Below are 57,671 nucleotides of genomic sequence, written 5' to 3' on the forward strand. Positions count from 1 at the left end.
GTCGGCCTTGAGGTAATTACCAAGCGCCTTGAGGTCCTGGGGCGACAAGGTTCCCACCGACTGCTTGAGCCGCAGGGTGTCGAGAATGTAGTCATAACGGCTGTCGTTGTACTGGCGCACGGCGTTATACAACTGGCGCTGGGCTTCCAGCACATCGACGATATTGCGGGTGCCGACCTGGAAGCCCAGTTGCGAGGCCAGCACCGCGCCCTGGTTGGAGATGATCGACTGGCGCCGGGCCTTGACCTGATCGACGCCGCTGTTGAGGCCGCGATGCAGGTTGCGGGTCTGCTCCACCACCTGGCGCCGCAGGTTGTCGTTGAGGTACTCGCGCTGATTCATCCGCTGGTGGGCCTCGCGCACCTGGGAAGAGGTCTGGCCGCCGCTGAACAGCGGAATGTTCAACTGCAGGCCGACGGAGCGCTGCTCGACATTGCCGCCGTAGCCGCTGCCACGGATATCGCTGTTGCCATACCCCAGGTTGTCGTTGTCGCCGGTCTGGTAACGCAGCACCGCGTCGAGGGTCGGCGCGTGCCCGGCCTTGCGCGCGCTGAGGGTCTGCTGCGTCGCATCCAGGGCTTGCTGGCTGGCCAGCAGGGTCAGGTTCTGCTGCACCGCGGTATCGACCCAGCGCCGGGCATCGTTGGGCTCGGGCAACAAGACCGGCATGTCATGCCGCACGCCCTGGATCGCCGCGTATTGCTGGTGCGTCAGGGTGTCCAGGGCTTCAAAGGCATCGTCGGTGCGCTTCTGCGCGACGATCCGGTTGGCCCGCGCGGTGTCATGCCCGGCCTCGGCCTGGAGCACATCGGTACGGTCCGACAGGCCCAGCTGCAAGCCCTTCTCGGCCAGTTCCAGCTGGCGCTTGAGCGCCGCCTCTTCCGCCTTGGCCGCCGCCAGGGCGTCCTGGGCCTTGAGCAGGCCGAAATAGGCCTGGGCGCTGTCGAGCATCAGTTTCTGCTCGGCTGCCGCCAGCTCCAGTTGGGCCTGCTGGTCCTCGGCTTCGGCGGCCTTGAGGCTGAACCAGCGATCGGCACGGAAGATCGGCTGGTTCAGCACCGCCTGGTAGCTGGTGCCGCTGCGCCGGGTGTCCTGCCGTGGCTGTTGCAGGGAAGTGCTGGTGCCATTCAGCTCGGCGCTGGCCGACAGCGTGGGCAGCAGCCCGGCCCGGGCCTGGGGCACCGCCTCGGCGCGGGCGGCCTGGTCGGCACGGGCCGCCGCCAGCTCGCTGTTGTTGTGCTGGGCATCCAGGTACACCCGCCACAGGTCGCTGGGCAGGGCCTGGCGCGGCTGTTCGGCGGCCACCGCCAGGGAGGCCGCCGGCAACGCGGCCAGCGATAGCAGGACGGGCAGCCAGCCGGCAAGGGCTCGCTGCCGCGAAATCATGGGGTTGGTCATGGTCTGTTTCTGTTTCCAAACAAGGTGGGCCAGGAGACAGGAGAGGCTTGGCGCCCCTCCTGTGGTTGCTCCCGCGTGGTCAGGTCAGTGAAGGCACCAGCACCGCCTGGGCGGCCTGACGGTTTTGCGGCAGGTGCTCACGCGCCCCGCCGGTGTCGGCGAAGGCCGCCATGGCCCCGCTCAGTTTGGCCAGGCTGGGCCCTTCGGCCTCCGTCACCGAGGCGATGTCATTCGCCATCGGCACGGCCTGGCGCTCGCGCGAGGACAGCTCGAACAACCCGTCCTTGGCCGATCCCGCCTGGGCAAAGCCCTTCACCAGATGATCGACACTGATCACCGATGAGTCGCCTTGCAGCTCGATCTGCAGATGCCGGTGCGCCGCGGCCTCACTGCCCAACACCTGGCGCAGCACCAGGGCCGTGCCAGTGCCGGCGTCGGTCAGCAGCACATCCTCGCCCCGACGGCTGACGAGGATGTTCTTGCCATCGGCCACCGGCAGGATCAGGCGGTCCAGGGCCTGGCCCGGGTCATCGTTGTCGATCACCACCGTGCGGTAATGCGCCCACATCGCCGGGCTGAAGCGATAGGTGTCGTTGGCACCGCCGCCATGCAGCACCACGCTGTCGACCCCGGCGATCAGCGGCGGCGCCAGATCGTCCTGACGACCGCCACCGCCCTGCAGCAGCAGCGACGAGCCGATACGCTCGACATTGGCGTAGCGACCGAGCTTCTGCGCAGCCCCTTCCTTGACCTTGTACAGCGCCTGATCCGTCGGGCTGTAGACGTAGGCCGAGCGCTGCGATTCGGCGGCCACCCCGACAAAACGCAGGTCGCTCGCGGCGGGAATGCCCGTGCTGGCGAACATCCGCCCGCTGGCGACATCGAACCAGCCCTGGCTCTCGGCGCCTTGCAAGGTCAGCACGCCTTTGGCTCGCCACTGGCCAGCCACTTGCGCCAGCGCCTGGGACAGATTGCCCAGGTGTTGCTGCTGCCAGCCCTTGTCGAGCGCCACCAGCTGCACATCGCCGTTATTGGCGCGCAGCAGGATCTCGCCCTGCACCGTCGTCAACCGCAGCCCGGCATCCACCTGGACCGCCGAACGCAGTTGCACCTCGGGCATCGGCAGCGTGGCGGCGGGCAATTGCGCCGAGGCCTCAAGCACCTCGTCGCCGCCGAACGCAGCGGCCAACGCCTCGGACGTCAGCGGTGCCTGGAGGTAAAGCTTGCCGCTCTCGGGCTCGAACAGCCGCGCGCTGGAGCTGGCGCTGTCGAAGCCGAGAAATTGCAGCGGCTTGCCTTGCAGCGAGGACGCCGCCACGATCACCTGGCCGTTGTGGTACCACACCGGCAGCGCACTCTTGCCGTCGGCGGCCTTGGCCCCGAATACCGCCAGGGTGGCGTTGCTGCCGTTGACACTGGCCAGGTCCTGCCACCAGGTGCTGCGACCCTTGAGCCAGTGCTCGTTGACCGCTTCATAGCTCAGGCGCCCTGTCGCCTCGATCCGCGCGACCAGCCCGTCCTCGGTCACGGCCACCAGATGGCCGTTGAGTTCGAGCACATTGGCCAGGGCCGGCGTGGCCAGGCGCAAGGCGCTCGGCTGGCTACCGTCAAGGACCTTCTGCCCCGGCCCTTCCTGGCGGAACAGCACCTTCTGCTTCTGGCTGTAGAAGAAAAACACCTCCTGGCCAGCCGGCTGCGGCATGCTGCCGGCGAACACCAGGTCCGCCGGAATCGGCCAGGCGCTCTGGGGCTTGCCCTGGGCATCCAGCGGCGGCTGCTGGCCCGCCGGGGGCGCCAGGTTCGGCTTGATCACCGTGCCATCGCTGGTGCGCACCCAGTAGCGGTGCGCGACTTTCGCGTTATCCAGGCCAAACACCGTCACCAGCGCCGCGGCGCTCGGCTCCATCATCGGCGCGCCCAGGCTGTACACTGGGGTGGCCCGCGGCGTGGCCTGGCTCTGGTAGCCCTGGAGCAGGGCCTTGAGCGCATCGCCATGCTGGTCGGTGCGGGCCGACAGTTGCAGCAATGCGTCATCGCCGACCACCCCGACCAGCTCCATCCGGTCACCGATGATGCGGAAGTTCAGCTCGGCCTCACGCTCCTTGAGCTGATAACGACGGGCCAGGTAGACCGCATCGCCCTCTTGCCAGAACCGGCTGATCCGGCCCGCGCTCTGGTTGAACGACGGGGCGAACTGCGCGTCGACCTTGCCGGTGGCAATCTCGACCCGCCACGCCGCGGCGTTCTCGGCGTCGACGAAGTAGGCATGCTCGCCGATGACCGCCCCCAACTGGGCGTTCCTGGCCTGTTCCACCTGGGTGTCGGTGAACAGCATGCGGTCCTTGGCGACGTCGTAGAACGCCCGGCCGACATTGCGCCCTTCATGGCTGTAGTTATCGACGACCACATACTGGCCGTGCAGCTGATGGGCCTTGGCCAGCTCGCTCAGGTGCTGTTCGATACGCTGGCCAGGCAGCTGCCATTTGCTCGCGTCTTCCTCCACCACTCGGGCGCTCATGCCGGCGAAATCGACTTCGCGCACCTCGCCCTTGGCATTGACCACCAGCACCTGGCCGTTATGCGCCGGGTCGAGCTTGACCACCACGCCGCCGACCACCAGTTGGTCCTTGGACACGCTGATGCTCTCGCTCGCCAGCTGGCTGCTGTCGATGATCCAGCGCGACGGCGTGCCGGACTCGCTGGCGAGATCGACCCGGGTGCCTTCATTGAGGCCGACCAGATAACGCCCGCCCGCGCCCTTGATCTGGTAGTTCAGATAGCCGTACAGCTCCTTGGGCAGCTCGGGTATCACCAGTTGCCGGTCGCGCGAGTCGAGCAGCACCTCGATCGGGGTCTCGACGTACTCCTGGCGAATCCGCCGGATCGTCTCCTCGCTCGGGAAGATGTAGAAGTCGTAGTCGAAACGCCGGTCCTCCTCGAGCCGGCGGATCACGTCGAAACCGGTGTCATGCCGGGTGGTGGACCCCGGCAGGATCATGTACTCGTAGCTGATGTAGGACTTGGGCGTGCCCGGCAGGATCACCGCCGTGCTGTCACCATGCTCCAGCGTGCGCGTGGCGTCCTTGTAGCCGATGCCGCTGCGCACCTCGATTGCTTGGCCACGGTCGTGGATCATCCGCGGGAAATCCCCGGCCCAGAAGAAGTAGTTGATCGCCCCGGAACCGGTGGAGCCGTGGTGGGTGCGGTAAATGTACTGGCTGTCGAAACCGATCTGGTTGTTGCGCAGGTCCAGGCGCTTGACCACCGCGCCGGCCAGCGGCACCAGCACCTTCTTCTCCGCGTCGTAACGGTAGCCGTTGCCTTTATAGGCCTTGTCGACCGTATCGAAATAGCGCCCGACCGCCTTGGCGTCTTCGGCCACCGCGCCAAAGGCCTGGGCCAGCGCGGTGAAGCCCACTGCCAGGCCGCCGAGGATCACCCCCGCGCCGCCGAGCACCGCGGTCGCCGTCGAGGCGCCGAGCAGCCCGGCGCCGACTCCGGCCGCGCCGGTAACGAAGCTGGCCGAATCGAAGGCCAGCTGGGTGCCGAACACCGCCTTCTGCACGTCGTTCTCGGCATGGGCCAGTTCATAGGCATCCAGGCCGACCATGACCCCGCCAAACAGCACGCCCGCGCCTTCGTTGACGGTATGGCCCAGGGTCGAGGCAAAGTCCTTGAGCGAGGTTTCGGCAGCCATGGCTTCGCCGCGCAACGCGGTCTGCACCAGTTCGGTGACCTTGACCACGTCCTGCAAAGTGCCATGGCCGATCTGCGCCAGGCCCAGGTAGCTGTGGATCTTCAGCGCAGTGGCCAGGTCCGGCGAAACCGTGCCCTGGGCTGTGTCCTTGCGGTTCTTGTCGGCGAACCACTGGATCAGCGTCTGCACCGCGAAGCCGGCGTTCAAGCCATCCACCGGCGATGCTTCGCTAACGCCGGCACGGGGCCGTATCTGCCCGTGCTCCAGGGTGAAGTGCTGGTTGAACACCCGCATGTGCTCATCGACGAAACGCCGGAACTCGACAAAGGTGCCATCGTCGGTGGCCAGCCAGCGGGTCTGCTCGGGCTGGTCACGGTTGATGAACTGGACCCGATAGCCGCCCTCCTGCTGTGCCTCGATGTTGGCAATGATCGGTATCCATTGGCTGCCCAACTGATGTTCCCGGGCCAGCCGGGTGCTGGCGACTTCGAAGCGCGCGCCCCACTGCTCGGCGTCGAAGGTGGTCAAGGCCGCTCCCAGGCGCAGGTCTTCGCTGACGCGCTGCCGGGCGTCTACTGCCTGCTCGACCTGGCGGCGCTGGCCGATGACCCCGGCCAGCTCCTCGGGCCGCGACAGGTCGGCGACATTCAGCCCGTTGCCCACCGGCACCTCGGCCATCTTGCCGGTGTCGATCTCGATCAGGTTGAAGGTCGGCAGCGACTTTGTGCCGAGCGAGCCATAGTGCGCGGCCAGGTTGCGCGTCACCAGGTGCTGCTGCATGGCCTTGGCCAAGCCCTTGGTGGAGTCGAAGGCGAAGATCCCCACGTTCGGGTCATAGAAGTAGTAGCGACGGCCTTCGGCGGTCTGCGTGCTGCCCACCATCATCGAGTGGTTCTGGGTATTGAGGGCGAACATCGAGGTGCCGCTGCCGGCGGCCAGCCGCGACACCACCTCGGCCAGCTTGAACTGTCCCAGCTCCTTCGACGCCTGGACCGCTTCGACATTGGAATGCAGGCGGATCAGGCTGTTCTTGAGCAGCGTCGAGCTGCCCGCCTGAGGGTCGGCGGAGGCCAGGAACAGCTTCTGTACCAGGCTGTTGACGCCCGCCTCGCCACCGCTGGCCAGGGCCACGGCCATCGCCCGGACCAGGGGGTAGCAACGGCCGCCGGAGCGGTCGCCCACCAGCGACAGGTAGAAGTCCTGCGGCGCCAGCCGGTCGAAGACACTGCCGGCCTTGTGGAAGTCTTCACTGAACATCGCGGTCTGGCGCAGCACCTTGTCGATGTACTCGGCCTGGGCGGTTTCCGTGATGCGCCCGCTCAGGGCGCCACGCTCGCGGGGCGTGAGGGTGCCGTCGAGAAACAGCTGCTTCATCTTCAGGGCCGACATCCGGTCGTCCACCCCGGGAATCTTGATCTCGCGAAAATCCCGCAAGCCGTCGCTGAACGCCGTGCCCCGCGCGCCGCGCTGATAGGCCTCGGCAATCGCATAACGCTCGCCGACGCTGCTGGCGCGCTCCTCGCCTGCGCCCTGGATCGCCGTATCGTCGGTGCGCACCACCGCGGCGCTACCGTCCTTGGCCTTGATCTGCTGCCAGAGCCAGGTCTTTTCCACCGAGCCGGCTTCGCGCAACACCGGGTCGTACTGCGCCCGGTAGTAGTCCTGGGTGAGGTTGAGCTGCTTGATCTGCTGGTCGATCAGGCCCTTGTCGCTGGCCCCGCGCCGGTCTTGCTGGAGTTGGTAGCGCTTGTCGGCCAGCTGTTGGATGTCGGCGTTGACCTTGGCCTGGACCGCTTCGCGCAGCTGGTTCCAGGCAGCGATCGCCGGATGCTCGGGAGAAAAGGCGCCATCGCGGTAGACACCGTCGGCCACCCCGTCGACCGACACCCCGAACTGGGTCGCGACTTTCTTCAGGTTCTGGTGCACCTGCTCGCGGTAGGCGGCGAACTCGGCCCGGTTGCGTTCCACCACCTGAGGGTCGGCGTTCTGGATCTGCAGGGGTTGCGCGCCGTCGCGCAGCTTCGGCCAGACCATCTGGCCTTCGCGCTGGTACTCCTGGCGCTGGAACACCAGCTGCCACTGGCCGTCGACGTACTGCATGTAGGCCGCGGCCAGGCCCTCGGCGGTGCCGGCGACCTGATAGTCCTTGTAGTCGACCGCCATCACCACGTTGTCGTACAGCAGCGAGCTGTTGACCCGGCCGTCGTGGTAGACCCGGAAGGTATTGGCGTCCAGGCTGGTCACCACCAGCGAGCAGCCCGACAAGGTGCCGGTGAAGAGGAAGCTGCCCGCGGCCGCGTGCTTGGGAATGTCCACATAGGCTGGCGCGGCATTGGCCTGGTTCGGCCCGTTGTAGCCGAGAAAATACGCCGGCACGCTGTCGACGCCGCTGCCGGCAATGTCATTGGCGCTGTGCTCGGTGTATTCGAGCTCGTACAGGTTCGGCGCGACCTTGACCAACTGCACGTTGCCCTGGGCCGGCAGGCGTCCCGACTTGACCAGGGCCTCGGCACTCAGGGTATGGGTCTTGGCAAACTGCACAGGGTCGGCGGCGAACTGACGAATGTCGGCGCTGCCCTGGCGCGGTTCGAACCCGGCGCCCAGGGACGCCAGCCCGGTCTTGAGTTGCAGGTCCTTGGCCGCCTGCCCCAGCAGCGCGTCGTTGTCGCGGGTCTGCCAGACCGACGCGGCGAAGGCCTGCTCCCAGAGCACCTTGTTCAGGTTGTTGCCCTTGATATCGCGCAGGCTGGCGCGGCTGTGTTCCGGCATCAGCACCCCGGCCGGGGTGATGTGGTTGCGTTCGAGCAAGCGGGTCAGTTGCTGCGTGAAGGCCGCGCGTTCGCGGCTGCCTTCGAACAGGCGGCTGGCCTTGATGCCACCATCGCGCAGCTGCTCCAGCTTGTCGAAAAACGCCGCGTTGTATTGATACAGGGCGTCGGTCTGCGCCTTGCTCAGGTGGCTGCTGCTGACCTTGTCGCCGTCGACGGTCATCAGCGCAAAAGGCGTCGCAGCGCGGTACTCGCCGCCCTGAGGCATTTCCAGCAGGTACTGGCGCTCGGCAAGGCCCACCGAGCGTTCGAGCTCGTGGATATTGACGAAGACGCCGTCACGGTCGGGGTGGTAACTGTTCTGGCGAAAACCTTCCAGGCCAATGGTCTGGAAGCTGGCGATGTCGGCGTTCTGGTTGATCAGCTCGCTCAAGGCGCCCGCCAGGGGCACTTCGCGGGTGACGGTGGTGCTGGGCGACTGGCCGGAAACCTGGATGCCGACCTGGTTCGGCACCTTGCGATCGACGCTGGTCAACAGCAGCTTGTGGCCGTTGCCCAGCACCTGGGCCTTGAAGCCTTCGCGCAAGGAGCTTTCCGACACCAGGTGATTGGCAAAGTACTGCTCGACAAAGGACGTCTTGACCAGCACCGAGCGAATCGGCGCGTAGGTCGGCGAGCGGAAGGACGGCGGCTCGTTCTTCAGCCGGTACTGTTGCTGCCAGGCCAGGGAGCGGGCCGCGGTGCCGAAGGAGAAGTTCAGCACCCCGTCGGTGGGCACCACCAGCCTGCCGTTCTCCAGGAAGAAGTCCTTGAAACGCCCATCGGTGCTGGCATTGACCAGCGCCACGTTCATGCGGATATAGCCGGGGCGCTCTTCCATCATCAGCAGGGAAATGTTCACCGGCAGATCGTCGGAGGCCCGGGGCGCCTTTTCCAGCGCGCCGAGGCTCGCGGCCTGCTGCTCGGGCGTGGCCTTGAGCAAGGTGTTGTAGCGGGCGCTGACGTCCTTGTAGGCCTGCAGCTCGGAGAACAGTGTCACGTAGGCCTGGCTGAAGGTGGAGTCGGCCACCTGGATGGTCAACTGCTGCTCCAGGCGCTTGATCCGCCCGTTGAGCTTGTCCTGCTTGGCCAGCGCATCGGCCTTCAGGCCCTTGATGTCCAACTGCTTGGCGCCACCGGGGCTGAGCATGCCCAGGGCCTTGTTCCAGGTGCTGTCATAGTGGGTGATCGCCGTCTGCTGGCGGCTGTACAACTGGATGTCGCGGTCCAGTTGCAGCTTGTAGGCGCTGGTGGCCGGGGTGTCGGGAATGGCGTTCATCTGTTTGCGGCGTTGTTGCAGGGTCTGCAACTGGTCGCCGACCGAGACCGGGTTGTCCTGCATCTGATAGTGCTGGGCGGCCAGCACGCTCAGGGTGCTCTGCTGCATTTCCAGCAGGCGCTCGCCGACCTGGGCGATGTACGTGGCGCGCTCGTCGGCGCTCATGTTGAACCATTCGGTTTGCCTGCCTGCCGCCTTGACCTGTTGATCGATCAGGGTATTGAGCAGGCGCGTGAAGTCCTTGGACATGGAAGCCATTGCAGTGATCCTTTGTCTGTTTTGAGCGAAGCCCTTCGTGTCGCGAAAGGCTGCCTGTCGCTATGAATATCCGGGGTGGGGAGGCATGCCTGGTTCGTGGGTACTCCTGCCGTCAGTGGGTTCAATCCTTCATCTGCAAGGCCCACTGCCGGGCGTACAGCCCGTCCAGGGCGAGCAGTTGTTCGTGGGTGCCCTGTTCGAGCACCCGGCCCTGATCGATGACCAGGATCCGGTCGGCGTGGCGCAGGGTATTGAGCCGGTGGGCCACGCTAATCACCGTGCGGCCCTGGGCGATGCCTTGCAGGTTGGCCATCACCGCCGCTTCCGACTCGTAGTCCAGGGCGCTGGTGGCCTCGTCCAGGAGCAGGATCCCGGGGTTGCTCAGCAGCGCCCGGGCCAGGGCGATGCGCTGGCGCTGGCCGCCGGAAAGCTGGCCGCCGCGCTCGCCGACCTGGGTCTCGTAGCCCTGGGCCAGGGCTTCGATAAAGGCCGCCGCTCCCGCCAGGCTGGCCGCATGCTGCACTTCGGCATCGCTGGCCTGGGGCCGGCACAGGCGGATGTTCTCGGCCACGCTGCCGGCGAACAGCACGCTTTCCTGCAGCACCACGCTCATGTTGCGGCGCAGGGCCACCGGGTCGGCGATGGCCAGGTCGATGCCGTCCACCAGCACCCGGCCGTGCTGGGGCACATAGAGGCGCTGCAACAGGCGGGTCAGGGTCGATTTGCCGGAGCCGGAAGGCCCGGTGATGCCGACGAATTCCCCCGGCTGGATCTCCAGATCGAGGCTGCGCAGGACCTCCTGGCCGTCCTCCTCATAGCGAAAGCGCACACCCTGGAAACTCACCCCGCCCTGCAACGCCGGCACCGAGGCCAGGCCGCCGCTGCCGCTTTCGCATTCGGTGTCGAGAATGTCGCCCAGGCGCCGCAGGGAAATCAGGGTGTGCTGGAAGTCCTGCCAGACCTGGGCCAGGCGCAGGATCGGCTCCACCACATGGCCGGCCAGCATGTTGAAGGCCACCAGTTGGCCGGGGCTCAACTGGCCGTCCAGCACCAGCATCACCCCCCACCACAGCAACAGCGCCGCGGTGAGTTTCTGGATCACGCCGATGCCCTGCCCGGCCCAGATGCCAACGATGCGGGTGTGGAACGCCGCGCGCACATAGGCCGCCAGCTGGCGTTGCCACTGCTGCTGGAAGCCGCCTTCGATGGCCCCGGTCTTGATGGTCTCGATGCCGGTCACGGCCTCGGTGAGAAAGGCCGTGTTGGCCGCGTTCAACTCGTATTCGCGCAAGGCCCGGCTGCGCAGCAAGGGCCCCACGCACAGCCAGAACAGGAAGTACAAGGCCAGGGAGCCGACCACCACCCAGGTCAGCAGCGGCGCGTAGGCATACATCACGGCGATGAACAGCCCGCAGAAGGCCAGGTCCAGCACCAGGGTCAGGGCCGAGCCGGTGAGGAACTGGCGGATCTGCTGCATCTCGCCGACCCGGGCGATGATCTCGCCGGTCTGCCGCCCCTGGAAATAGCCCAGCGGCAGCTGGATCAGGTGCTGGTACAGGCGCGCGGACAACTCGGCGTTGATCCTGCTCGCCACGTTGCTGAACAGCCAGGAACGCAGCAGGCCGAACAAGGGCTCGAACAGCGCCAGGGCCAGCATGGCGATGCCCAGCACCTGCAGGCTGGACAGGCCGCGACTGACCAGGACCCGGTCGATAATGTTCTCGAACAGCAGCGGCGTGACCAGCGCCACCAGTTGCAGCATCAGCGACACCAGCAGCACGCTGCGAAACTGCCGTGCATGCTTGAGGATCGACGGCAGGAACCAGCCGATGCCGAAACCGCGCGCCCTGGGTTCTACATGCCGCTCGGCCAGCAGCAGCACCTGGCCCTGCCAGAGCGCTGCCAGTTCCTCACGTGACAAGCTCTGGCACTGCCCCTGCAACGGCCAGAACAGCCGCACCTGGTCGCCGTCCACCGCGTCCAGCACCGCCCAGCCCTGGGAGGTTTCCAGCAGGGCCGGCAACGGCAGGTGCTGCAAACGCTGCACCTGACTTTGCAGCGCCCGCGCCCGCAGGCCGATCCAGCCGGCGCAGCGGCGCAAGTCGAGGCTGTCGGCCAGGCCCTCGACCCGCCCCAGGCGGTGGTTCAGTTGCGCCACGCTGATGCTCAGGTCAAACCGTCGGGCGGCCCAGGCCAGTGCATGCAGGCCGGTATCGAGGATAGTCGGCGACTGTTCGGCCGCGGGATTGAAGGCTGTGGTCATGCTCAACGCTCCCGCAACGCTTCGGACTGATACTCGCGAATCGGGCTCAGCAGATAATTGATCACCCGCCGCTCGCCCGTGCGGATCTCGCCGGTCACGCTCATCCCGGCCTGCAAGGGCATCCACTCCTGCCCCGCGGCGATCGCGGCGCGCTCCAGGCGGATCCGGGTCGGAAATACCAGGCCCAGCTGTTCGTCCTTGATGGCGTCGCCGGAGACATGCTCGACCGTGCCGCGCAAGGTGCCGTAGCGGGTGTAGGGAAAGGCGTCGACCTTGATCTCCACCGGCTGCCCGGCCCTGACGAAACCGACGTCCTTGTTCAGCACCATGACCTCGGCATCCAGCTCGGCGCCCTCGGGCACGATCACCAGCAGTTGCTGCGCCGGCTGCACCGCGCCGCCCAGGGTATGCACCGCCAGTTGCTGGACCACCCCGTCCACCGGCGCCAGCAGGGTTTGCAGGCGCTGCCGGTCGCGACCGCGGATCAGTTGCTGTTCGAGCACGGCGACATCCTGGTGGCTGCGGTTGAGCAGGTCGTGCTGTTCGCGCTGGGTCCTGGCCAGGAAGCTGTCGCGCTGCTCCCGGCGGTTCTGCGCCTGGGCCTTGAGTACCTGCAACTCGGCATGTTGCTGGGCCAGGGAACGCTCGACCTCCAGTTGCTCCTTTTCCTGTTCGAGCAATTCGACCCGGGGCATCAACTGTTCGGCCGCCATCGCCCGCCGTGCATCGAGGCGCCGGCGGACGTTGCTGGCCAGCTTGCCCAGGGCGGCGATCTCGCTGTTGCGGGCCCGCTGGCTGGCCTGGTTGATGGCGATCTCGGCATTGAGGCTGTCGAGGTTGGCGCGGATCTCCTTCCAGGCGCTCGCCAACTGTTCCCGCGCCGCCGCGAGTTGCTCCGCGTCCAGGCCGTCCGGCGCCTGGTAGCTGCCCAGCGGGTCCGGGGTCAGCAGTGCGCGGGCCCGGGCCAGCTCCAGGCGCTTGAACGCCAGTTGCGCGCGCAACTCGCTCAATTCGGCGTCGATGCCGATCGGGTTCAGCGCCACCAGCACGTCGCCGGCCTTGACCCGCTGCCCGTCCCGCACATGGATGGCCCGCACTTCGCCGGCCTCATGGGCCTGGATCACCTTGGTGTAGCTGGAGACCATCAGGCGCCCGGCGGCGCTGGCATGGATGTCGAGGAACCCGAGGATCGCCCAGCCCAGGGCCAGCAGGATCGACAGGATCAACAGCAGTGCCGTGCCGCGGGCCCAGGGCGCGGGCGGGCGCTCGACGATCTCCAGGTAACCGGGCTGGAACTCGTATTCGTCGCGGCTACGCCCCCGCAGCGCCGGCACCTCGCGCATCTGCTGCCAGGCGCGTCGCAAATGGGTCAATGCGCCGCGCATTATTGGGCCTCCTTGCGCAGCGCCTGTTGCAGCGCCCACAAGCGCGCATAACAACCACCGTTGGCCAGCAGTTCATGGTGACTGCCCGACTCGCTGATACGCCCCTGCTCCAGGGCGATGATGCGCTGGCAATGGCGGACCGCGGACAGCCGGTGGGCGATGATGATCACCGTGCGGCCCTCGGCGATGCGCGCCATGTTGTCCTGGATCAGCGCCTGGGATTCGTCGTCCAGGGCGCTGGTGGCTTCGTCGAAAATCAGGATCCGCGGATCGCCCATCAGCGCGCGGGCAATGGCGATGCGTTGCCGCTGGCCTCCGGACAGGGAACTGCCGGCTTCGGCCAGCACCGTGTCGTAGCCCAGCGGCAGGCGCAGGATGAAATCGTGGGCGCCGGCCAGGCGCGCCGCGGCGATCACGCTTTCCAGGGACGCCGTGGGATGACGCAGGGCGATGTTGTGCCGCACGCTGCGGTTGAACAGGTAGTTTTCCTGCAGCACCACGCCGATCTGGCTGCGCAACCAGGCCGGTTGCAGCTGCTGCAGCGGCATGCCGTCAATGAGGATGCGCCCGGCATCGGGGGTATAGAGTTTTTGCAGCAGGCGGGTCAGCGTGCTCTTGCCCGACCCGGACGGCCCGACGATGCCCAGAGTCTGGCCGGCGGCGATGTGCAGGTCCAGGCCGCGCAGCACCAGCTCCAGTTCCGGGCGGTAGCGGAACATCACTTGCTCGATGCGCACCTCGCCGCGCAGGGCCTGCGCCGGGCGTTGGTCGCCCTCGGCCTGCTCCACCGGCAGGTTGAGCATGTCGCCCAGCTTGTCCACCGACACCCGCACCCGGACGAACTGTTGCCAGACCTCGATCAGCTTGGCCAGGGGCTGGCTGACGTGGGACAGCATCATATTGAAGGCGATCAGTTGGCCAATAGTCATCTGCAGGTCGATGACCTTGCTCGCGCCCCAGCAGATCACCGCCACCGCCGTGACTTTCTGCAACAGCGTGACCATCTGGCTGATCGCGCTGCCGAGGGTCTGGCTGGCAAAACCGGCCTCGACCATCTCCGCCGTCTGCGCCTCCCAGCGCCGCTGCATGCGCGGCTCCACCGCCAGGCTCTTGATGGTTTCGCTGCTGCTCACGGTCTCATTGAGAAAGGCCGTGTTGCGCGCGGTGCTGTAGAACTGCCGCTCGATGCGCTTCTCCAGCGGGCCGCTGCTGGCCCAGGCCAGCAGCACATACAGCGGCAGGGTCAGCAGCACCAGCAGCGTCAGCGGCCAGGAGATCCAGGCCATGACCGCGAAAAACACCAGGGTGAAGGCCACATCCACGCACAGGGTCAGCAAGGAGCCGGTGAGGAACTCGCGGATGCTGTCCAGCTCCTGGACCCGGGTGATGATCGCGCCTACCTGGCGCTGCTTGAAGTACAGCAACGGCAGGCCGAGCAGATGGCGGAACAGCTTGACCCCCAGGCCGATATCGATGCGATTGGCGGTGTGCGCCGAAAGGTATTCGCGCAGGCCCTTGAGCAGTACCTCGAACAGGCCGACCACCACCAGGGTCATCACCAGCACGTCGAGGGTCGACAGCGCCCGGTGCACCATGACCTTGTCCATCACCGCCTGGAAGAACAACGGGGTCGCCAGGGCCAGCACTTGCAGCAGCAGCGAGCACAGCAGCACTTCGCCGAGTATCCGCCGGTGGCGCAGCAGCTCCGGAACGAACCAGGACAGATCGAAGCGCAGGCCGCCCTGGCGCAGGCGAATCACCTCGCCGCTCCACTCTTCGGCCAACTGCACGCGGTCGAGCACATCCGGGGTATGGGCCGCAGGTCGCTGGATCAGCGCCTGCGCGTCGGACAGCCGGGCCAGCAGGATGAACGCGCCGCTGCGGTCGCGCCAGACCAGGGGCAGCATCTTCGGGGTCAGCCGGGCCAGCGCCAGACGCTCCAGGCGCAGGTCGGCACCGGCGCCCCGGGCGTAGTCCTTGAGCGCCCGGCGCAGGTCGCGTTCGGTTCCCGGGTCGGCGGCCTGTGGCGCGCGCTCCTGGGTCAGTTGCAGCAGCAGTTGGCAACAGGCCAGGGCCGAGTGGACGGCCGCCGTGGCGGAAAGCTCCGCCATGGCCGGGCATTCGACCAGGGCTGGCTGCGGGGGTATTGCGGGATTGACTGACATAGACCGCTCGTTTCAAGACCCGCGCTGCAAGAACGAAGGTGCATGGAGATACGAAACCAGTCTGCGGCAGCCACCCGGCAATGATAATCAGCCACGGGGTTGAAAGCTTTTAAGTAAAACTTAATCAGCCGGAGCCTGGCCTTGGCTCGGGTCATGTTCCAGGCCAAAAAAAGCCGGACTCGCGTCCGGCTTTCTGTCAGCTCATGGCTCAGGCGGCATCCTGCCGGTGCAGCAGCACCCGGGTCACTCGCCGCTCTTCCACCGTCACCACCTGCAGCGTCCAGCCCTGCCATTGCAGTCGGTCGCCAATCACCGGCAAGCGGTCCAGCAGGCTCATCACCAGCCCGGCCAGGGTCTGGTAGTCCTCGGTCGGCTCGGCGTCGAAACCGGTGCGCTGGCGGATCTGCGCCAGGTTCAAGGCGCCGCTGACCATGAAACCGCCCTGCTCTTCGACAATGTCCGGGCCTTCGATTTCGCTGGCGTCGGGCAGCTCGCCGGCGATGGATTCGAGGATGTCGGTCATGCTCAGCACGCCGACGAAATCGCCGAATTCGTTGATCACGAACGCAATGTGGGTGGAGGCCTTGCGCATCTGCTCCAGGGCGTTGAGGATCGAGAAGCTGTCCAGCAGGTTGATCGCCGTGCGCGCCAGGTGTTCCAGGTTCGGCTCGTTGCCGGCCAGGTATTCCTTGAGCAACTCCTTCTTGTGCACGAAGCCCAGCGGCTCTTCCACCGCGCCGTCGCGAATCAGCGGCAGGCGCGAGTAGGACGAATGCATCAGCCTGTTGCGGATGGCTTCGGCATCGTCGGCCAGGTCGATGTAGTCGACGTCGGCACGCACCGTCATCAAGGTGCGGATCGGTCGCTCGGCCAGTTGCAGCACGCCGCTGATCATCACCCGCTCGCGACGGTCGAACAGCTCGGTGCTCGGCGCTTGGCCATTGTCCAGCAGGTCGGCGATCTCTTCGCCCACCTCCTCCACCGCCAACTGGCGACCGCCGAGCAGGCGCATCACCGCGTGGGCCGTGCGCTCGCGCATCGGCCGCAGGCCCTGCATGGATTTCTTGCGGCGAGCACGGGCGATCTGGTTGAACACCTCGATCAGGATCGAGAAACCGATGGCCGCGTACAGGTAGCCTTTCGGAATGTGGAAACCCAGGCCTTCGGCGGTCAGGGCAAAACCGATCATCATCAAGAAGCCCAGGCACAGCATGATCACCGTCGGGTGGGCGTTGACGAAGCGGGTCAGCGGTTTACTGGCGACGATCATCAGGCCGATGGAAATGATCACTGCGATCATCATCACCGCCAGTTCGTCGACCATGCCCACGGCGGTGATCACCGCGTCCAGGGAGAACACCGCATCGAGCACCACGATCTGCGCAACGATCGGCCAGAACAACGCGTAAGCGGCATTGCCGGCGCGCTGGCTGATATGACCTTCCAGGCGCTCATGCAACTCCATGGTGGCCTTGAACAGCAGGAACACACCGCCGAACAGCATGATCAGGTCGCGACCGGAGAAGCTCTTGCCGAACACCTCGAACAGCGGCGCGGTCAGGGTCACCAACCAGGAAATGCTCGCCAGCAGGCCCAGGCGCATGATCAGCGCCAGGGACAGGCCGATGATCCGCGCGCGGTCACGCTGGTGGGGCGGCAACTTGTCCGCGAGGATCGCGATAAACACCAGGTTGTCGATCCCCAGCACCAGCTCCAGCACGATCAGGGTCAACAGGCCAAGCCAGGCCGTGGGGTCCATTATCCATTCCATAAAAACGACTCTATCTCTCCAGTGAATTCAGGCAGCCGGACACGGCAAGGCAAGGCCACAAGGCCTTTGAACGGCGAACGCAGGCCAGCGCCCAACGGTCGCGACGACCGGCGGCGAGCAGCGAAAAACAGCGAGTTCGGGGTAACGTCCGCGCCTTATGACTGGCGAAAGGCACCGTGAGGCGGATCGAGCGGGGAAAGGCTGAGGCGTCCAGGGATAAGGACGACTGGGAGGCTCCGAGAGGGTGTTCATGCAAGTCCTGTGAAGAAAAACGGACTTGAATCCTACAACCCCAAGGGGAATTTCCCATGGGGAAATCATTTCAAAATCTTATCGGGGTGTCTGGCCACAGCCATCGCAGGCAAGCTCGCCCCAGCAAAAGCCAGCCTGCCCGTGCGACTCAATAGCGTCCGGGCAACAGCCCGAGTTCCACCAATTTGATATCGGTGTCACCCACCACCTGCACATGCTGGACGTTCTTCTCGTCCATGATGCCGGGGCAGGCAACGACAATAGCGCCCTTCGATTGAGTGGGACGCAGCTCGGCGACTTCCGGAAAATCGGCCGCCGACAGAGGGTGCGGGCAATAACCGATCCAGCCGATGGTCTGCCGGTCCTGGAACACCCGCTGCTTGCGAAAGTACTCGTTGGGAGCGGCCACGCCCCAATAGATTTCCGGCCAGAGATCGACCACTGCGTTCATCAACTCGACAATGCCCTGTCGAGGATCCTGCAAGCAACGGACCAGTGTCCCGGCTTCGGAAAACTCGATGCCCGCGGGCAACGAACCACCGCTTCGTGCGTGATAGGTGATCGAAAGCCCGCCCTTGAGCGGGTCGGGTATCCCGTTCCACAACACAAAACTCATGTCGTTGACGTCGAAGTCCGAGTCTTTCCAGGAGGCTATTTCACGCCGCAAGTTGCTCGGATCGAGGAGCACATTGTGCGTCAGGCCGTCATCCTTGCCTTCGGCGCACAAGAACCAGTTCTTGAGAATGGGGTCGATCTCGCCTATCGCCTTGAGAAAGGCCAGGCTCCTGTCGATTTGTTCCTGCTCGGTAACCTGGGCAATCTTCTGCTTATCAAAGCTCAGCTTGAAATTGAAACGCTTGAATGTGTCCATGAGCACTCCGTACGGTCTCAAGTCATCTTGCGTAGGCGCAAGAAACACCGATAGAACGCCGCATCGCGGGCATCATTCAGCTACCTCCGCAATGGGCTTCTGACCTGCTCGATATACCGCGCCACCGCCGGGGCCTTTTCGAAGCGGCGGTGGATCAGCGACAGCCAGGACGCAGCCGTGCTGCCCTGGATCGACCGGTACAACACATTGGGCAGCCCCACGTGCCCGACCACCGATTCCGGCACCACGGCCACCCCCTGCCCCAGGGAGACCAGGGCCAGCACCGCCACCAGGCCGCCGGGCTGCGGCCCCAGTTTCGGCGCGTAACCGCCCTCGGCGGCGACCTGCAAGGTGCCGCTGATCTGTTCCGGAAGCACGAAGGTCTCGTTGTGCAGATGGGCCGGGGCGATCTCCGGCAAGCGCCCCAGCCACGACTCGGCGGGCAGCGCCAAGACAAAACCTTCGCCATCCAGGCGGACCGCCTCCACCCCTTCGGGCAGGGTCATGGGCGAGCGGATGTAACCGATGTCGAACCTTCCCTCGGCCACCAATCCGGGCAATGCCGCCATCGGGCTTTCGCGCACGCTCAGGCTGACGTCCGGGCAGTCCTGGCTGAAGCGCTGCACCTGTTTTTGCAGCAGCCCCGAATACACCGCCGAGGCCACGTATCCCAGCTCGATATGGCCGATTTCGCCACGCCCGGCGCGCTGGGCGTTACGTTGCGCGAACTCGAACTGGCGCACCGTGGCCTCGGCCTCGCGCACCAGGGCCGCGCCGGCCTCGGTCAGGCTGACCTCGCGCTGCTGGCGCACAAACAAGCGGGTGCCCAGGGTCTGTTCCATGTCCTGGATCTGCCGGCTCAGGGTTGGCGGCGCGATGCCCAGCTGTTCGGCGGCGCGGGTGAAATTGCGTTGCCGGGCCACCGCCAGGAAATAGCGGAAATGACGGATTTCCATAAGTGTATTAGCTCAAAGGTAATGAAGTGCTCCAGCGCGCCTAACAGAACGGGCGAAAGCCCGGGATAAGCTGGCCAGACCTTCACAGTAGAGAGCCCACGCCATGCACGTCAAACCACTGTTTCTGGCCATGATCACTTGCTGCAGCGTGCCCACGACTTTCGCCGCCGAGAAAGACGCCGACGTTGCCCAGAAGGCAATCCTCAATTTCGCCACCGCCCAACAACTGCTCAAGGCCGCCCAGGAAACCGCCTCGGCCAAGGGCTGGCCCTGCGCCGTGGCGATCGTCGACGACGGCGGCTGGCCGATCCTCAGCGCGCGCATGGACGGTGCGCCGGTGGTGGCCGGCATCGAACTGGCCCAGGGCAAGGCGCGGACCTCGGCATTGTTCAAGCGCCCTTCCGGCGACCTGGAAAATGCCATCAACGGCGGGCGCCAGGCGGCCATCACCTCGGGCCTGCTGATGATGAAAGGCGCGCAGCCGATCCGCGTCGACGGCCAGGTGATCGGCGCCATCGGCATCAGCGCCGACACCCCGGCCCACGACGATGAAATCGCTCAGGCCGCCCTCGCCGCGCTGGGTCAACGGGTGCAGCCATGAGGCCGGCCAGCCCGCGCCTGACCCTGCTCACCGCTTCCGGGGTGTGCTCGCTGATCGTGCTCGACACCAACATAGTCGCGGTGACCCTGCCGAGCATCGCTCGCGATCTGGGGGCCAACTTCGCCGATATCGAATGGGTGGTCAGCGCCTACATGCTGGCCTTCGCCGCGCTGCTGCTGCCGGCCGGCAGCCTGGCCGACCGCTTCGGACGCAAGCGTACCCTGCTCTGCGGTCTCGGGCTGTTCATCCTCGCCTCCCTCGGCTGTGGCGCCGCGCCCAACGTGCTGTTGCTCGACATCGCCCGGGCGATCAAGGGGGTCGGCGCGGCGCTGCTGCTGACCTCGGCCCTGGCCACCATCGGCCACACCTTCCATGACGAGGTCGAACGGGCCAAGGCCTGGGCGTTCTGGGGAGCCTGCATGGGCGTGGCGATGACCGCCGCGCCCACCGTCGGCGGCCTGATCACCGAGTTCATCGGCTGGCGCTGGATCTTCTACCTCAACCTGCCGGTGGGCGGGCTGCTGGTGCTGATGGTGTTGCGCGCGATACCCGAGTCCCGCGACACCCAGGCCGCCCGCCTCGATCCCTGGGGCAGCCTGGCCTTCAGCGCCAGCCTGCTGTGCCTGATCTGGGGCCTGATCGAAGCCAATCGCATCGGCTGGAGCCACCCGCTGACCTACGCCCGACTATTGGGCGGCGTGGCGTTGCTCGGGCTGTTCGTGCTGATCGAGCGGGTGCAGCGCCGGCCCATGGTCGACCTGCAGCTGTTCCGCCATCCGCGCTTCATCGGTGCCCTGCTGGGAATGTTCGCCTACGCCGGCTGCGCCCAGGTGATGATGACCCTGCTGCCCTTCTACCTGCAGAACGGCCTGGGCTTCTCGGCGATCGCCTCGGGGCTGGGCATGCTGCCGTTCGCCCTGACCATGCTGATCTGCCCGCGCATCGGCGTGCGCCTGGCGACGCGTTATGCCCCGGCGACCCTGATGGCCGCCGGCCTGAGCCTGGTCGGTTGCGGCAACCTGCTCGCCGCCTGGGCCGTGCAGGCTGGCGGCTACCTGAGCTTTGCCCTGGCCATCGCGGTGACCGGTGCCGGCGCCGGCCTGCTCAACGGCGACACGCAGAAAAACATCATGGCCTGCGTGCCCCGCGACCGCGCCGGCATGGCCTCGGGCCTGAGCACCACCATGCGCTTCAGCGCCATCATGCTGGCCATCGGCGTGTTCGGCGCCCTGCTCGGCAGCCATACCCAGCAACGCCTGCACGCCAGCCTGGGCGCAAGCGCCGCGCAATGGCTCGACCAGGCCCAGGCCATCGCCTCCCGGGTGGTGGCCGGCGACATGCCCGCAGCCTTGGCATTGCTGCCCGACTCGGCGAAAGAGCTGGTCGAACCGCTGGCCCGCCAGGCCTTCGTCGACGGTTTCGGCGTGGTGCTCGGGGTGGCCGGCTTGCTGGCGCTGCTGGCGGCGGTAACGGTGGGTACGCTGATGCGCAATCCCATCCCGCAGCCGCGGCCTTTGACCCTGAGCGTGGAGTGAACACTCATGGGGCTCGCCCCCTCTCGCGTTCAAGGTGCGGCAACTCTGTATCAGGCCAGTCATGATCTGCCCGGCACCAATAAAACCTCAGGGTGTTCTATCGCCCATTCTTTTGAGGCCAACTGCCAGGCTATTAGATAAATACTCACAACTTGTAAGCCTACCCGCCCTCTTATGGGGCACCGATAAACTTCCATATGGCAAACAGGCCGCTTTGCCATCCGAACAGCAATAGATAAGGCGAATTATGAAGGTACGGTTAAATTCATATATTTATCCTCCCGAGCATTCCTGTAATATTCGCCCACTTAACGTCTTCACCATTCGTAAATGGCAAAGTGCCTGCAGGATTCAGAGTTACGTTAAAAGCGCTCGGCATCGAAACAGCCATTTCCGGGACCTACCTCGGAAAGTGGCCTGCCAACTATCTCTCGCAAGAAAACAGCCCCATCTCATGGTTTTTTCTGGCAACGAGTGGCGCCCATCGGCAAGGAGCCTCATCACGGGGGCGGCCCTGCATGCATGCTCCGTCGGGGGTACGGCATGACAGGGTTAGGATTCACATGAATTAGAGGTGTGCTGATTTTGAATATTGTTCCCCGGCCTCAGATGAATGCTGACGCGGATGAAATTGATCTGTTTGCATTGTTCCAATCCATCTGGCAGCAAAAGAAGCTGGTAATCGGTTGTACCGTTGCCGTGACACTGGTGGGCTTGGCTTATGCGCTATTGGCTCCCCGTGTATATGAGGTGAGCAGCGTATTACGCCCAGCCGCCCTGAATGAACTCGACGCCCTCAATCGCTCGGAAGTCTACAAACTGCCACCCGCAGATGCCTTGTCCAAGGTCGGCGCAGCACTTGAGTCCTATGAAACACGACTGGACTTCTTCCGCTCGCACCAGGATCTGTTCCAGGCTTTTAAACGCCCTGGGCAAACCCTTGAACAGAGTTTCGAGGACTTCAACCGGGACTCGATCAATCTGATCCTTCCGGATCCGAAGATCACCAACGCCCTGAGCAGCTACATCAAGCTGGAAATGCAATATCCCAAGGATGTCAACGGGGTAGAGATCCTCAACGGTTTCGTCGAATACGCCATCGATGCTGAACGGGAACGCATTGGCGCCGACCTCAAGGTCATCGTCAACAACCGGCTCAATGAACTCAAAGGCAAGATTGCCGCGGCGCGCTCCAACTATGAAACCGACAAGGAATCGAAAATCGCGGCCTTGCTCGAAAGCGATAATATTCGCCGCGCGCAGCTCGAGGACGAACTCAAGGCCTTGCGCGGGCAGTTGAAAGAACAGCGCAAGGACCGTCTGGCCGAACTGGCCGAAGCGATCACCATCGCCAAGTCGATGGGCATCCGTACGCCGACCACGCCATCCTCGATGTCCGACGCCTCCCGCGCCGGCTCGACCCAGGTGATGCGCACCGAGGTCAACACTCAGAGCATCCCGCTGTACTTCATGGGTTATGAAACCCTCGAGGCCGAGCGTGCAGCCCTGCAAAAACGCACCTCTGACGATTTCACCGAGAAGCGTATCGCCGAAATCGGCAAGGAACTGCAGATGCTGCAGGTCAACCGCCAGGTGCAGGAACTGAACAAGCGTTCCAACGAGGACATTTTCCTGAAGGACGTCTTTCCGCTCAGGGCTGAAGTGGCTCGCCTGCGCAACCTGAACATCGATATGGACCGGCTGAAACTGGTCACCATCGATCGCAAGGCCTTGCAGCCAGTAAGCCCGATCAAGCCCAAACGAGTACTGATCGTCATGCTGTCGCTGGTATTGGGCCTGATGCTCGGCGTGGCAATCGCCCTGATCCGCCGGCTCATCCACTCGTACAGTAAGCGCGCATCGCACCACAATGATCTGCTCGCCACCCCGGTATTGTTGGACCAGTCCGGCAACATTCGGGGCAAAGGCAACGATAGGCCGCAGTAAGCGGTTCGATCCGCCAAACCTGGAACACCTTTTGGGCGACCGCGATGGTCGCCCAAATTGTTTCAAGCGTCCCGAAACACAGGCGGCTCAGAACCCCCTACCCTTGATCGACGCCATGACCCGCTCGGCGTTCTCGGCACAATCCATGCCTTCCGGACGATCGCGTATGTTGTCGATGATCTCCAGCAGTTGCGCCTTGCTCTGGGCCAGATGCCGCTGCATATCCTCGATCTGCCCGACCTTGCGCTCCAGGCTTTGCAGCAGGGCCTGATGGTCAAGGTCACTCGACTCGCAGCCCGGCAGCAGTTGCTTGAGTTCGTCCAGGCTGAACCCGGCCTGCTGGGCGCACTGGATGATCTCCAGGGTCTGCAGGATCTGCGGAGGGTAACGGCGATAGCCGTTGGCCTGGCGCTGGACCTGGGGCAGCAGGCCCTGGGCTTCGTAAAAACGGATGCGCGATGCCGCCAGCCCGCTGAGTTGTGCCAATTGGCCAATGTTCATTTCGACCTCGATAACCTGCTTGACATTAAAGTTAACTTTAAGCTTAGCCTCAGGCCTCCACTGATGAGGAGTCAAGCATGTCACCCTTTCAAGCCTTGAATTTGCCCAACGGCCAGACGATCGGCAATCGCATCGCCAAGGCGGCGATGGAGGAGAACCTCGCCGACCGCCGGCAGGCACCCTCCGCGGCTTTGATCCGGCTCTACCAGACCTGGGCCGAGGGTGAGGCCGGGCTGATCCTGACCGGCAACGTGATGATCGACCGCCGCGCGATGACCGGCCCCGGCGGCGTGGCCCTGGAAGACCAGCAGCACCTGGAGCAGTTCCGCCAGTGGGCCCGTGCCGGTCGTGCCAAGGGCGCGCAGTTCTGGATGCAGCTCAATCACCCCGGGCGCCAGACCATGGCCAACCTCGGCCAGCAGGCCCTGGCGCCATCGGCGGTGGCCCTGGACATGGGGCAGTTCTCGAAAATGTTCGCCGAACCCAGGCCCATGAGCGAAGAGGACATCGCCGAGATCATCCAGCGCTTCGCCAACAGTGCCTGGCTGGCCGAACAGGCCGGTTTTTCCGGGGTGCAGATCCATGCCGCCCACGGCTACCTGATCAGCCAGTTCCTCTCGCCCCTGACCAATCGCCGCACCGATCAATGGGGCGGCTCGCTGGAAAACCGCGCGCGTCTGCTGGTAGAGGTGATCAAGGCGGTACGGGAGAGGGTTTCGGCCACGTTCTGTATCTCGGTCAAGCTCAACTCCGCCGACTTCCAGCGCGGCGGCTTCGATGCCGGGGACGCGCACCAGGTCATCGAGATGCTCAACGGCCTGCCGGTGGATCTGCTGGAGCTGTCCGGCGGCAGCTACGAGTCCCCGGCCATGCAGGGCGAAGTGCGCGACGGCCGGACCCTGGCGCGCGAAGCCTACTTCATCGAAATGGCCAGCGAACTGGCGCCCGTGGCGCGGATGCCGGTGATGGTCACCGGCGGCATCCGCCGCCTGCCGGTGGTGCAGCAAGTGCTGGACAGCGGTATCGCGATGGCCGGCATCGCCACCGCCCTGGCCCTCGAGCCAGCCCTGCCCCGGCTCTGGCGCAGCGGCCAGCACAGCCATCCGCAACTGCCGCCACTACGCTGGAAACGCAAGCCCCTGGCCTCCCTGGCGACCATGGCCATCGTCCGCCTGCAGATGCATCGCCTGAGTCGCGGGCGCGCGCCCAAACCTCAAGTACGCCCCTGGCTGGCGCTGCTGCTCGACCAGTTGAACAGCGCCAGGCGCACGCGCCAGTACCGACAGGAAATGGCCAAGTAAATACGATAATCGTGGGCACCGCCGAACCTGTAGGAGCGCAGCTTGCGCACGATGCAAGCGCTGCGCTGGGTCAGGTGCAGCGCTATCGCGGGCAAGCCTCGCTCCTACGGAAGCTGGGGCTGCGAAGGGTCGTCGATATGCTGGTACTGCGCGTTGAGTTGCTGCGCCAGTTCGCGGGCGCGGCCGAGGCGGATCGGCCCGCGTTCGATATCGACCAGCAGGGTCGGGCAACCCAGGCGCGCCAGGGGAGTCAGGCTTTTCAGCCGGCCATCGGTGAGCAGCAGCACCCGCTGCTGCTCGGCCGGGTAACGTTTCTGCCGGGACAGCAGCCACCGCCCTGCCTCGGCCAAGGCCGCCAGCAACGGCGTGCCGCCGCCTGCTCCCAGCCCGTCGAGCCAGTCGCGCAGATCCTTCGAGGCCTTCAGGCCCTGCACCTGCCAGTTCGGCGCGCGGCCGCTGGCGGTCAGCAAGGCCAGGCGCGCGCGCTGCCGGTAGGCATCGTCAAACAGCTGGGCCAGCAGGCCCTTGGCATCGCTCAGCGCCTGATGGCGGCGGGTCGAGGCCGAGGCATCGACGATCACCAGCCACAGCTCATGGGGCGAACGGCTGCGCAGGTGCCACAACAGATCGTCACGCTGGCGGGGCCGGCCGTTGAGCAAGGTGCCCGGCCAGTTGATCGAGCCATGGACGGCCGCGCGCGCGCGGCCTTGCCTGCCCTTGTCCAACCGCCCGGCGCGGGACTTGGCATTCGCCCCCGCGTCGGACCGGGGGCGAATGCCTAGGGCTTTTTTGGCCAGCCCGGCACTTCACGCCGGGCGCCGGTGGCCAGCGCCTGGGCCGGCAGCTCGCCCCATTGGCCCTGGCCTTCGGCGGGGCTGGATTGGGCCGGGGATGGCGCGGGAGATGGCTGCGGCTGATGGGCCGCGCTCGGCGGGTGGTCACGACGGCGATGGCGCAGGGCGAATTCGGCCACGGCGTCTATGTCCTGCTCCTCGATGGCCCGGGCACCGCGCCAGGCCGCATGGGCGCGGGCGGCACGCAGCCACACCAGGTCCGCGCGCAGGCCGTCGACACCGGCGGCGAAACAGCGCTCGGTGATCCGCTCCAGCGCTCGATCGTCCAGGGCAATCTCCGCCTGCAACCCCCGCGCCTGCTGGCAGCGTTGGCGCAGCGCCTCCTGCTCGGCGGCCCACTGCTGGCAGAAGCCCTGGGGGTCGCTGTCGAAATCCAGCCGCCGGCGAATGATCTGCCCCCGTTCAGTGGGCGGCGTCTGGCCGCTCAGGGCGACATTCAGGCCAAAGCGGTCCAGCAGTTGCGGGCGCAGCTCGCCCTCCTCCGGGTTCATGGTGCCGATCAGCACGAACCGGGCCGAATGCCGGTGGGAAATACCGTCGCGCTCGATCAGGTTGGTGCCGCTGGCGGCCACGTCCAGCAGCAGGTCCACCAGATGGTCCGGCAGCAGGTTCACCTCGTCGACGTAGAGCACCCCGCCATCGGCCTTGGCCAGCACGCCCGGGGAAAACTGCGCCCGGCCTTCGCCCAGCGCCGCGTCCAGGTCCAGGGTGCCGACCAGGCGCTCTTCGGTCGCGCCCAGAGGCAAGGTGACGAACTGCCCGCTGGCCAGCAGGTCCGCCAGGCCGCGGGCCAGGGTGGACTTGGCCATGCCCCGCGGGCCTTCGATCAACACCCCGCCGATTTTCGGGTCGATGGCCGTCAGGCACAGCGCCAGTTTCAGGTCATCGGCGCCGACCACGGCGGACAGCGGGAAATGTGGGGTATCGCTCATGTCGGTTCTCGGTAAAGGGATGCACGAACATCAATAGTTGTAGCCGCTGCCGCAGGCTGCGATTGACGACGCAGTCGGCATAAAACAGACGACGCATTGCTATCTGACGGGCCGCGTCGCCTGCCCCAGCGGTCCCTGCGGGCCCGATCGCAGCCTGCGGCAGCGGCTACAGGGGCATCAGCCATCTTCTTCGATATCCAGCAGCAGGTTTTCCAGGGCCTCGCGGTACTCGCCGGGCGCCTGCCACATCCCGCGCTGCTGGGCTTCGAGCAGGCGTTCGGTCATGTCGCGCAACGCATGGGGGTTGTGCTGCCGGATGAATTCGCGGGTCGCCGGATCCAGCAGATAGGCGTCGGCCAGCAGGGCGTACTGGTGATCGTCGATGAGCTGGGTGGTGGCGTCAAAGGCGAACAGATTATCCACGGTGGCGGCCATTTCAAAGGCGCCCTTGTAGCCGTGGCGCTTCACCCCTTCGATCCACTTCGGGTTGGCCGCGCGGGAGCGGATCACCCGGTTCAGCTCTTCCTTGAGACTGCGGATTTTCGGCAGGTCCGGCTGGCTGTGGTCGCCGTGGTAGCTGGCGGCCTTTTCGCCGCTGAGGCTTTCCACCGCCGCGAGCATACCGCCCTGGAACTGGTAGTAGTCGTTGGAATCCAGCAGGTCGTGCTCGCGGTTGTCCTGGTTCTGCAGCACCGCCTGCACCTGGCTCAGGCGCTGGGCGAACTGGCCACGGGCCGCGGTGCCTTCGTCGGCGCCGCCATAGGCGTAGCCGCCCCAGTTCAGGTAGACCTCGGCCAGGTCCTCGCGGCTCTGCCACAGGCGAGCGTCGATAGCGCCCTGCACGCCCGCGCCATAGGCCCCGGGCTTGGCGCCGAAGATGCGCCAGCCGGCCTGGCGCTGCGCGGCCTCGGCATCGAGACCGGACTGCAGCAGCGCTTCACGCTCGGCGCGGACCTTGGCCGCCAGCGGGTTGAGGTCGTCCGGCTCGTCCAGCGCGGCCACCGCCTGCACCGCGGCGTCGAACAGGCGGATCAGGTTGGCGAAGGCATCGCGGAAGAACCCGGACACCCGCAGGGTCACGTCCACCCGCGGGCGGTCCAGCAGGCTCAGCGGCAGGATCTCGAAGTCGTTGACCCGCTGGCTGCCGGTGGCCCACACCGGGCGCACGCCCATCAGCGCCATGGCCTGGGCGATATCGTCGCCGCCGGTGCGCATGGTCGCCGTGCCCCACACCGACAGGCCTAGTTGGCGCAGATGGTCGCCATGGTCCTGCAGGTGCCGTTCGAGGATCAGGTTGGCCGACTGGAAACCGATGCGCCAGGCGGTGGTGGTCGGCAGGTTGCGCACGTCCACCGAGTAGAAGTTGCGCCCGGTGGGCAGCACGTCCAGGCGTCCACGACTCGGTGCGCCGCTGGGCCCGGCCGGCACGAAACGCCCGCCCAGGGCATCCAGCAAGCCACGCATTTCCGCCGGGCCGCAGGCATCCAGGCGCGGCGCCACTACCTCGCGCAGGCTGTCGATGATCGCCTTGACCTCGCTCCAGCCGGGCTCGTTCAGTTGCTCGACCTCACCGGCCAAGGCCGCTTCTATCAAGCGCCCGGCAAACAGCTCCAGGCGCTCGCGGGTATCGCCGGCAGTGCGCCACAGCTGCTCGCTGAGGTCCTGCAATAACTGTGGCCGGCGCCCGCTCCAGGGTTCGGCCAAGGCGCAGTCCAGCGGATCGAAGCCCAGCTCGAAGGCCTTGGCCAAGGCCCGCAACAGGCTCGACTGCGCGCCCCGGCCATCGCCACGGGGAATGCGCAGCAAGGCCAGCAAGGTGTCGATACGCAGACGGCCCACGGGCGATTCGCCGAACACATGCAGGCCGTCGCGGATCTGCGACTCCTTCAGGTCGCACAGGTAGGTGTCCAGGCGCGGCAGCCACAGCGCCGCGTCGGCCTCGCCGTCGAGCTGCCCGTCCAGTTGCAGTTCACGGTCGATCCGGGTCACCCGCACCAGTTTGAGAATGTCTTTCTGCAACTCGCGGGCGCGGCGCGGATCGAGCAACTGGGCTTCGTAGTACTCGTCGGCCAGCAGTTCCAGGTCGCGCAGCGGGCCGTAGGTTTCGGCGCGGGTCAGCGGCGGCATCAGGTGGTCGATGATCACCGCCTGGGTCCGGCGCTTGGCCTGGGCGCCCTCGCCCGGGTCATTGACGATGAATGGATAGATATTCGGCAGCGGCCCCAGCAGCACGTCCGGCCAGCAGCTTTCGGACAGGCCGACGCCCTTGCCCGGCAGCCACTCCAGGTTGCCGTGCTTGCCAACGTGGATCAGCCCGTGGGCGCCGTAGGTCTGGCGCAGCCAGAAGTAGAACGCCAGGTACCCGTGGGGCGGCACCAGGTCCGGGTCGTGATAGACCGCGCTCGGATCGACCTGATAACCGCGCGCCGGCTGGATGCCGACAAAGGTCAGGCCAAAACGCAGGCCGGCGATCATCAGCCGCCCGCCGCGGAACATCGGGTCGTTTTGCGGCCCGCCCCAACGTTCCGTCACCGCCAGGCGGTTGGCTTCGGGCAGCGCGTCGAACATGGCCTGGTACTCCTCCAGCGCCAGGCTTTGCTGGCACGGGCGCAGGTCGAGGCTATCCAGGTCATTGCTGACGCCACCGAGCAGTTGCTGGATCAGCGCCGTCCCGCTGTCCGGCAACTCGGCCGGCAACGGATAACCCTCGACGTGCAGCGCGCGCAGGATATTCAACGCCGCCGCCGGCGTATCCAGGCCCACGCCATTACCGATACGGCCGTCGCGGGTCGGGTAGTTGGCGAGGATCAGGGCGATGCGTTTTTCAGCATTCGGCAGCTGGGCCAGATCAACCCAGCGCCGCGCCAGTTCGGCGACAAAATCCATGCGCTCGGGGGCGGAGCGATAGCAGACCACGTCCGACTGGCTGCGCTCGCTGCGCCAGGCCAGGTCCTTGAAGCTGATGGGCCGGCTGATGATGCGCCCGTCCAGTTCCGGCAAGGCAATGTGCATCGCCAGGTCCCGCGGGCCCAGGCCCTGCTCGCTGGCGCGCCAGCCGGGTTCGTTGTCCTGGGCGCAGATGGCCTGGATCACCGGGATATCGCGGCGGAACGGCCGCAGGTGCGGCGCCTCCGGGCTGGACTGGGCAAAGCCGGTGGTGTTGAGGATCACCCCGGCCTCGACTTCATCCAGCAGCTCCTCGACCACCGCCAGGCAACCGGGCTCTTTCAGGCTGGCCAGGGCTATCGGCAACGGGTTCAGACCCGCCGCCAACAAGCGCCGGCAGAACTCATCGATAAAGGCGGTGTTGGCCGCCTGCAAATGCGAGCGGTAGAACAGCAGCGCCGCCACCGGCTGGCCGGCCCGCCAATCGGCGTGCCAGTCGCTGAGGGCGGCGCTGCTTTTGTGCGGGTGGTAGATCGCCGTGCGCGGCAGGGTCTGCGGCTCGGACCAGTGGTAATCGCGCCCCAGCCAGCCACTGGCCAGGCAGCGGTACAGGTTCAGCGCATTGCCCATGCCGCCCTGGCGCAGGAAGTGCCAGAGGCGCTCGCGGTCGGCGGCGGGCACCGTGCTCAGGTCGCTCAGCTCCGGGTCCGGACGATCGTCACCCGGCACCAGGATCAACTGCACGCCGCGCTGCGCCAGCTGCACCAGTTGCTCGATGCCATAACGCCAATAGGCGATGCCACCGTGCAGGGAAATCAGGATCACCTTGGCGTGGCGCAGCACCTGGTCGACATACAGGTCGACCGAGGCATGGTTCTGCACCTGCATCGGGTTGGCCAGGCGAAAGCTCGGGTAATCCTCCGGCAGTTGCTGCGCCGCTTCGGCCAGCAGCGCCAGGCTGGAGTCGCCGCTGCACAGGATCACCAGCTCGGCGGGGGTCTGTCCAAGGTCGGCAATGTTGTCATCCGACACGAAACCGCCGGGCTGGGTCCTGAGCAGGTGCATGACTTACACGCTAAGCGCGGCGCGCAATTGCGCTTCGAGCAGGGTCGCGTCCAGTTCCTGGCCGATCAGCACCAGGCGCGTGGTACGGGCTTCGTCGGCGCCCCACTGGCGGTCGAAGTGCTTGTCGAAACGCGTGCCCACGCCCTGGATCAACAGGCGCATCGGCTTGTTGGGGATCGCCGCGAAACCCTTGACCCGCAGGATGCCGTGCTGCACCACCAGTTGGGTCAGGGCGTCCAGCAGCAGGCTTTCGTCGGCCTGGGGCAGCTCGATGGAGATGGAATCGAAGGCGTCGTGGTCATGATCATCATGATCGTCGCCATCGTGGTGATGGTCATGATGGCTGTGGCGGCCGTCGATGTGTTCTTCCGAGCCGTTGCCCAGGCCCAGCAGCACGTCCAGCGGCAGGCGACCGCTGCTGGCTTCGATGACTTTCACCGCCGGCGGCAGCTCCTCGGCCACTTCCAGGCGCACCTTGGCCAGGTCTGCCGGGCTGATCAGGTCGGCCTTGTTGAGGATCACCAGGTCGGCGCTGGACAGCTGGTCGGCGAACAGCTCATGCAGCGGCGACTCATGGTCGAGGTTGGGGTCGAGCTTGCGCTGGGCGTCGACCTGGTCCGGGAAGGCGGCAAAGGTACCGGCGGCCACGGCCGGGCTATCGACCACGGTGATCACCGCGTCGACGGTGCAGGCGCTGCGGATTTCCGGCCATTGGAAAGCCTGGACCAAAGGTTTTGGCAGGGCCAGGCCGGAGGTTTCGATGAGGATATGGTCGAGGTCGCCGCGACGGGCCACCAACTCGCGCATCACCGGGAAGAACTCTTCCTGCACGGTGCAGCACAGGCAGCCGTTGGCCAGCTCAAAGACGCGACCGCTGGCTTCTTCCTCGGTGCAACCGATGGAACACTGCTTGAGGATCTCGCCGTCGATGCCCAGCTCGCCGAACTCGTTGACGATCACCGCGATGCGTCGACCCTGGGCGTTGTCCAGCATGTGCCGCAGCAAGGTGGTTTTTCCCGAGCCGAGGAAGCCGGTAACGATGGTGACGGGAAGTTTGGCCAGTGTTTTCATCGGATGCCCTTTGGCAAGGTGGCGGGCATACGGGACGAGAGCCGCGCAGGCAACTGCACGGAAGGGTTCGCCACCGGATCACCCCGCCCGGTTGTAGTGAGAATCAGGTCCGAGGCAGGTCTCCTGGCTGACGGTGTGCCGGTCGTTCGACTGGCCAACGATGCGCCTTCCCGCCGCCTGGCAGTGGCCTTGCATCGTTCATCACCATTTACAGTTGCGGGGGCAGCCGCGGCTTGGACCGCGTTCCCTTCTTAGCTTCGACAGACGCCGAAGAACCTCGAAAGCGCAAGGCTACGCAGAGCTTGGGGGGCGGTCAATGTTCATGCAGCGCGAGGACAGGCCAATTGCGATCGAAAACGAGAACCCTTGCCAATTGACGCCCCTCCCTCGCCCATGCTCTCCTACACACCTTGTTACGGGTGCCCTTCACAGGGTGAAACGGGAAACCGGTGCGTCACAGGCCAAAAGCCTTGATCAGTCCGGTGCTGCCCCCGCAACGGTAAGCGAGCGAAGAATCAGATCCACTGTGCCAGCAGTCCGGCATGGGAAGGCGATTCTTGCAGGCGTGGCGCAAGCCCCGCCCCTCGCGAGCCCGGAGACCGGCCCGCTACACAGTCATAACAAACCCGCGGTGGGCGGGCGCTGTTAATTCCCCGCGAGCCCGTCTCGCGGGGTTTTGCTGCGCTCGATTCACCCGCTGACACACCAGAGGGAAGCGCCATGTCGATCATCAGCAGCACCAGCCATTCCAGCAACAGTACCGCCACCCTGAGCCAACGCCTGGTCGCCGCCATCGGCGCCTCGATCCTCGGTGCGTGCCTTGTGTATTTCGCCGGCTTCTCCCATATCGAAGCGGTGCACAACGCCGCCCACGATACCCGCCACAGCGCCGCCTTCCCTTGCCACTGAGACCTGCCGACATGATCAAGCGTATCGCGCAAACCGCGGGGTTCACCGGGTTGCTGGCGGCCCTGTTGCTGACCCTGCTGCAAAGCTTCTGGGTCGCACCGCTGATCCTGGAGGCGGAAACCTACGAGAAGGCCCCGGCCGCCCAGCATGAAGAAGCGCATGAGCATGCCGCCGGCACCGCTGCCCACAGCCACGACGCCGAAGCCTGGGAGCCGGAAGACGGCTGGCAGCGCGTGCTGTCCACCACCGGCGGCAACCTGGTGGTCGCCGTGGGGTTCGCCCTGATGCTCGCCGGTCTCTACACCCTGCGCGCGCCGAACCGTACTTCCCAGGGCCTGCTCTGGGGCCTGGCCGGTTATGCCACTTTCTGCCTGGCGCCGACCCTCGGCCTGCCGCCCGAACTGCCGGGCACCGCCGCCGCGGACCTGGCGCAACGGCAGGTCTGGTGGGTCGGTACCGCCGCTTCCACCGCGGTCGGCATTGCCCTGATCGTCTTCGCCCGGAACTGGCTGCTGAAAGCGCTGGGCGTGGCCATCCTCGCCGTGCCGCACCTCATCGGCGCGCCACAGCCGCAAGTGCATTCGATGCTCGCCCCGGAGGAGTTGGAGGCGCAGTTCAAGATCGCTTCGCAGCTGACCAACGCCGCGTTCTGGCTGGCCCTGGGCCTGATCAGCGCCTGGCTGTTCCGCCGCAAGAGCGACGATCAGTACTCGGCATGACGCAGGCCAGCACAGCGCCGCCCCTGGTGGTCGGCCTGGGCTGCCAGCGGGGCTGCCCGGTGGAGACCTTGCGCGCCCTGCTCGACCAAACCCTGAGCACCCACCGCATCGACCCCGGGCAGATCAAGGCCCTGGCCAGCATCGACCTGAAACGCGAGGAACCCGGGCTGCTGGCCCTGGCCGCGCAACTGGACTTGCCCCTGACCTGTTTCAGCAGTAACCAGCTGACGCCTTATGTGCTGCAACTCAGCCATCGTTCGCAGATCGCCTACGAGCGCACCGGCTGCTACGGCGTCGCCGAAAGTGCCGCCCTGGCCCTGGCCGAACACCTGGCCCGAAGCCCGGCAAGGCTGCTGGTCCCGCGGCAGAAATACGCCCAGGCGACCCTCGCCTTGGCCTGCTCCGGGCAAATCTTCGATAATCCCCGCCGCTGATCATGAGCAATCTTCATCTGTGAGGTTGCCTCGCCCCTTTTTTCACAGGAGAACGCCATGACCGTCTTTTTTATCGGCGCAGGTCCCGGCGACCCGGAACTGATCACCGTCAAGGGCCAGCGGCTGATCCACAGTTGCCCGGTCATCATCTATGCCGGCTCCCTGGTGCCCGAAGCAGTGCTCCAGGGCCATCGCGCCGAACAGCTGGTCAACAGCGCCGAACTGCACCTGGAGCAGATCATCGAGCTGATCAAGGACGCCCATGGCAAAGGCCAGGACGTGGCCCGGGTACATTCCGGCGACCCGAGCCTGTACGGCGCCATCGGCGAGCAGATTCGCTGTCTGCGCGAGCTGGGCATCCCCTTCGAGATCATCCCCGGCGTGACGGCCACCGCGGCCTGCGCGGCCTTGCTGGGGGCCGAACTGACTCTGCCGGACGTCGCCCAGAGCGTGATCCTGACCCGTTATGCCGACAAGACCTCGATGCCCGCCGGCGAGGCATTCGCCAGCCTGGCCGCCCACGGCACCACCATGGCGATTCACCTGGGGGTCAACCACCTGGAAAAGATTGTCGCCGAGCTGCTGCCCTACTACGGCGCCGACTGCCCGATTGCCGTGGTGCACCGGGCGACCTGGCCGGATCAGGACTGGGTGCTGGGCACCCTGGCGGACATCGCCGAAAAGGTCCAGGCCAAGGGTTTTCGGCGCACGGCGCTGATCCTGGTGGGCCGAGTGCTGGCCACGGACAGTTTCAGTGAGTCGTCGTTGTATCGCGCGGGGCATGCGCATTTGTATCGGCCTTGAGGGTGTATCGCGAGCAAGGCGCCGCAAGACACCTGGAATAATGGGCATAAAAAAACGGCGCTCACGGGGCGCCGTTTTTCATGTTCGCAGCGAACGCCTTAGTAGTAGGCGTTTTCTTTCTGCGTGTGGTCGGTGACGTCACGTACTCCCTTGAGCTCGGGAATGCGCTCGAGCAGGGTGCGCTCGATGCCTTCCTTCAGGGTCACGTCGGCCTGGCCGCAGCCTTGGCAACCACCACCGAACTGCAGCACGGCGATGCCGTCCTCGACCACATCGATCAGGCTGACCTGGCCGCCGTGGCTGGCCAGCCCCGGGTTGATCTCGGTTTGCAGGTAGTAGTTGATGCGCTCGTTGACCGGGCTGTCGGCGTTGACCATCGGCACCTTGGCGTTGGGTGCCTTGATGGTCAGCTGGCCGCCCATGCGGTCGGTGGCGTAGTCGACCACCGCGTCATCGAGGAAACCTTCGCTGAAGGCGTCGATGTAGGCGGTGAAGCTCTTCAGCCTCAGGGCTTTGTCTTCGGGCTTTTCTTCACCCGGCTTGCAATAGGCAATGCAGGTCTCGGCGTACTGAGTCCCTGGCTGGGTGATAAAGATGCGGATGCCAATGCCCGGGGTGTTCTGCTTGGAGAGCAGATCAGCCAGATAATCGTGGGCGGCGTCGGTAATGGTAATAGCGGTCATGGAAATTCCTCGCAGGCGTGGGCGCAGTTTACGCCAATCGGCGTGCCGGACAAAGTCCTAGTATTTTTGTCGGGATAGACCTTGGTCGATAGGCCCGCGCTGCGTGGTCGACGCAACGCCTGGGATTTTTTACAAGGCTTTTCCCGGGATGGGCCGGGCCGCAACCTGAGGGCTGCGGCCCGGAATTTCAAGGGCCTGGTGCCTTCAGAGGTTCTCGTAGCGGTTCATGTCCAGTACGCCCGCCTCTTTCGGATCGGTCTCGAGGATGTACTGGGTCTGGTCATGGAAGTACTGCCAGAACTGCGGATGGCTGCGACGGATCCCCCAGCGCTCGACGATTTTCTCGAAACGGTGGGCGTCCTTGGCGTTTTCCATCTCGGCCACGAACTCCGGCACCTGCCCGGCGGGAATGTTGAACATGAAGTTCGGGTAGCTGCTGAGCACGCCCGGATAGATGGTCAGGGTGTCCAGGCCGGGCTGGTAGCGCAGCGACTCGCCCAGCAGGAACGCCACATTACTGTGGGCGCGGTTGCGCAGCATGCTGTAGAACACCCGCTTGCCGCTCGGTGCCTGGATGCGCAGCATGGTGGCCTCCGGCAACAGGTCGATGACCCGCATGCCGGCCGCCGGCCGCGAAACCAGGCCGCTGAGGGCCTGTTCGGCATTCTGCAGTGCCGGGTCGATGTTCGGCCGCGAGCAGTAGGCTCCGTCACAGCGGTTGATCGGATCGGGCCGCGCATTGAGGTCGCCGTAACGGTTCAGCAACTGGTTGGCGAAGTCGCGTTTCGGGTCCTTTTCGTCCAGCACCAGGGCGCTGGCCTTGTCGTCGTCGATGGACTCGTAGTCCAGCCACATCTTGAACTTGCCGCTGTTCTGGTACCAATCGTCGAGGAAATCCTCGCGGGTGCCGGCGGGCATCAAACGCAGGAAGTTCTGCTCGGCGCCGTTGCGGATCAGGTCGAAGTACAGCCGGGTCTGCGCCTGGTGCGAGACATTGCCGAACACATCGAAGTTGACCGCCAACTGGTAATAGGTGCGCTCCAGCAGCGGATAGTCGAACAGCCACATCGTCTGCGGCACCTCGCCGATCAGGCCCTTGGTCACCGAGGCGCTGTCGAAGTGACGGAAGATGCTCAGCAACGCATTGTCGTTGCCCGCCCACAGGGTCGACCAGCTCGGCGGCGGCGCATCGGCGTAGGAATCACGACGCAGGATCTCGTATTCGTTGCGCTTGTCGCGGTAGGCCAGCCACAGGCTCAGCACGCTGCCGACGTCATCGTTCTGCCCGGGCATGGCCAGCAGCGGCGTGGCCTGGCCGCGGTAGGCCGGGTCGGTGATATAGAGGTCGTGTTCCGGGGCCTGGAACAGCGCCCAGAAGTTGTCACGAATCACGTCGGTGGCGATCTGCCCGCGACACACCGGGCCGCGGATAAAGGTGCGCACGAAGTACTCGGCGTTATCCAGCATGAACTGGTAGCGGGCCTTGGCCGGAATCGCCTCGAAGGTTTCGAACGGATTGGCGCGGCGGCCCGGGCCATAACCCGGCAGCGCAGTGACCTGGTAATCGCCGCTGTAGAACAGGGTCTTGATCCGCGCCATCTTCGCCGCGCTCAGCGGGTAGGTGATGTGGGTCTTGTGCACAATCACCCCCTGCACCGGCCACAGGCGGTAATACACCTGGGTGCCCGGGTCGTCGTTGGGCCGGCGGGTGTTGATCAGGTCGATCGGCTGGCCGCTCGGCGTGCGCGAACGCACCCACTGGAAGAAATGCCCCGGCTCGCCGCCCTCGAAGTAGATATGGGCGAGGAACCAGTGCTCGAACAGCCAGCGGGCCACCAGGCTTTCCCGGGCGCCTGGGGCGTTGAGCAGGTTTTCCCACTGCAGCACCTGCATCGCTTCCCTGGCGCTCGGCGCCAGGCCCTGCTCGTCGATCGGCGCACCGGAAGCCAGCCAGCGTTGCAGGGTCTGGTATTGCTGATCGGTCAGGCCGGTCACCGCCAGCGGCATGCCTTCGCGCGGATGGGCCCGGGCATAACCGTCGAATTCGGCCGGTTGCGCGCACATGTTCTCGCGGTTCAGGCCCAGGACGATGTTGTCCGGCAGCTTGGCGTTGGGTTGCAACGGCGTCTTGTGGCCCAGTTCCAGCATGCGCGCCATCAGCGCCGCCTGGCTGCCCTGGGCGTCGAGCACCGAGTAGAAGCCCATGCCCTGCCAGGCGTGCTTGCCGGAAGCATCGTAGAACAAGCGGGTCGGCGTCTGCGCCTTGCTGCGCTCGCCGTCGTACACCGGGATCTTCGAGGCGCCGCGGGCCGCGCCCTCGCCGCTGCCCAGGTTGAGCTGGCACGCCGAGTCATAGCAGGCGTGGCAGGCCACGCACTTCTCGGTGAAGATCGGCTGGATATCGCGGGTGTAGGAGATCGCTGGCGCGGGACCCTGGGCGCTGGCGAGCGAACTTAAAAGCAGCAGCACACTGCCGATGACAACGCGGTAAGACATATCCCTGGTCCAATCCATAAGAAAATCCGGCGATTCTACCGGGCCAGCACGGCCACCAACATGAGCGATATTCATGCAAAAGTGCCGCATGCTCTAAAAGCGCACAGGTTTGCTATGATCCTCGCCCTTCGTAATGGCCCTTCCAGGTAGTCTTTCATGTCCGATCGCAGCACGCGCCTCCAAGCCCTTCAGCAAGCCCTCAAAGAGCGCATCCTGATTCTCGACGGCGGCATGGGCACCATGATCCAGAGCTACAAGCTCGAGGAGCAGGACTACCGTGGCAAACGCTTCGCTGACTGGCCGAGCGACGTCAAGGGCAACAACGACCTGCTGGTGCTGACCCGTCCGGACGTGATCGGCGGCATCGAGAAAGCCTACCTGGATGCCGGCGCCGACATCCTCGAGACCAACACCTTCAATGCCACGCAGATTTCCATGGCCGACTACGGCATGGAAGCGCTGGTCTACGAGCTCAACGTCGAAGGCGCGCGCCTGGCGCGCAAGGTGGCCGACGCCAAGACCCTGGAGACCCCGGACAAGCCGCGCTTCGTCGCCGGCGTACTGGGCCCGACCAGCCGCACCTGCTCGTTGTCGCCGGACGTCAACAACCCCGGCTACCGCAACGTCACCTTCGACGAACTGGTGGAGAACTACACCGAGGCCACCAAGGGCCTGATCGAGGGCGGCGCCGACCTGATCCTGATCGAGACCATCTTCGACACCCTCAACGCCAAGGCGGCGATCTTCGCCGTGCAGGGCGTGTTCGAAGAGCTGGGCCTCGAACTACCGATCATGATCTCCGGCACCATCACCGACGCCTCGGGCCGCACCCTGTCCGGGCAGACCACCGAAGCCTTCTGGAACTCGGTGGCCCACGCCAAGCCGATCTCCGTCGGCCTCAACTGCGCCCTCGGCGCCAGCGAACTGCGCCCTTACCTGGAAGAGCTGTCGAACAAGGCCAGCACCCACGTCTCCGCGCACCCCAACGCCGGCCTGCCCAACGAATTCGGCGAGTACGACGAACTGCCGGCGCAAACCGCCAAGGTCATTGAAGAGTTCGCCCAGAGCGGTTTCCTGAACATCGTCGGCGGTTGCTGCGGCACCACCCCGGGGCACATCGAGGCCATCGCCAAGGCCGTCGCCGGCTATGCCCCGCGGCAGATCCCGGACATTCCCAAGGCCTGCCGCCTGTCGGGCCTGGAGCCGTTCACCATCGATCGCCAGTCGTTGTTCGTCAACGTCGGCGAACGCACCAACATCACCGGCTCCGCCAAGTTCGCCCGCCTGATCCGTGAAGAGAACTACACCGAAGCCCTGGAAGTCGCCCTGCAGCAGGTCGAAGCCGGCGCTCAGGTGATCGACATCAACATGGACGAAGGCATGCTGGACTCGAAGAAGGCCATGGTGACCTTCCTCAACCTGATTGCCGGCGAGCCGGACATCTCGCGCGTGCCGATCATGATCGACTCCTCCAAGTGGGAAGTGATCGAAGCCGGCCTCAAGTGCATCCAGGGCAAGGGCATCGTCAACTCCATCAGCATGAAGGAAGGCGTCGAGCAGTTCATTCATCACGCCAAGCTGTGCAAGCGCTACGGCGCCGCCGTGGTGGTGATGGCCTTCGACGAAGCCGGCCAGGCCGACACCGAGGCGCGCAAGAAGGAAATCTGCAAGCGTTCCTACGACATCCTGGTCAACGACGTCGGCTTCCCGCCGGAAGACATCATCTTCGACCCGAACATCTTCGCCGTGGCCACCGGTATCGAGGAGCACAACAACTACGCGGTGGACTTCATCAACGCCTGCGCCTACATCCGCGACGAGCTGCCCTATGCGCTGAGCTCCGGCGGCGTGTCCAACGTGTCGTTCTCCTTCCGCGGCAACAACCCGGTGCGCGAGGCGATCCACTCGGTGTTCCTGCTGTATGCGATCCGCAACGGCCTGACCATGGGTATCGTCAACGCCGGCCAGCTGGAGATCTACGACCAGATCCCGCAGGAGCTGCGCGACGCCGTCGAGGACGTGATCCTCAACCGCACCCCGGAAGGCACCGATGCCCTCCTCGCCATCGCCGACAAGTACAAGGGCGACGGCAGCGTCAAGGAAGCCGAGACCGAAGAGTGGCGCAACTGGGACGTCAACAAGCGCCTGGAGCACGCCCTGGTCAAAGGCATCACCACCCATATCGTCGAAGACACCGAAGAGTCGCGGCTGTCCTTCGCCCGCCCGATCGAAGTGATCGAAGGCCCGCTGATGGCTGGCATGAACATCGTCGGCGACCTGTTCGGCGCCGGCAAAATGTTCCTGCCCCAGGTGGTCAAGTCCGCCCGGGTGATGAAGCAGGCCGTGGCCCACCTGATCCCGTTCATCGAGCTGGAAAAAGGCGACAAGCCGCAAGCCAAGGGCAAGATCCTCATGGCCACGGTCAAGGGCGACGTGCACGACATCGGCAAGAACATCGTCGGCGTGGTCCTGGGCTGTAACGGCTACGACATCGTCGACCTCGGTGTGATGGTGCCGGCGGAGAAAATCCTGCAGGTGGCCAAGGAACAGAAGTGCGACATCATCGGCCTGTCCGGCCTGATCACCCCGTCGCTGGACGAGATGGTCCACGTCGCCCGGGAAATGCAGCGCCAGGACTTCCACCTGCCACTGATGATCGGTGGCGCCACCACCTCCAAGGCGCACACGGCGGTGAAGATCGAGCCCAAGTACAGCAATGACGCGGTGGTCTACGTCACCGACGCCTCGCGTGCCGTGGGCGTGGCCACCCAGCTGCTGTCCAAGGAGCTCAAGGCCGGTTTCGTCGAGCGCACCCGCGAAGAGTACGTGGAAGTCCGCGAGCGTACCGCCAACCGCAGTGCCCGCACCGAGCGCCTGAGCTACCCGGCGGCCGTGGCCAAGAAGCCACAGTTCGACTGGAGCAGCTACCAGCCGACCGTGCCGACCTTCACCGGGGCCAAGGTGCTGGACAATATCGACCTGCGGGTCCTGGCCGAATACATCGACTGGACGCCGTTCTTCATCTCCTGGGACCTGGCCGGCAAGTTCCCGCGCATCCTCGAGGACGAAGTGGTGGGTGAAGCCGCCACCGCGCTGTACAAGGACGCCCGGGAAATGCTCGACAAGCTGATCGACGAAAAGCTGATCAGCGCCCGCGCGGTATTCGGCTTCTGGCCGGCCAACCAGGTGCAGGACGACGATCTGGAAGTCTATGGCGCCGACGGCCAGCCCTTGGCCAGGCTGCACCACCTGCGCCAGCAGACCATCAAGACCGACGGCAAGCCGAACTTCTCCCTGGCCGACTTCGTCGCGCCCAAGGACAGCGGCGTGACCGACTACGTCGGTGGTTTCATCACCACCGCCGGCATCGGCGCCGAAGAAGTGGCCAAGGCCTATCAGGACAAGGGCGACGACTACAACTCGATCATGGTCAAGGCCCTGGCCGATCGCCTGGCCGAGGCCTGCGCCGAGTGGCTGCACCAGCAAGTGCGTAAAAACTACTGGGGCTATGCCAAGGATGAAGAGTTGGACAACGAGGCGCTGATCAAGGAGCAGTACAGCGGTATCCGCCCTGCCCCGGGTTACCCGGCCTGCCCGGACCACACCGAGAAGAGCACCCTGTTCGCCCTGCTCGACCCCGAGGCATCCGAAGGCAAGGCCGGGCGCAGCGGCGTGTTCCTCACCGAACACTTCGCCATGTTTCCGGCGGCGGCGGTCAGCGGCTGGTACTTCGCCCATCCGCAGGCGCAGTACTTCGCCGTGGGCAAGATCGACAAGGACCAGGTCAGCAGCTACAGCGCGCGCAAAGGCCAGGACCTGGCCGTGACCGAGCGCTGGCTGGCGCCGAACCTGGGCTACGACAACTAAATTGCAGGAGCGAGCTTGCTCGCGATAGACGTCAACGATGACGCGGTGAATCTGAAGAATCGCGCTGTCTTGACGTTTTGATCGCGAGCAAGCGCGCTCCTACAGGGTGTATGGGCGGGAGCTACGCGAAAATTGTCTATGCTTTCCCCACACCCACTTGTGTCGAGGGATTTATGGACGACCCCATCAACGACAAGCCGCCGACCCTTTGGCAGATGCTGCAAAGCGTCGCCGCTGCCGCCTTTGGCGTGCAGAGCGGGAAGAACCGCAAGCGCGACTTCACCCACGGCAAACCCAGCCATTTCGTGATCCTGGGCATTCTGTTCACCGCGGTGTTCGCCTTGACCCTGTTCGGTATCGTCAAGCTGGTAGTGCACCTGGCGGGGCTTTGAACGCCTGTCAGTGCAATAACAGATTCAGCGAGAAGGGATAACGGTAGCCGGCCGGCTTGCCCTCGGCCGACAACCCGCGAAAGTCCACGCCGTATTGCTGTGTCCCCTGCAACTCCAGCAGACGCTGCGCCTGGACCTTGTCCAGGAACTGGAACACGCCCAGTTGCCAGTCCGGGCCGCCATGGGTCGCAGGGTTCAGCCCCCGGGCATCGTCGTTGAGGACCACCATTGCCCAGCCCCCCAGGGTGAAGTGCCCGGCGATCAACGCCGTCAGGCGTCCGTCGATCAATGCCTGCAAGGCCTGCGGCGAGCTGTTCAGGGCGCTGAACAGCACATCCTTGCCCGGTCGCCGCCCTTGCTGCTCCAGCGCCTCCATCGCTCCCAGGGCCATCTCGTCGTTGGCCGACCAGATCAACTGCGTCTGCGGATAGCGCTTGAGCAACTGCTGGGCCTGCTCAAAAGCGCGCTGGCGATTCCACTCGCCATACACCAGTTGCCGCAGGCGCACCTCGGGATGCTCCGCCAATGCCCGCCGCAAGCCTTGCTCGCGTGATTGCGCCACCGGAGTGTTCTTCACGCCCGAGAACGCCAGCAGGTCGACGTACTGCCCGGGAGCGAACGGGCCGTGACGACGGATCAGCTCCTTGAGCATCAGGTAGCCGGCTTCTTCGTCGTTGGCGATCATGCTGCCGATCCAGTCGGGATAACGGCTCTGGTGCTCGTCCAGCAAGCGTTGCTGATCGGCGGTCAGCGCGTTGTTGACGACGAACAGCTTCACCCCGCTGCCCTGGGACAGGCGCAGGATCTCCGGCGCGACATATTGCTCGTTGACCACCACCAGGTAATCCGGCCGGTCCGGGCCCTGCAGGGCTTCCCGGGCCTGGCGGATGGTGGTTTGCGAATCGCGCTGCGAATAACGCACGCGCAAATCCAGGCCGAGGTCATTGGCCGCGGCCTGCATGAATTGGGAATACCCGACCCAGAAGTTTTCAGTGGAGTAGCCCGGATTCAAAAACACTACCGAGGTGGCATGGGCCATGGCCCAGAACGTTGGACTCAGTACAAGCAGCACCAGCAGCAGACACTTACCAAACGCCTTGAACATTGCGACCAGAGTCCCGGAATATTGCCCGCAGTATAACTGGCAAAATACTGGCCTATATCGGCAAATCGTCATTTCCCACAGACAATTCGGACTCTGCTCATCGCTTGACCGCAACTATTGATGACTGACCCAGAACACCGCCGTTCCCACGACCAGAATGATCAGAAAGAGAATGGCCCAAGCATCGACAGCACTGTCGCTTTTCCTTGCCTTGGTTGGATTGCTCATAGCATCGCCTCTTGTCGGTTTTATCGGTGACTGCACAAAGACTCGAGCACAGTTAAGCCGAGGATTGCCCTCACCACAAATGTGGGTTTGAGCCGGTCGGATACCGTTAGTCGTTTTGGTTCTTTGCATATACTCAAACATCACTTTTGCGCATAACTGCAAACTGGTATCTTCGCCCGGCTCCGTTGGGAGTGCGCGGCCGTGCGCGCAGAATTTCTTGGGTGACATCCGCCTCTGCGTCACCTGATAAGCCTGAGAACAGGATCTATATGTACGTATACGACGAGTACGATCAGCGGATCATCGAGGACCGCGTCAAGCAGTTCCGTGATCAGACCCGGCGCTATCTGGCAGGCGAGCTGAGCGAAGAAGAATTCCGCCCTCTGCGCCTGCAGAATGGCCTCTATATCCAACGTTTTGCCCCGATGCTGCGGGTGGCGGTGCCTTATGGCCAGCTGACTTCGCGCCAAGCACGGATGATGGCCAGGATCGCTCGCGACTACGACAAGGGCTACGCCCACATCAGTACCCGGCAGAACGTGCAGTTCAACTGGCCGGCGCTGGAAGACATCCCGGACATCCTGGCTGAGCTGGCGACCGTGCAGATGCACGCCATCCAGACCAGCGGCAACTGCCTGCGCAACGTCACCACCGACCAGTTCGCCGGCGTCGCCGCCGATGAGTTGATCGACCCGCGCCCCTGGTGTGAAATCGTCCGTCAGTGGACCACCTTCCACCCTGAGTTCGCCTACCTGCCGCGCAAGTTCAAGATCGCCATCAACGGTTCGACCTCGGACCGCGCGGCCATCGAAGTCCACGACATCGGCCTGGAGCCGGTGCACAACGCCGCTGGCGAGCTGGGCTTCCGGGTCCTGGTCGGTGGCGGCCTGGGCCGGACCCCGGTGGTCGGCGCCTTCATCAACGAGTTCCTGCCGTGGCAGGACCTGTTGAGCTACCTCGACGCCATCCTGCGGGTCTACAACCGCTACGGCCGGCGTGACAACAAGTACAAGGCGCGGATCAAGATCCTGGTCAAGGCCCTGACCCCAGAGGTGTTCGCCGAGAAGGTCGAAGCGGAAATGGCTCACCTGCGCGGCGGCCAGACCACCCTGACCGACGCCGAAGTGCATCGCGTGGCCAAGCACTTCGTCGATCCGGACTACAAGGCCCTGGCCAACCAGGACGCCGAGCTGGCCGAACTCGACAAACAATATCCGGGCTTCGCCCGCTGGCGCACGCGCAACACCCTGGCCCACAAGAAGCCGGGCTATGTCGCCGTGACCCTGTCGCTGAAACCCACGGGCGTAGCCCCGGGCGACGTCACCGACAAGCAGTTGGACGGCATCGCCGACCTGGCCGACCGCTACAGCTTCGGCCAGCTGCGCACCTCCCACGAGCAGAACGTGATTCTCGCCGACGTCGAGCAGAGCCAACTGTTCACCCTGTGGGGCGAGCTGCGCGAGCAAGGTTTCGCCACGCCGAACATCGGCCTGCTGACCGACATCATCTGCTGCCCGGGCGGTGATTTCTGCTCCCTGGCCAACGCCAAGTCGATCCCGATCGCCGAGTCCATCCAGCGTCGTTTCGATGACTTGGACTACCTGTTCGACATCGGCGAGCTGGACCTGAACATCTCCGGTTGCATGAACGCTTGCGGCCACCACCACGTGGGCCATATCGGTATCCTCGGGGTGGACAAGAAAGGCGAAGAGTTCTATCAGGTTTCCCTGGGTGGCAGCGCCAGCCGCGACGCCAGCCTGGGCAAGATCCTCGGCCCGTCCTTCGCCCAGGACGACATGCCCGATGTGATCTCGAAGCTGATCGACGTGTACGTGGAACAACGTACCGAAGACGAGCGCTTCATCGACACCTACCAACGTATTGGCATCGACCTCTTCAAGGAGCGCGTCTATGCAGCGAATCATTAAGAACAACGAGGTCATCGACGAAACCTGGCACCTGCTGCCCAAGGATGCGACCCTCGACGGTATTTCCAACTGCGACGACCTGATCGTACCTCTGGCCTTGTGGCGCGAGCACGCTCACGCCCTCAAGGCCCGCGACGGCGGCCTGGGCGTGTGGCTGGACGCCGATGAAGAAGCCGAAGAGATCGGCGATGACGTGCAGCACTTCCAGGTCATCGCCCTGAACTTCCCGGCCTTCACCGACGGCCGCAACTACTCCAACGCCCGCCTGTTGCGCGACCGTTACGGCTTCAAGGGCGAACTGCGAGCGATCGGCGATGTGCTGCGCGACCAGCTGTTCTACCTGCGCCGCTGTGGGTTCGACGCTTACGCCCTGCGCGCCGACAAGGACCCGTACGAAGCCCTGGAAAGCCTCAAGGACTTCTCCGTGACCTATCAGGCCGCCACCGACGAACCGCTGCCGCTGTTCCGTCGCCGCTAAGGCCCGCGCCAACAAAAAGCCCTGGACCGGGAAACCGGTTCAGGGCTTTTTTGTGTCTGTCATCTTTAAACGCGGCATCTTTAAACGCAGCATCTTTAACGCGGTACCCGCGATCGCGGGCAAGCCTCGCTCCTACAGAAGAAACACGTTCCCGTGGTGCCCCTTACCAGAAACGCTGCTGGGTCAGGCGACTCCACCAGGTCAGCAGCACGCGGTCGATGGAACCGCTGGCCGCCAGCCCTACCCGCTCCTGCAGGCTCTTGCGCTCGGCGTAGTGCAGGTGGAACAGCTCGGCGCTCTTGGCGCGCTCGGCCAGGTACTCGTCGCTGGTTTTCAGCTCGTCGATCAGGTGCTTTTCCAACGCCGCGACACCCAGCCAGACTTCACCGGTGGCCACGTCGTCGATGACCAGTTGCGGCCGATAACGGGAAACGAAGTTCTTGAACAACTGATGGGTGACATCCAGGTCTTCCTGGAATTTCTCCCGACCCTTTTCGGTGTTTTCGCCAAACACGGTCAGGGTGCGCTTGTACTCACCGGCAGTCAGCACTTCGAAGTCGATGTCGTGTTTTTTCAGCAGGCGGTTGACGTTGGGCAACTGCGCCACCACGCCGATCGAGCCGAGGATGGCGAACGGCGCGCTGATGATCTTCTCGCCAATGCACGCCATCATGTAGCCGCCGCTGGCCGCGACCTTGTCGATGCACACCGTCAACGGCACGCCGGCCTGGCGAATCCGCGCCAGTTGCGACGAGGCCAGCCCATAGCTGTGCACCATGCCGCCGGCGCTTTCCAGGCGCAGCACCACTTCATCCTTGGGCGTGGCCAGGCTCAGCAGCGCGGTGATTTCGTGGCGCAGCCCCTCGGTGGCCGAGGCCTTGATGTCGCCGCTGAAATCCAGCACGAACACCCGCGGTTTTTCCTCGTGCTGCTTCTTGTGTTTTTTCTCGGCCTTGGCCTCGGACTTGCGCAGTGCCTTGAGCTGGTCCTTGTCGAGCAGGCTCTGCTCCAGACGCTCGCGCAGGCCCTTGTAGAAATCGTTGAGCTTGCTCACATGCAACTGCCCGGCGCCCTTGCGCCGGCCTTTGCTGCGCAGCGAGGCAGCGGTGATCAGCACCACCAGGATGGCGATGACCAGGGTGACGGTTTTGGCCAGGAAACTGGCGTACTCGGAGAGAAACTCCACAGGGACTCCTTAAAGACGTGCATCACTGCCAACACGTGGCGGAATGGCTCCAGCATACCGGCGCAGCCAGGCGTCGACCAGTCGCGAAACCTCCTGTTACCGTGCTCTAACGGGCATTTCAAACAAGCGTATGTTTTTTCATTGACAGCTCACCGGCATCCTCATAACCTCGCAAAACTTTCAACGTACCGGGATGACGCGGACGTGGGCAGCATCTATCTGATTCGACATGGCCAGGCCTCCTTCGGTGCAGACGACTACGACGTCCTGTCGACCACGGGTGTGCGCCAGGCCGAAGTGCTCGGTCAACATCTGGTCGAACTGGGCGTGAACTTCGATCGCTGCCTGGCGGGCGACCTGCGTCGCCAGCAACACACCGCCAATTCCACCCTGCAACAGTTCAGCGCCGCGGGCCTGCCCACGCCGATCCTGGAAACCGATTCGGCGTTCAACGAATTCGATGCCGATGCGGTGATCCGCGCCTTGCTGCCCGATATGTTGTCCGAGGAGCCCAACGCCCTGGACATCCTGCGCAACGCCGCGCAGAACCGCGCCGAATTCCAGCGCATCTTCGCCCTGATCATCGAGCGCTGGCTGGCCGGCACCTACGATCCACCGGGGCTGGAAAGCTGGCTGGGGTTTGTCGAACGGGTGCAGGCCGGCCTGCAGCGCATTCTGGAACAGGCCGACAACACCCAGAGAATCGCCGTGTTCACCTCCGGCGGCACCATCACCGCCCTGCTCCACCTGATTACCCGGATGCCTGCCGCCCAGGCCTTCGAACTGAATTGGCAAATCGTCAATACCTCGCTCAACCAGCTGAAGTTTCGCGGTCGCGAGGTTGCCCTGGCTTCCTTCAACAGCCATGCCCACCTGCAACTGCTGAAGGCCCCGGAACTCATCACTTTCCGCTGAGTCCGGATCACTGTGACCCTTGCTGTAACAACCCATAAAAGGATCGAACCATGACCTCCGTAGCCGACGCCGTACAAGCCATGAAAGCCAAGTTCAACCCAGCTGCCGCTGCCGGCCTGGACCTGGTTTTCGGTTTCCGTATCGATGACACCAAGAACTTCTCGCTGATCGTCAAAGACAGCACCTGCGAGCTCAAGGAAGGCGAGAACCCGGACGCCCAGGTCACGCTGGTAATGGACGGCGAAACCCTGCAAGGCATCGTCAGCGGCGAAACCGACGGCATGCAGGCCTTCATGGGCGGCAAACTGCGCGCCGAAGGCGACATGATGCTGGCGATGAAACTGAGCGAACTGTTCCCGGCCTGAGTAAGCGCTTCCCCAGGGAAGCCCTTGTCTTGCCCACGAATCCCGCCTTCCGGCGGGATTCGTCGTTTCAGGCCCGCGCTTTCAGTCGGCGCAAAGGGGCTCGGCCAGCGGCAAACCGGTGACGGGAGCCGCCATCACCGAGGACGCCGCCAGCAGCTCCCGGGTATAGGGATGGCGCGCCGTGCCGAACAGTTGCTCGGTCTCGCCGCGCTCCACCACTTCGCCCTCCTTCATCACGATCAGGTCATGGGCCAGCGCCCGCACCACCGCCAGGTCGTGGCTGATGAACAGGTAGGTCAGACCATGCTCCTGTTGCAGGCGGCGTAGCAGCGCCACCACCTGTTTCTGCACCGTGCGGTCGAGGGCCGAAGTCGGTTCGTCGAGCAGGATCAGTTCCGGCTTGAGTACCAGGGCGCGGGCAATAGCGATGCGCTGGCGCTGGCCGCCGGAAAACTCATGAGGGTAGCGATGGCGGCTGGCCGGGTCGAGGCCGACCTCCTGCAAGGCTTCGATCACCGCCTGCTCGCGTTGCCACGCATTCAGCTCGCTGTGCACCAGCAAGCCTTCGGCAATGATCTGCTGCACGCTGAGGCGCGGGCTGAGGCTACCGAAGGGGTCCTGGAACACCACTTGCAGCTGCCGACGCAATGGCCGCAGTTGCTTGCCGTCGAGGCTGTGCAGGTCCTGCCCCTTGAAGCGGATGCGGCCTTCGGACTCGATCAGCCGCAGGATCGCCTGGCCCAGGGTCGACTTGCCCGAGCCGGATTCACCGACAATGCCCAGGGTCTTGCCCCGTTGCAGTTGCAGGTCGATGCCGTTCACCGCCTTCAGGTAACGCCTGGGCCGCAGCCAGCCACCGCCCTGGCGGAACCAGACCTTCAGCCCCTCCACTGCCAGCAGAGTCTCGCTGGGCCCGCGGCGCAGCGCCTGGCCGCCGGGCTCGGCATTCAGCAGCTGGACGCTGTAGGGATGCCGGGGATCGGCGAACAGCTGCGCGCACTCGGCCGTTTCGACTATCTCCCCGGCACGCATCACCGCTACCCGCTGGGCGATGCTGCGCACCAGGTTGAGGTCGTGGCTGATCAGCAGCAATGCCATGCCCAGGCGCTGCTGCAAATCCTTGAGCAGTAGCAGGATCTTGCGCTGCACCGTCACGTCGAGGGCGGTGGTCGGCTCGTCGGCGATCAGCAGCTCCGGTTCGCAGGCCAGGGCCATGGCGATCATCACCCGCTGGCGTTGCCCGCCGGAGAGCTGATGGGGATAGGCCTGCAAGCGCTGCTCCGGCTGCTGGATGCCCACCAGATGCAGCAGTTCCAGGATCCGTTCGCGGGCCTGGCTGCCGGCCATGCCTTTGTGCAGGCGCAGGGTTTCCCCCAGCTGTCGCTCCAGGCTATGCAGGGGGTTCAGCGAGCTCATGGGCTCCTGGAAGATCATCGCGATGCGGTTGCCACGCAGCTGGCGCAAGCGCGCCGGGCTGGCGCCGAGCAACTCTTCGCCGCGATAACGGATGCTGCCCGCGATGCGCGTGCTGCCCGGGTCGAGCAATTGCAGGAGGCTGTGGGCCGTCACCGACTTGCCGGAGCCGGATTCGCCCACCAGCGCCAGGCATTCGCCGCCGCGGATCTCCAGGTCGATGCCATGCACCACCTCAGTGGCCTTGAACGCCACCCGCAGGCCGCGCAGTTCAATCAGTCGTTCACTCATCTCAATGCCTCGGATCGAAGGCGTCGCGGCAGGCTTCGCCGATAAACACCAGCAACGACAGAATCAGCGCCAGGGCGAAAAACGCCGTCAGCCCCAGCCAGGGCGCCTGCAGATTGCTTTTGCCCTGGCCGATCAACTCGCCCAGGGACGCGCTGCCGGCCGGCATGCCGAAGCCGAGGAAATCCAGGGCCGACAGGGTGGCGATGGCCCCGGTGAGGATGAACGGCAGGTACGTCAGGGTGGCGCTCATGGCGTTGGGCAGGATGTGCCGCAGCATCACCTGGGTATCGCCGACACCCAGGGCCCGCGCCGCCTTGACGTACTCCAGGCCGCGGCTGCGCAGGAACTCGGCGCGCACCACATCCACCAGGGCCAGCCAGGAAAACAGCGCCATGATCCCCAGCAGCCACCAGAAACCCGGCTCGACGAACCCTGAGAGAATGATCAGCAGATACAACACCGGCAGCCCCGACCAGACCTCCTGCAAGCGCTGCCCCAACAGGTCGATCCAGCCGCCGTAATAGCCCTGCAGGGCGCCGGCGGCGATGCCGATCAGCGCGCTGGCGGCGGTCAGCGCCAGGGCGAACAGCAGCGACACCCGGGTGCCGAAGATCACCCGCGCCAGCACGTCCCGGGCCTGGTCGTCGGTGCCCAGCCAGTTCTGCGCCGAGGGCGGGCTTGGCGCCGGTTCCGTCAGGTCGTAGTTGACCGTGTCGAAAGCGAAAGGAATCGGCGCGAACAGCAACCAGCCGCCCTGCCCTTCGATCAACTGGCGCACCGAAGCGCTGCGGTAATCCGGCTGGAACGGCAGCTCGCCGCCGAACTGCTGCTCGGTGTAACGCTTGAACGCCGGGAAATACCACTGGCCCTGGTAAGCCACCAGCAAAGGCTTGTCGTTGGCGATCAGCTCACCGCCGAGGCTCAGGGCGAACAGCGCGACGAACAGCCACAACGACCACCAGCCGCGCCGGTGGGACTTGAAGCGCTGCCAGCGCCGCTGGCCTATGGGAGACAAGGTCAACATCAGGCGCTCCTTGCACTGAAGTCGATGCGCGGATCGACCAGGGTGTAGCACAGGTCGCCGAGCAGTTTTATCAGCAGACCGAACAGGGTGAAGATGAACAGCGAGCCGAACACCACCGGGTAATCCCGCGACACCGCGGCGTCGTAGCTCAGGCGCCCGAGGCCGTCGAGGGAGAAGATCACCTCGATCAGCAGCGAGCCGCCGAAGAACACATTGACCAGGGCCTGGGGCAAGCCAGCGACCACCAGCAGCATGGCGTTGCGAAACACATGGCCGTACAGCACCTGCCGTTCGCTCAGGCCCTTGGCCCGGGCGGTGACCACATACAGGCGGGAAATCTCGTTGAGAAAGCTGTTCTTGGTCAGCAGGGTCAAGGTGGCGAAACCGCCGATCACCAGGGCGCTGACCGGCAGCACCAGGTGCCAGAAATAATCGACGACCTTGCCCCAGGCCGAGAGCTGGGCGAAGTTCTCCGACACCAGCCCCCGCACCGGGAACCAGTCGAGCAAGGTGCCGCCGCCGAACACCACGATCAGCAGCAGGGCGAACAGGAACCCCGGCATCGCATAACCGATGACGATCGCCGCGCTGCTCCAGACATCGAAGGCCGAGCCGTCATGAATGGCCTTGCGAATCCCCAGCGGGATCGACACCAGGTAGGTGATCAGCGTCGCCCACAGGCCCAGCGACAAGGTCACCGGCAGCTTCTGTGCGATCAGCTCGGTGACCTTGGCGCCACGAAAGAAACTGTCGCCGAAATCCAGCCGCGCATAGTGCTTGAGCATCAGCCACAAACGCTCGCCGGCGGGCTTGTCGAAGCCATACTGGCGCTCGATATCGGCCAGCAGCTTGGGGTCCAGGCCACGGGTGGCGCGGGACTCGCCGCCCACCGTCTCGACATGCCCGCCGCCCACCGCCGCGGCGCCGCCAATGCCTTGCAGGCGGGCGATGGCCTGCTCCACCGGGCCGCCGGGCGCCGCCTGGACGATGACGAAGTTCACCAGCAGGATGCACAGCAAGGTGGGCACGATCAGCAGCAGGCGCCGCGCGCTATAAGCCAGCATGGACCACCTCCCCGCTACGTTGGCGCATCTGGCTCAGGGTCAGTGCCTCGGCGCTGACCTCCCACCAGGTGTCGAGCCCGGCGTCGTACAGGGGGGCGATGGCCGGCCGGCCAAAGCGGTTCCACCACACCGAGGAAATGCCCGGCGGGTAGTAATTGGGAATCCAGTAGTAGCCCCACTGCAACACCCGGTCCAGCGCCCGGGCGTGGGCCAGCATGCTGGCGCGGCTGTCGGCCTGCACCAGGGCGCTGATCAGCCCGTCCACCGCCGGGTCGCGCAGCGCCATGTAGTTGTTCGAGCCCGGGTCGTCGGCGCTCACCGAACCGAAGTAGTTGAACAGCTCGCGCCCCGGCGCCTGGGACACCGGGTAGGCGGCGATGATCATGTCGTAGTCGCGGCTGCGCACGCGGTTGGTGTATTGCGCGCTGTCGACCTGGCGGATATCGAAGCCGATGCCGATCTGCACCAGGTTGCGCTTGAACGGCAGCAGTAAACGCTCCAGGCCTTTCTGGCCATTGAGAAAGGTGAAATGCAGGGGCTCGCCGGCGGCGTTGCGCAACTGATCGCCCTGGGGTTTCCAGCCCGCCTGTTCCAGCAGCTTCAGCGCCTGCAACTGCTGCGGGCGGATGATCCCGCTGCCGTCGGTGCGCGGCGCCTGGAACACCTGGGTAAAGACCTCGTCCGGGACCTGCCCGCGCCAGGGTTCAAGGATCTTCAATTCTTGCGCGTCCGGCAGCGCCGCTGCCGCCAGTTCGCTGTGGGAAAAGAAGCTCTGCTGGCGCAGATACAGGCTGCGCATCATCTGCCGGTTGCTCCACTCGAAGTCCCAGAGCATAGCGATCGCCTGGCGCACCCGGCGGTCCCGGAACTGCGGTTTCTGCAGGTTGAAAATAAAACCCTGGGCGCCCAGGGCCGAACCCGGCGCCAGGTGTTCGCGCACCAGCCGCCCCTGCTCCAGTGCAGCGCCGGCATAACCGATGGTGTAGCCGGTGGCGGAGAACTCGCGGTTGTAGTCGTAGCCGCCGGCCTTGAGGATCTGCCGCGACACATCGGTGTCGGCGAAGAACTCCACCCGCAGCCGGTCGAAGTTGTAGCGTCCGCGGGCCACCGGCAGGTCCTGCCCCCACCAGTCCTTGACCCGCTCGAAGTCCACGCTGCGCCCGGCGTCCACCGCGCTCACCCGATACGGCCCGCTGCCCAGCGGCGCTTCGAAGCCGCCACCGTCGGCGAAATTGCGGCCGCGCCACCAGTGCTCGGGCAACACCGGCAGCGATGCCAGGTCCAGGGGCAAAGTCCGGCTCTCAGTGTTCTTGAACACAAAACGCACCCGGGTCGGCGATTCCACCTGCACCTCGGCGACATCGGCGAACTGCTGACGGTACTTGAAGCTGCCCTGGGTCATCAGCAGCTCGAAGGTGTAGCGCACATCCTCGGCGGTGATCGGGCTGCCATCGTCGAAGCGCGCCCGCGGGTTGAGGTAAAAGCGCAGCCAGGAACGGTCCGCGGCCAGCTCCAGGCCTTCGGCCACCAGGCCGTACACGGTGTAGGGCTCATCCTTTGAGCGATAGGCCAGCGGCGCGTACAGCCAGCCGTCGATGTCGGCCACGCCGGTGCCTTTGTCGATATACGGAATCAGATGGTCGAAGGGCCCGCTTTCCAGGGAGGAACGGCGCAGGCTGCCGCCCTTGGGAGCGTCCGGGTTGACATAGTCGAAATGCTGGAAGCCGGCGGGGTATTTCGGGGCTTCGCCGTAGACCGTCAGCGACGGTTGCACGGCGGCCAGCAGCACGGGGCTCGGCAGCAGGCAGAGCCAGAACAGCACAGCGCGTTGCAACAGCATGGAATGATGCCTCTTTGAACAGGGGCCAGGATGACGGTGTCTGTACCGGCGTCATCGCGAGCAAGCTCGCTCCTACAGAGGACCTGTGCACTTCTGTAGGAGCGAGCTTGCTCGCGAAAGATCGTCCAGCCGCCACTCGACTCCCAGCCTTATCTCTCCACCCGAAACACCCCGCTCCTGCCTGTCATGTGCAACTGACCGGGCATTTTTATAGAGCGGGTTTTAGAACCTTTGGTTACTAAAAAGCGTCCGGACCTTTTATTGCCGGTCGACTCAGAAGTTGTAACTGAGCCGCGTATACAGGGTCCGTCCGAACGGGTCCGAGTAGCGTGGGTCGTAGCCGCTCTGGAAGGTGTAGGTCTGGTTGCTGAACGGCGGCTCGCGGTCGAACAGGTTCTTCACCCCGAGGGTCACGCCCAGGGCCTGGCGCCAGGTGTAGGTGCCGGCCAGGTCCCAGACGTTGTAGAAGCCGACGCGGTTATGGCTGTCGCGGTCGGAGTCGTGGTAACCGCTGGTGTAGCGGTTGGTCAGGGTCGCGCCCAGCGGCCCCTGGTTCCAGGTCGCGGTCAGGCTGTGGCGCCAGCGCGCCACCGCGCCGGCCGAGGCGAAGTCGCCGCCGCGAAAATCCCCGAGCTTGTCGATGTATTCGCCCTTGAGCTGTTGCTGGTAGTCGTAGCGGGTGACGTAGGTGCCTTGCAGCCCCAGGCCGAACTCGCCCCAGGCAGTGGCTGGCAGGCGATAGTCGAGGCTGACATCGACCCCGCTGGTCTTGAGCTTGCCCAGGTTGGCCATGCCCGTGACCACATGATCGATGGAGCCGTCGGCCTTGCGCACCAGCCGGTCGGCGTACAGGTCGGGATTGTCGAACGGCGCCGACTCGGGAAACTCGGCGATCTGGTTGGCGACCTTGATCCACCAGAAATCCAGCCCGGCATTGAGCCGCTCGAACGGCTGGTAGACGAAGCCGAATGTCACGTTGCGCGCGGTTTCCGGCTTCAGCTCGGTGTTGCCGCCGGTGCTGCGGTTGAACTGCTGGGCGCAGTCGCGGTTGCCGATCCCGCCATTGGCCGGGGTGCCGCCGGGGCATAGCCGCGGGTCGTTGTAGTTGGCGTTGGTGAAGGTGGTAAAGGTCGGGTTGTACAGCTCGTACAGCGACGGCGCGCGGAAGCCTTCACTGTAGGCGCCGCGCAGCACCAGCTCCTTGAAGGGCTGGAAGCGGAACGAATACTTGGGGTTGGTGGTACTGCCGAAGTCGCTGTATTTGTCATGCCGGATCGCCGCCGTCAGCTCCAGGCTGTCGAGCACCGGCACGTTGAGTTCGGCGTACTGCGCCTGCACGCTGCGGTCGCCCGACACACTGCCGTTGGGGTCGATGCCCAGGCTCTGCACATTGCCGGCGAACTGGGCGAAATCCTGGTGGAAGTCTTCCTTGCGGTACTCGCCGCCCAGGGCTAGGGCCGCGGGGCCGGAGCCGAACCAGTCGCCGATCTCGCGGCTGACCCGCCCGTCGATGGCCTTGACCCGCCCGACCGCCGTGGCGTAATCGCCGTCCACCGTATTGGCCGCCAGCAGCGCGCTGCCTGCCGCGGTCTGCGGGCCGAAGGGGTTGATCACGCCATTGGCGATGCCCTCGGACACTGCCACATCGTTCACGTAGCCGCTGCGGATGGTACTGACCACCTTGTTCTGGTTGTACGAGGCGCCGATGTTGTAGTCCCAGCCCGCCACGCTGCCATCGAAACTCAGCAGCAGGCGCTGGCCGGTGTTGTCGTCTTCATGGCGGCGGGCGCCGACATCGGTTTCCCGCCAGTTGGCCGCCACCGGTTGCGTCGGGTCGAGGGCAAAGCCGCTCGGCCCCGGGGTGATGCCATTGCCCGGATAGAACGCGGTGCCCGGGTTGACCTGATTGCCCATCAGGGTGCCGGGGCCGATCTGGGTGCGGTTCTCGTTGCGCGCCCAGAAGTATTCGAGGCTGACGTTGTGATCGTCGCTGAGCTTGCCGGTGGCCTTGGCGAAGGCCGAGGTCTTTTCGGTTTCCGGCACCAGGTCCAGGTAGCTCCACAGGCTCTGGCGGCAAATGCCGTTGCGCGACAGCAAGCCCGGCGCGTTGCAGCCGGAGCCGGCCAGCGGGTTGGTGGCATTGGCGCCCTGGCTCCAGTTGGCCGGCGAGGCGGTGCCGGAGGTGTAGTCCAGGCCCCGGCCCGGCTGGTAGTTGTAGGTGTAGCCGCGATCCTTGGCGGCCAGGCGCTCTTGTTTGTCGTAGCTGACCACGCCGAACACGTTGAAGCGGTCTTCCTCCAGGTCGCCGATGCCCCAGCTGCCGCTGAAGTTCCTGCTCTGGCCACCGCCGGAATGGCTCGGGGTGTCGTAGCCGGTACTGACCTGGCCGCGGGTCAGGCTCTTCTTGGTGATGAAGTTGATCACCCCGCCGATGGCGTCGGTGCCGTACAGCGCGGACGCGCCGTCGCGCAGCACCTCGACCCGGTCGATGGCGGCAAACGGAATGGTGTTGAGGTCGACCCCGGAGCCGTTGATGGCATTGGTCGCGTTGTTGCTCAGGCGCCGGCCGTTGAGCAAAACCAGGGTCTTGTTCGGGCCTATGCCGCGCAGGTCGGCATAGGCCGCGCCGCCACTGCTGGAGCCCACTGAGCGCCCGGAGCCGACCGAGGACTGGTTGGCGGAAATCCGGTTGATCAGCTCTTCGGTGGTGGTCACGCCCTGCTCGCGCAGCTTCTCGACCCGCAGCACGGTGACCGGCACCGCGGTCTCGGCATCGACCCGGCGGATCGCGGTGCCGGTCACTTCCACCCGCTGCAACTGGGTGGTGGGCTCAGTAAACGCCGGGGCGCTGCTGGCGGTGCTGGTGTCCGCCACGAGGGTCACGCCCTGGGTGTCCTGCTGCTCCTTCAGGCCGCTGTCCTGCAAGGCCAGGGTCAGCGCCTGGTGCTGGTCGAGCTGGCCCTGGATCGCCGGCGCATAACGGCCGCTCACCAGCTTCTGCTCGAAGGAAATCGGCAGGCCGGTCTGTCGGGAAATCTGCAGCAGGGTCTGGTCCAGCGGCCCCGCGGGCAGGTTGAACGGAGTGGTCGCGGCCCAGGCCGGCAATACATTCAGCGCCGCCAGCAAGGCCAGGCTCAAAGGGGATCTACGGGGTACGAACAGACTCATGGACAACCATCCCTGCATTAGGTGTATGCAGGGATGTGCAACGGCCCGGAGGTTTTTATAGAGGCCGGTCTAGACCGTTGGGTGATGAGCTTATGCCTGTTCGTCTGCCCCGTAGGAGCGCAGCTTGCTCGCGATGCAGGCGCCGCGGTGCATCAGGCCAGACACCATCAGCCATAGGGAGGGTTCAGCCGCCAAAGTGATAACTCACATCCAGCCACCATTGGCGGCCGTAGGGGTCGTAGTTGCCGGTGGGGTAATACGGCCAGCCGCCGGAGTCGTCGCGCTTGACCTGGTTCAGCAGGTTGTTGACGGTCAGGCCGACGCTGGCGCGGTCGTTGACCTTGTAGCGGGCGCTGGCGTTGAACACGGTCCAGGGCGACAGGCGCCCGTCCGAGTTGCCGTTGGTCACGCTGCCATAGCGGATGCCCAGCAGGGTCGCGGTGTAGTGCTGGTAATCCCAGGTCAGGCTGGCGTTGACCTTGCTGCGCCAGTCGTGATTGCTGCGGTCCACGCGCCAGTCCTGGGTCGGCGCGTCGTCCGATTCCTTGTAGAAATGCGAGAGCACCA

General features: G+C 65.0%; 37 protein-coding genes and 2 riboswitches (2 of these 39 only partly in view). Of the genes, 14 read left to right on the forward strand and 23 right to left on the reverse strand.

Annotation, left to right across the window (positions count from 1 at the left end; genetic code table 11):
• The 8 genes from AC07PQ_RS03255 to AC07PQ_RS03290 all read right to left on the reverse strand — a co-directional run.
• A protein-coding gene (locus AC07PQ_RS03255) for a TolC family outer membrane protein (RefSeq protein ID WP_493184451.1) crosses the window boundary here: on the reverse strand, positions 1 to 1,398 show its 5' portion. Its footprint begins 60 nt before the window's first position; the window shows 1,398 of its 1,458 coding nt (coding positions 1–1,398); its start codon is at positions 1,396 to 1,398; its stop codon lies off the left edge, out of view.
• 79 nt (positions 1,399 to 1,477) lie between these two features.
• The gene (locus AC07PQ_RS03260) at positions 1,478 to 9,439 is read right to left on the reverse strand and encodes a TcdA/TcdB pore-forming domain-containing protein (RefSeq protein ID WP_493184450.1); all 7,962 of its coding nucleotides are present in this window, start codon (positions 9,437 to 9,439) and stop codon (positions 1,478 to 1,480) included.
• 121 nt (positions 9,440 to 9,560) lie between these two features.
• On the reverse strand, positions 9,561 to 11,702 hold the full coding sequence (locus tag AC07PQ_RS03265) for a type I secretion system permease/ATPase (RefSeq protein ID WP_493184449.1): 2,142 nt from the start codon (positions 11,700 to 11,702) through the stop codon (positions 9,561 to 9,563).
• A gap of 2 nt (positions 11,703 to 11,704) precedes the next feature.
• Positions 11,705 to 13,087, reverse strand: a complete 1,383-nt coding sequence (locus tag AC07PQ_RS03270; protein ID WP_493184448.1) for an HlyD family type I secretion periplasmic adaptor subunit — start codon at positions 13,085 to 13,087, stop codon at positions 11,705 to 11,707.
• On the reverse strand, positions 13,087 to 15,198 hold the full coding sequence (locus AC07PQ_RS03275) for a type I secretion system permease/ATPase (RefSeq protein WP_493184856.1): 2,112 nt from the start codon (positions 15,196 to 15,198) through the stop codon (positions 13,087 to 13,089). The genes AC07PQ_RS03270 and AC07PQ_RS03275 overlap by 1 nt, the downstream gene beginning before the upstream one ends.
• 262 nt (positions 15,199 to 15,460) lie before the next feature.
• Positions 15,461 to 17,023: a TerC family protein gene (locus tag AC07PQ_RS03280; RefSeq protein ID WP_493184447.1), complete on the reverse strand. Its 1,563-nt coding sequence runs from the start codon at positions 17,021 to 17,023 to the stop codon at positions 15,461 to 15,463.
• 400 nt (positions 17,024 to 17,423) lie between these two features.
• On the reverse strand, positions 17,424 to 18,146 hold the full coding sequence (locus AC07PQ_RS03285; RefSeq protein WP_492571017.1) for a hypothetical protein: 723 nt from the start codon (positions 18,144 to 18,146) through the stop codon (positions 17,424 to 17,426).
• A gap of 80 nt (positions 18,147 to 18,226) precedes the next feature.
• Positions 18,227 to 19,102: a LysR family transcriptional regulator gene (locus AC07PQ_RS03290; protein ID WP_493184446.1), complete on the reverse strand. Its 876-nt coding sequence runs from the start codon at positions 19,100 to 19,102 to the stop codon at positions 18,227 to 18,229.
• Between the two features lie 103 nt (positions 19,103 to 19,205).
• On the opposite strand from AC07PQ_RS03290, the gene AC07PQ_RS03295 reads away from it, so the two are divergent.
• The 3 genes from AC07PQ_RS03295 (at position 19,206) to AC07PQ_RS03305 (ending at position 23,185) form a co-directional block, all read left to right on the forward strand.
• Positions 19,206 to 19,703 carry a GlcG/HbpS family heme-binding protein gene (locus tag AC07PQ_RS03295; RefSeq protein WP_007930475.1) on the forward strand — a complete coding sequence of 166 codons (498 nt, stop codon included), beginning with the start codon at positions 19,206 to 19,208 and terminating at the stop codon, positions 19,701 to 19,703.
• Positions 19,700 to 21,238 carry an MFS transporter gene (locus AC07PQ_RS03300; protein WP_007930474.1) on the forward strand — a complete coding sequence of 513 codons (1,539 nt, stop codon included), beginning with the start codon at positions 19,700 to 19,702 and terminating at the stop codon, positions 21,236 to 21,238. Before AC07PQ_RS03295 ends, AC07PQ_RS03300 begins: the two co-directional genes overlap by 4 nt.
• Before the next feature lie 609 nt (positions 21,239 to 21,847).
• Complete coding sequence (locus AC07PQ_RS03305; RefSeq protein ID WP_493184445.1) at positions 21,848 to 23,185, forward strand: Wzz/FepE/Etk N-terminal domain-containing protein; 1,338 nt, start codon at positions 21,848 to 21,850, stop codon at positions 23,183 to 23,185.
• A gap of 87 nt (positions 23,186 to 23,272) precedes the next feature.
• On the opposite strand, the gene AC07PQ_RS03310 is transcribed toward AC07PQ_RS03305, so the two are convergent.
• A complete protein-coding gene (locus AC07PQ_RS03310) occupies positions 23,273 to 23,686 on the reverse strand; it encodes a MerR family transcriptional regulator (RefSeq protein WP_493184444.1) in 414 nt (137 codons plus the stop codon).
• A gap of 77 nt (positions 23,687 to 23,763) precedes the next feature.
• Here AC07PQ_RS03310 and AC07PQ_RS03315 point away from each other — a divergent pair, with 77 nt between their 5' ends.
• Positions 23,764 to 24,987, forward strand: coding sequence for an NADH:flavin oxidoreductase/NADH oxidase family protein (locus AC07PQ_RS03315; RefSeq protein ID WP_493184443.1), 1,224 nt, complete (start codon positions 23,764 to 23,766; stop codon positions 24,985 to 24,987).
• A 104-nt stretch (positions 24,988 to 25,091) separates the two neighbouring features.
• On the opposite strand, the gene AC07PQ_RS03320 is transcribed toward AC07PQ_RS03315, so the two are convergent.
• From AC07PQ_RS03320 to cobW, 4 genes are all read right to left on the reverse strand, one after another.
• A complete protein-coding gene (locus tag AC07PQ_RS03320) occupies positions 25,092 to 25,712 on the reverse strand; it encodes a vWA domain-containing protein (RefSeq protein WP_007930469.1) in 621 nt (206 codons plus the stop codon).
• Between the two features lie 53 nt (positions 25,713 to 25,765).
• Positions 25,766 to 26,773 carry a magnesium chelatase ATPase subunit I gene (locus tag AC07PQ_RS03325; RefSeq protein WP_493184442.1) on the reverse strand — a complete coding sequence of 336 codons (1,008 nt, stop codon included), beginning with the start codon at positions 26,771 to 26,773 and terminating at the stop codon, positions 25,766 to 25,768.
• 177 nt (positions 26,774 to 26,950) lie between these two features.
• Positions 26,951 to 30,724: a cobaltochelatase subunit CobN gene (gene cobN / locus AC07PQ_RS03330; protein ID WP_493184441.1), complete on the reverse strand. Its 3,774-nt coding sequence runs from the start codon at positions 30,722 to 30,724 to the stop codon at positions 26,951 to 26,953.
• Positions 30,725 to 30,727: 3 nt separating this feature from the next.
• Positions 30,728 to 31,795, reverse strand: a complete 1,068-nt coding sequence (cobW, locus tag AC07PQ_RS03335; RefSeq protein ID WP_007921868.1) for a cobalamin biosynthesis protein CobW — start codon at positions 31,793 to 31,795, stop codon at positions 30,728 to 30,730.
• 96 nt (positions 31,796 to 31,891) lie between these two features.
• Positions 31,892 to 32,090, reverse strand: a riboswitch (cobalamin riboswitch).
• 105 nt (positions 32,091 to 32,195) lie between these two features.
• A riboswitch (cobalamin riboswitch) is annotated at positions 32,196 to 32,417 on the forward strand.
• Positions 32,418 to 32,515: 98 nt separating this feature from the next.
• Here cobW and AC07PQ_RS03340 point away from each other — a divergent pair.
• From AC07PQ_RS03340 to cobM, 4 genes are read left to right on the forward strand one after another with little or no spacing between them, the layout of a single operon-like run.
• A complete protein-coding gene (locus tag AC07PQ_RS03340) occupies positions 32,516 to 32,704 on the forward strand; it encodes a CbtB domain-containing protein (protein WP_493184440.1) in 189 nt (62 codons plus the stop codon).
• Between the two features lie 11 nt (positions 32,705 to 32,715).
• On the forward strand, positions 32,716 to 33,423 hold the full coding sequence (locus AC07PQ_RS03345; protein ID WP_493184439.1) for a CbtA family protein: 708 nt from the start codon (positions 32,716 to 32,718) through the stop codon (positions 33,421 to 33,423).
• Positions 33,420 to 33,857 (forward strand): cobalamin biosynthesis protein, encoded by a 438-nt coding sequence (locus AC07PQ_RS03350; RefSeq protein WP_493184438.1) that lies wholly within the window; start codon positions 33,420 to 33,422, stop codon positions 33,855 to 33,857. Before AC07PQ_RS03345 ends, AC07PQ_RS03350 begins: the two co-directional genes overlap by 4 nt.
• Positions 33,858 to 33,914: 57 nt before the next feature.
• Positions 33,915 to 34,661 carry a precorrin-4 C(11)-methyltransferase gene (cobM, locus tag AC07PQ_RS03355; RefSeq protein WP_007921863.1) on the forward strand — a complete coding sequence of 249 codons (747 nt, stop codon included), beginning with the start codon at positions 33,915 to 33,917 and terminating at the stop codon, positions 34,659 to 34,661.
• Between the two features lie 98 nt (positions 34,662 to 34,759).
• Here the strand turns inward: cobM and nfuA are convergent, their stop codons facing one another.
• Positions 34,760 to 35,344 (reverse strand): Fe-S biogenesis protein NfuA, encoded by a 585-nt coding sequence (nfuA, locus tag AC07PQ_RS03360; RefSeq protein WP_493184437.1) that lies wholly within the window; start codon positions 35,342 to 35,344, stop codon positions 34,760 to 34,762.
• A gap of 204 nt (positions 35,345 to 35,548) precedes the next feature.
• Entirely contained in the window at positions 35,549 to 37,840 is a 2,292-nt protein-coding gene (locus tag AC07PQ_RS03365) for a fatty acid cis/trans isomerase (protein ID WP_493184436.1), read from the reverse strand.
• Positions 37,841 to 37,996: 156 nt separating this feature from the next.
• Between AC07PQ_RS03365 and metH the strand changes: the two genes are divergently transcribed.
• Together metH and AC07PQ_RS03375 are read left to right on the forward strand one after the other, a co-directional pair.
• A complete protein-coding gene (gene metH / locus AC07PQ_RS03370) occupies positions 37,997 to 41,707 on the forward strand; it encodes a methionine synthase (RefSeq protein ID WP_007921858.1) in 3,711 nt (1,236 codons plus the stop codon).
• A 173-nt stretch (positions 41,708 to 41,880) separates the two neighbouring features.
• On the forward strand, positions 41,881 to 42,099 hold the full coding sequence (locus AC07PQ_RS03375) for a DUF2970 domain-containing protein (RefSeq protein WP_007921856.1): 219 nt from the start codon (positions 41,881 to 41,883) through the stop codon (positions 42,097 to 42,099).
• Between the two features lie 7 nt (positions 42,100 to 42,106).
• On the opposite strand, the gene AC07PQ_RS03380 is transcribed toward AC07PQ_RS03375, so the two are convergent.
• Positions 42,107 to 43,204, reverse strand: coding sequence for an ABC transporter substrate-binding protein (locus AC07PQ_RS03380; RefSeq protein WP_493184435.1), 1,098 nt, complete (start codon positions 43,202 to 43,204; stop codon positions 42,107 to 42,109).
• A gap of 497 nt (positions 43,205 to 43,701) precedes the next feature.
• Here AC07PQ_RS03380 and AC07PQ_RS03385 point away from each other — a divergent pair, with 497 nt between their 5' ends.
• The gene (locus AC07PQ_RS03385) at positions 43,702 to 45,360 is read left to right on the forward strand and encodes a nitrite/sulfite reductase (protein ID WP_007921849.1); all 1,659 of its coding nucleotides are present in this window, start codon (positions 43,702 to 43,704) and stop codon (positions 45,358 to 45,360) included.
• Positions 45,344 to 45,838 carry a DUF934 domain-containing protein gene (locus AC07PQ_RS03390; RefSeq protein ID WP_007921840.1) on the forward strand — a complete coding sequence of 165 codons (495 nt, stop codon included), beginning with the start codon at positions 45,344 to 45,346 and terminating at the stop codon, positions 45,836 to 45,838. The genes AC07PQ_RS03385 and AC07PQ_RS03390 overlap by 17 nt, the downstream gene beginning before the upstream one ends.
• Positions 45,839 to 46,001: 163 nt before the next feature.
• Here AC07PQ_RS03390 and sohB read toward each other — a convergent pair whose 3' ends face one another.
• Positions 46,002 to 47,024: a protease SohB gene (sohB, locus tag AC07PQ_RS03395; protein ID WP_007921839.1), complete on the reverse strand. Its 1,023-nt coding sequence runs from the start codon at positions 47,022 to 47,024 to the stop codon at positions 46,002 to 46,004.
• A 204-nt stretch (positions 47,025 to 47,228) separates the two neighbouring features.
• On the opposite strand from sohB, the gene AC07PQ_RS03400 reads away from it, so the two are divergent.
• Together AC07PQ_RS03400 and AC07PQ_RS03405 are read left to right on the forward strand one after the other, a co-directional pair.
• Entirely contained in the window at positions 47,229 to 47,939 is a 711-nt protein-coding gene (locus tag AC07PQ_RS03400; protein WP_493184434.1) for a histidine phosphatase family protein, read from the forward strand.
• A gap of 50 nt (positions 47,940 to 47,989) precedes the next feature.
• A complete protein-coding gene (locus AC07PQ_RS03405) occupies positions 47,990 to 48,304 on the forward strand; it encodes an SCP2 sterol-binding domain-containing protein (protein ID WP_007921837.1) in 315 nt (104 codons plus the stop codon).
• Positions 48,305 to 48,385: 81 nt separating this feature from the next.
• Here the strand turns inward: AC07PQ_RS03405 and AC07PQ_RS03410 are convergent, their stop codons facing one another.
• The 6 genes from AC07PQ_RS03410 to AC07PQ_RS03435 all read right to left on the reverse strand — a co-directional run.
• Entirely contained in the window at positions 48,386 to 50,008 is a 1,623-nt protein-coding gene (locus AC07PQ_RS03410) for an ABC transporter ATP-binding protein (protein WP_493184433.1), read from the reverse strand.
• 1 nt (position 50,009) lies between these two features.
• Positions 50,010 to 51,032 (reverse strand): ABC transporter permease, encoded by a 1,023-nt coding sequence (locus AC07PQ_RS03415; RefSeq protein ID WP_493184432.1) that lies wholly within the window; start codon positions 51,030 to 51,032, stop codon positions 50,010 to 50,012.
• A complete protein-coding gene (locus AC07PQ_RS03420) occupies positions 51,032 to 52,096 on the reverse strand; it encodes a microcin C ABC transporter permease YejB (RefSeq protein WP_087091530.1) in 1,065 nt (354 codons plus the stop codon). The genes AC07PQ_RS03415 and AC07PQ_RS03420 overlap by 1 nt, the downstream gene beginning before the upstream one ends.
• A complete protein-coding gene (locus AC07PQ_RS03425; RefSeq protein WP_493184431.1) occupies positions 52,083 to 53,936 on the reverse strand; it encodes an extracellular solute-binding protein in 1,854 nt (617 codons plus the stop codon). The genes AC07PQ_RS03420 and AC07PQ_RS03425 overlap by 14 nt, the downstream gene beginning before the upstream one ends.
• 273 nt (positions 53,937 to 54,209) lie before the next feature.
• Complete coding sequence (locus AC07PQ_RS03430) at positions 54,210 to 57,104, reverse strand: TonB-dependent receptor (protein WP_493184430.1); 2,895 nt, start codon at positions 57,102 to 57,104, stop codon at positions 54,210 to 54,212.
• A 184-nt stretch (positions 57,105 to 57,288) separates the two neighbouring features.
• Positions 57,289 to 57,671: the 3' end of a TonB-dependent receptor gene (locus AC07PQ_RS03435; RefSeq protein WP_493184429.1), read on the reverse strand. It continues 2,557 nt past the right edge of the window; the window shows 383 of its 2,940 coding nt (coding positions 2,558–2,940); its start codon lies off the right edge, out of view — the gene reads right to left on this strand; the stop codon is at positions 57,289 to 57,291.

This window comes from Pseudomonas sp. GW821-FHT09E12 (genome assembly GCF_059416085.1).

Excerpts from the sequence above, each read along its gene's own strand:
- AC07PQ_RS03260 (WP_493184450.1), bottom strand. The coding sequence starts at position 9,439 with ATGGCTTCCATGTCCAAGGACTTCACGCGCCTGCTCAATACCCTGATC.
- AC07PQ_RS03265 (WP_493184449.1), bottom strand. The coding sequence starts at position 11,702 with ATGACCACAGCCTTCAATCCCGCGGCCGAACAGTCGCCGACTATCCTC.
- AC07PQ_RS03270 (WP_493184448.1), bottom strand. The coding sequence starts at position 13,087 with ATGCGCGGCGCATTGACCCATTTGCGACGCGCCTGGCAGCAGATGCGC.
- AC07PQ_RS03275 (WP_493184856.1), bottom strand. The coding sequence starts at position 15,198 with ATGGCGGAGCTTTCCGCCACGGCGGCCGTCCACTCGGCCCTGGCCTGT.
- AC07PQ_RS03280 (WP_493184447.1), bottom strand. The coding sequence starts at position 17,023 with ATGGAATGGATAATGGACCCCACGGCCTGGCTTGGCCTGTTGACCCTG.
- AC07PQ_RS03285 (WP_492571017.1), bottom strand. The coding sequence starts at position 18,146 with ATGGACACATTCAAGCGTTTCAATTTCAAGCTGAGCTTTGATAAGCAG.
- AC07PQ_RS03290 (WP_493184446.1), bottom strand. The coding sequence starts at position 19,102 with ATGGAAATCCGTCATTTCCGCTATTTCCTGGCGGTGGCCCGGCAACGC.
- AC07PQ_RS03295 (WP_007930475.1), top strand. The coding sequence starts at position 19,206 with ATGCACGTCAAACCACTGTTTCTGGCCATGATCACTTGCTGCAGCGTG.
- AC07PQ_RS03300 (WP_007930474.1), top strand. The coding sequence starts at position 19,700 with ATGAGGCCGGCCAGCCCGCGCCTGACCCTGCTCACCGCTTCCGGGGTG.
- AC07PQ_RS03305 (WP_493184445.1), top strand. The coding sequence starts at position 21,848 with ATGAATGCTGACGCGGATGAAATTGATCTGTTTGCATTGTTCCAATCC.
- AC07PQ_RS03310 (WP_493184444.1), bottom strand. The coding sequence starts at position 23,686 with ATGAACATTGGCCAATTGGCACAACTCAGCGGGCTGGCGGCATCGCGC.
- AC07PQ_RS03315 (WP_493184443.1), top strand. The coding sequence starts at position 23,764 with ATGTCACCCTTTCAAGCCTTGAATTTGCCCAACGGCCAGACGATCGGC.
- AC07PQ_RS03325 (WP_493184442.1), bottom strand. The coding sequence starts at position 26,773 with ATGAGCGATACCCCACATTTCCCGCTGTCCGCCGTGGTCGGCGCCGAT.
- cobN (WP_493184441.1), bottom strand. The coding sequence starts at position 30,724 with ATGCACCTGCTCAGGACCCAGCCCGGCGGTTTCGTGTCGGATGACAAC.
- cobW (WP_007921868.1), bottom strand. The coding sequence starts at position 31,795 with ATGAAAACACTGGCCAAACTTCCCGTCACCATCGTTACCGGCTTCCTC.
- AC07PQ_RS03340 (WP_493184440.1), top strand. The coding sequence starts at position 32,516 with ATGTCGATCATCAGCAGCACCAGCCATTCCAGCAACAGTACCGCCACC.
- AC07PQ_RS03345 (WP_493184439.1), top strand. The coding sequence starts at position 32,716 with ATGATCAAGCGTATCGCGCAAACCGCGGGGTTCACCGGGTTGCTGGCG.
- AC07PQ_RS03350 (WP_493184438.1), top strand. The coding sequence starts at position 33,420 with ATGACGCAGGCCAGCACAGCGCCGCCCCTGGTGGTCGGCCTGGGCTGC.
- cobM (WP_007921863.1), top strand. The coding sequence starts at position 33,915 with ATGACCGTCTTTTTTATCGGCGCAGGTCCCGGCGACCCGGAACTGATC.
- nfuA (WP_493184437.1), bottom strand. The coding sequence starts at position 35,344 with ATGACCGCTATTACCATTACCGACGCCGCCCACGATTATCTGGCTGAT.
- AC07PQ_RS03365 (WP_493184436.1), bottom strand. The coding sequence starts at position 37,840 with ATGTCTTACCGCGTTGTCATCGGCAGTGTGCTGCTGCTTTTAAGTTCG.
- metH (WP_007921858.1), top strand. The coding sequence starts at position 37,997 with ATGTCCGATCGCAGCACGCGCCTCCAAGCCCTTCAGCAAGCCCTCAAA.
- AC07PQ_RS03375 (WP_007921856.1), top strand. The coding sequence starts at position 41,881 with ATGGACGACCCCATCAACGACAAGCCGCCGACCCTTTGGCAGATGCTG.
- AC07PQ_RS03380 (WP_493184435.1), bottom strand. The coding sequence starts at position 43,204 with ATGTTCAAGGCGTTTGGTAAGTGTCTGCTGCTGGTGCTGCTTGTACTG.
- AC07PQ_RS03385 (WP_007921849.1), top strand. The coding sequence starts at position 43,702 with ATGTACGTATACGACGAGTACGATCAGCGGATCATCGAGGACCGCGTC.
- AC07PQ_RS03390 (WP_007921840.1), top strand. The coding sequence starts at position 45,344 with ATGCAGCGAATCATTAAGAACAACGAGGTCATCGACGAAACCTGGCAC.
- AC07PQ_RS03405 (WP_007921837.1), top strand. The coding sequence starts at position 47,990 with ATGACCTCCGTAGCCGACGCCGTACAAGCCATGAAAGCCAAGTTCAAC.
- AC07PQ_RS03410 (WP_493184433.1), bottom strand. The coding sequence starts at position 50,008 with ATGAGTGAACGACTGATTGAACTGCGCGGCCTGCGGGTGGCGTTCAAG.
- AC07PQ_RS03415 (WP_493184432.1), bottom strand. The coding sequence starts at position 51,032 with ATGTTGACCTTGTCTCCCATAGGCCAGCGGCGCTGGCAGCGCTTCAAG.
- AC07PQ_RS03420 (WP_087091530.1), bottom strand. The coding sequence starts at position 52,096 with ATGCTGGCTTATAGCGCGCGGCGCCTGCTGCTGATCGTGCCCACCTTG.
- AC07PQ_RS03425 (WP_493184431.1), bottom strand. The coding sequence starts at position 53,936 with ATGCTGTTGCAACGCGCTGTGCTGTTCTGGCTCTGCCTGCTGCCGAGC.
- AC07PQ_RS03430 (WP_493184430.1), bottom strand. The coding sequence starts at position 57,104 with ATGAGTCTGTTCGTACCCCGTAGATCCCCTTTGAGCCTGGCCTTGCTG.